Genomic DNA, 41,341 nt, shown 5'->3' with positions numbered 1-41,341 from the left:
TGTTTATCGAATGTATTGGAGCACGCGATGAGGTGACTGGGGAGTCCCTGGTCAACGCTTGCGAATCGGGCAATACCGCCGCGGTTAAATCGCTAAGATAGAAAGCGCCCGTCGGCCCGTCCGCGTGGTTCGTTGGAGCCGATTGGTGGCTATCAACCTTGGAGCTGCATGATTTCGATGCCTGAATATCAACTTGGAATTTCCATATTTAGGAATTCAAAACGGCGAGGAAATTATGAATCACGAAACATTACTCGTGGCATATGAGAATGCGCTGGCAAGTCACCGGTGGGAGACTGTCGCACCGTTGATCCATGATGAGGCATGCTTCGTTTTCAGCGATGGGACGTACTTTGGAAAGGCTGCAATCGCATCTGCCTTCAAAGCGAATTTCAATCAGATAGTGAATGAGCGGTACGCCATCAAGAACATTTCCTGGACATATGTCGACGACCGCAGCGCTACCTGCACGTATGATTTCGAGTGGACAGGTTTGATCGCAGGGAAGCCAGCTTCAGGAGGAGGGCGAGGCACGACAGTCGTTGTTCGTGATGAAGATAGGTGGCTTATTATCCATGAACATCTCGGCCCTCCTCCAGCTTGAGCCCGATCGATCCCAGTACCGCAGTAATCGCGGGGTGATGTCCGCATCAGGGAATAGTGAACGTCCCTCACGCGTCGCGTGTTGCCCGATCAGCGTGGAAACGGAAAGCCCAGGTGGTGTGAGTTCTGGCCCAGAGCGCGTGAATGTCCGCTCTGGAGAAATGTGGAGGACTGCTTCGGGTCGCCCTGAGACGGTCGTCATCTACCTCAGTACGGCCAGGCGAATTGTCGACAATCAAGGTGTTGGGTGGGCAGAGTGCAATTGCCGGTGAGCGGATACTGTTCGAAAGCGGGACATTCTTGTTGGTCGACTCTCAAGAAACTTGATCTGCGGTCGCAGCATCAATGGACGCCGTGTAGGCTATCCTCTACTAACTTATGTAGGACACAGGCATGGATGAACGCCCACGGATTTCAATGGCTCGCATCGAAAGGGCATCTGCTTCAATAGATCGAGTATTTCTCAATTCGCCCCAATTCGAGTGTGAGTCACTCTCGAATGTGCTTGGCGTTCGGGCCGTATTGAAGGTGGAAACGGTAAATCCGATTCGTTCGTTCAAGGGTCGAGGTGCTTGTCTCTATATGGCCAACGTTCCGCGCGACTGCGAAGTTGTCTGCGCAAGCGCAGGAAATTTCGGTCAGGCAATGGCTTATGCTGCAAGAGACCGCGGGGTACACGTAACTGTGTACGCGGCCGCGAACGCAAGCCCGATCAAGATCGACCGCATGAGATCGCTCGGTGCAAACGTAGTTCTATTTGGCGAAGATTTTGATGCGGCCCGGGCTGAGGCACGAAGGGTGGCAACTGAACGCGAGGTAAGGCTGGTCGTCGACAGTAAGGACATAGAGACTGTTGAAGGTGCCGGCACCATTGGGTTGGAGCTCCTCGACCTTCCTTCGCCACTGGATGTCTTACTGGTGCCGCTTGGAAACGGTGCAGTGTTTAACGGAATAGCTACGGTTATGAAGAATCGCTGTCCAGCCACTCGCGTCGTTGCTGTTTCCGCGGCAGGCGCAAGTGCCATGGTCGACTCCTGGCGGGCAGGACGGGTAATTGAGCATGAAAATGTCGAAACCATCGCCGACGGGATCGCAACGAGGTCACCCATTCCAGAGGCACTTCAAGACATGCACGGGTTGGTTGACGATGCATTGCTCGTTAGTGACGCCGCAATGATTCGAGGTATGAAAATGCTTCACGTACATGCGGGTGTGGTTGCTGAGCCGTCTGCAGCAGTTGGCGTTGCCGCCATTCTGGAGAATCCAGAATCCTTTGCCGGGCTGAGAGCAGGTCTGGTTGTCTGCGGTGGTAACTTGACCGAAGAGCAGGTTAGGAAGTGGCTTTGACTTGATGCGAGAGTATTGATTGAAGGTGGTCGGAAACCGTAGACGCCAACGGCGTCGGATGTTTTTACGTGGCCGTGGGCCCCGTTCGCCGCAGCGCAGTTGGGGCGATACAGGGCCGATGCGCCGGGCACCGGTCGGCCAACTTCTGCCGATCGACGCCGGCGCGGACGTTGTCGGCAAGTGCTGCCGGAACGAATTATTCGAAGGATATGACACATGTCGAAGGTTGCGTTGCGTCCGGCCACCGAGCTGGACCGGGAGTTCGTTGCTCTCGTCACTGAAGCCTGCATGCGTGAATATGTCGAACTAACTTGGGGCCACTGGCAGTCGAGTCCACCAGAAGAGTTCCAGCCTGCCATCCATCAGATAATCCAGTGTGATGGCGATGAGATCGGCTGTGTTGCTCTACTCGAAGAGGCTGAGGCGTTGATGCTAAAGGCGTTCTACATTTTGCCCAGTCATCAAAATCGAGGCATCGGTGCGTTCTTGATGCGCGAGATTACCGAGCACGCACGTGCTTCCGGAAAACCAATCCAATTGCGCGTTCTCCGCGTAAACCCCGCACGTCATTTCTATGAACGACATGGGTTCGTAGTGACCCACTCGACCAACGAGCGACATTTCATGTCTTGCACGGCGTCTTCTTAGTAAGGCGGCGGAGCATTTTCCTCCGAGTAGGATAAATCCAATGGATCTCGATCTTCGAGCCGACATCGTCCTCAGAAGGAATGCGTGCGACGCTTGCCGTTGGCGATGACTTCGGGACCGTTCAGAAATTCAGCATTCGTCTGACCGACCGCTGAAGGTCCGCTTTCGAGAGACCTGATTGTCGCCGCTCTCGTACAAAATACGTTCCTGAGAGGCGCATAATCTTCGTTGAATTACGCTCCCTTCGGTCGCCAGAAGGGGCCGCAAGCAGCGCACCCTGCTTGCTACGTTGGCGGAACGACGAGAATCCCCAATCTGAAGGAGTTTGAGAATGACTATCAGTGGCGTGGCGCCAGGCGAGCCAATCAATGTTGGTCAATTGAGCATTCAGTACCTGATAGATGGAACTGCCACAGGCGGGATGGGCGTTTTTGAGTTGACTGTGCCCCCCAGCTCGCAAGTTCCGCCGCCACACAGTCACACACATAACGAAGAGTGCGTCTATGTGCTGGAGGGCATGCTTCGGTATTCGGTCGACGGGGTCGTCCGAGACCTAACGTCGGGAGAATGGATGTTTAGCCCACGCGGATCGGTCCATCACTTTAGCAACCCACACAATGGCACGGCCCGCGCGCTGATCGTCATGACGCCCGACATTGGTGCCCAATATTTTCGCGATGTCGGAACAATCGTAAATGCCGGCGGGCCGCCCGACCGCGAGAAGCTTATCGGTGTCATGTCCAGGTACGGACTCGCGCCGGCCCCGCCACAATAAACAGCGGTCACCCAACGATTGCCTGCAGGGGATTGCGGCTGCGCGGAGCCTCTGAACCCAGGCGTTGAACGTCGGCTTTCGGAAAGCTCATCTGACCGCTCTGGGTCGAACTGAACCGATCGCATCGGGTAGGTCTCGGCCACTTCCGGCCGTTCGACATCGGCATGGAAATCGTCGAGAATCTGTGAATCCAAGGCGGCAGAGAAATAGTTGCGACGGGTTACGGGGCGAATATGGGCTTACGGAGGTGGTTGCTGACGGGCGTACTCGCCGGTGTTGTCGGCGTAATTGGAGTCCTTTTCGTTCTGCATGAAGATAGTAGCGTGCATGCTGACGTTCTTATCAATCGTCCGCCTTCCGATGTTTGGAAAGTTGTATCGGATAGCGCCGCATATCCTGATTGGAACCCCTTCATTACTCGGGTCGACGGCGACTTCAGAGAAGGCGCGACAATCCGCATCGTGCTAGGCAGCGGATCGGATTCGATGGTGTTCAAGCCGACTGTCCTGCTAGTTCGCCCAAACCGAGATCTTTGCTGGCGTGGCAGTGTCTGGATCCGCGGCATCTTCGACGGCAAACATTGCATTCACCTGACGATGGTAACGGGCGGCACCCATCTTGAGCAAACGGAGCATTTCTCTGGATTGCTTGCCGGTCGGCTGACGCAAGACGTAATCGAGGATACTCGGCGAAACTTCCTGGCGATGAATGCCGCGATCAAACAGCGCGCTGAGTCAAAAGCACGCTGAGCGCACACGCCTGCTTCTTGTGCGATCCAAACGGAATCGACGACCGTGAAGTGCAGTCGAAGTGGATAATTGAGCCGCGCAATTGAAAAGCAGCAGGGGTAAAGGCAAGAGATGAATAGAAGAAAGAGATTGACATTTTGGGCTGCTGACGAAAACGATGACAGCCTTCCGCGCGCTGTCATGGATGGTCGAAAGACTGTCACCGCCAGCCCTGTCGAAGATTATTACAGGCCATATTGCGAGTACGGTGACGGCGGTTATGAGCCAGGCGACATCATTGAAGTCTACGATTGGAAGAAGCGCCTTCGCTGCATCATCAAGGCAACGAAGGTATACACAATCAGCTTTGGGAACATCCCGGAAGAAGTCTGGCGTGGTGAAACATTCTCCAGTGCTGAGGAGTTCCGGCAGGTTCATATTCGATGCATGCCGGACGTGGACCTGCATGACCATTTCGAACTGGTGACTTTGCATTTTGAATTGGTCGAGATCATCGCGCGCGACGTCACCTGCTAACGCTATAGGTGCATAGCGATGAAGTCATTTGGCCGGCCCGCAGCAAGGCCGTGCGCCTGCCCAATGTCCGTTTTTTGCGCGGAACTGAGGGGCCGTAGTGGGGCGCGTGCAGCCGGATCGCTGTCCGGCAACGGCTAGGCTGAATATGCTCATTGCGTGAGGCAGCGCTCTGCCGATATTGTTGAAAAATCGTTGACCGTCGTTCTCGCGAGGTGTTCAGCAATCTTCTTATCCTTAAGCCACTCCCGCGAGCTGTTCGTAGACCGCTCCAGAACAGATGCCCCGGATACCGATGTTGCTGCAGCGCAGTATGCTGTACCGTAAGCGGGCGCATATGGCAGCTCCCGATTCCGACATGCTGAAACTCTTTAAAAATCAGCGAGTTGAGATGGCAGCCGCCATGCGAGGCAACTCAAACCGCCTCAAATCACCCACAAGCCTCCATCAAGGTAGCCCAAAGAGTGATGCACATTCAGCGCAATTTCCCTGCACCTGCCCCTCCCAATGCGTCGACCATATAAGGGCCAGCCCGGGGTAGAAAAGTGTTGTAAAGCGGGATAGATTGACCACCAGAATAGGCGTGTTCCAAAAAAATCGACAGGAGACGCGCGGGACGTGGCAGTCGAGGCACGCGCGGGATTGAATGGAGCCTGACATGGTGCGCATCGATCTGGCGGTACTCGCGGGCGTTGGGATTCTCGCCTTGGCCTGTCTCGTGGCGTGTGGCATTTACGTCTACTGGTGCAGTGACGGCTACCGCGCCCGCAAGCGCCGAGCCAAGGTGAAAATGAGCAGAAGGCGAGCGATCGCCCGCATTGAAGCCCAGTTCTCGCAACCTGAACCCACGATTGCCACGCAACTCAGCGATCGCTGTAGAACCTCGCTGTATCGGGTCATGTTCGGCCGCGCGCATGACGAAAGTATTGTGTTCCTGATGGCCGCTAGCCGCGACGCCGCACAAAAGGAAGCGACCGAAGCGCTGGCCGCGATCCATTGCATCACCCCCGATGAAGTGCGCCTTCACCACCTCGCCTCATTCCGCGAGCTGATTGCCAGCGGCGTCAGCGAGGACGAGGATTTGCGCTTATTCGAGGTTGCGAGGCATGGCTCAGACGTCAGTCTATGGGCCGAACATCCGCTTTTCCTGACCGATGACCCTACCTTGCTTGGCAAGTGGGCCGAGTTATACGCGGACCTTGCACGGGAGTTGGCCACCCGCGCAATCAGCCGGGCGCGCGCCTGACGATCCGGTACGGCGTTGAAATCCCACGCAATTGCCGGGTGGGGCGCTGCTAGGCGCTCGCCATACTTGCCACGGCGGCGCCACTACACGCGCCGCGAGCCGCGCCGGTCTGGCGCGGGGCAGGGCGCATGGTCGCAGTCAATGCGTGATGGTTATGGTGACGGCGGATTCGTAGGTGATCTGAACATGTTCGTGACGCACCAATGAATTCATCACGGTGACCAGTTCAGGCTGACTGACCTTGATCGAGCGAGCCGCACCGGTGGCGTCGACAATCGTCAGGAGACCAAGCTTCTTGTTGATCCCGGTGACTTCCACCACCCCGCCATACGTTCGCACGGCATGGAAACCGTCTACGCCTGCCTCCGCCGTGGACTGAGTCACCTTCACGGTGTGGCTCACGCGCGTGAGCCGGGCGCCCTTCATGCGGGTCAGGCCGGTTACGTACGGCTCGAGATAGCTGATTGCGATCTTGTCGCCGACGTGGACCCGATCCAGAACGTCACGATGGTCCTTTGCATTGAGGCTCAACTCCTGGCCGCCGTTGACCGTCACGACAATGATCGAATTCTTCGTGTCGATGAAGCTGACGGTGCCGTTTTCGTTATCAATCGACGTGCCGCTTTGAGAAGCGGCTGCCGGCTTCGAAGCCATATTGTCTGCCGCGGCGCAAAGCGAAACCCATGACGACAGGCCCAATACGATAGCGAGTGCTGCGCATCGCTTTGCAACGGACAAACGACCATTGGACTGGTAAAACATTAGTGCCCCCCTGTATAGATGCGCTTCGTGCCGACGAAAGACGCGGCAATGAAACACAAGTTCGAGATGGTAAGCACATCCTGGCGGTGCCGGCGAGGTTTCATGCCGGTGCCTACCATGCAAGATGCGGTGTTACGGTACCACATTCGTTCCCGCGCCACGTAATGCGTCAGTAGGCAAGATTGCAGCGGTCTTCGTTCAGCTTCGATCGCGATACCCGGATCGCGAGACAGCGAAGCCGCAGCAAACTCAAACCACAGTGAAGCGGTTGTACCTATCGATTGAAACGATGCAGCGTCTATTCAGGAAAGTGCTGGTCAATAATTAATACGCATACCGAAATGGATACGAGTTTTACACGAAGGCGTCCGGGTACGTGATCATATTGCATCGCAGCAGGTGCGTAGGATCAACCCATATCCCAGCATGAAAAAACCTTCACGGATTCGAAGCCGGAACGACAAGCGGCCCTGCCTATTCTGAAAGCGCAACTTCGACACCGGCCTGGTTGCAGGAGCAAGACGGGCCGTCTAGCCGAAGCGCGCTATGAGAAACTGGAGGAAGACGCTCATGAAGACCCCCTTGAAATATGCACTGCCCCTCGGGCTGATGATGGCCAGCGCTTGCGCGATGGCTTCCGGCCCGCTCACCCCGCACCAATGCAACGCCTATCCGTTCAAACCCACCCACGGTGAGATCACGCACCGCGACCTGATGCGCGAACTGAACGAACTGGAGTCCGTCGGCTACCGGCCGGCGCTCGACAACTATTCGCTCGATATCACCGACGCACGGGCGCGGCTGATGGCGAAGTATGCGACGGACTGCAAGCCGGACCAGCATGCGGCGGACGTTCCGCCGTCCGATAGCTGAGCTTTTCGCGGTGTGGGTAAGGCACGCACTGGAGGGTGAGGGGCGTGCCTTACCGATTGCATCACGCGGTCACGTGCGCCATCCACCCGGCGATAGCGTCGACGACCTTGTCCTCGATACCATAGTATCCATGCGGCGACAGCGACGCGCATTGATTGGACGAACGCACGATGCCGCCTTGCACGAACAGCACCGTCGCATGGGCGTTGCGCATCGACTGCGCGATTGCGTTCGCCATCGAAGGCGGCGCGACCTTGCATTGATCGTCCTTGTTCGCGACCACCAGCGCGGGAATGCGAACCTCCTGCGGATGCGCATCGAAAACCGTTTCATGCGAGCCACCGAGAATGGACACCGATTCGGTCAGGATCACGCCCGCGAGTTGCGAGCCTCCGGCATGCGCGGCTGCATTCATTGCCGCAATCGATCCTTGACTCGTGCCCAGCACCCAGACGGGCGCGTTGGCCTGCTCATGCGCGAACCCGACAATCTCGCGCGTCACTTCGGCGTAGGCAGAGGTGCTGCGCTTGCCGCGCATCGATTGATGATCGATCGCATCGACGAGCACGACGCCATAGCCCTTGGCGATCCAGAGATCACGTGAGCGGACGACGAAATTGTCGCCGTGTTCGATCCGACCGTCCTTCTCGATGCCGATGTCGTCGGCGCCGCCCGGAAACATCACGATTACACCGCGCACCGCCGCCGGCGGCGCGTCGTAGCGCACGCGTTGGAACGAGCCGTCCGGCAGAGGCAAGTCGCGCACCAGCACACCAGCTTGGGACGCTGCGTTGACCGTTTCCGCGGCCTTGAGTTTCTGGTGATGCGGTTCGAACGCAGAAGCAGGCGCCGACGCGCAAACGGCGACCGAACTCGCACACAAAGCGAAAGCAAGCAGGCAGGAGCGAAGGCAACCGGTTTGATTTAACGACACGCAAAGCCCCCAGGTGAGTATCTTGAGATCGTCCGTTTCATCCGGATGAACGAGTAGGGGCAGGATAAGAGACCGCGTGCCAAATTGAAAATACATATGAGCGACGGTTGCCATATCCGATGCATATGACAACCTGACCCGGGCTCACCCACTGCAGGCAAAAATATGACCCGCTAGAATAGCCACAAACCAAACCGCCTGCCTGCCTGCCATGCACTCACACGAATCCCTTCAGAAACTCGACATCATCTCTTCCGACCAGCTCGCGGAGCATCTCCCGGCGCACGTCATCGCCCACTTGCCGCCGAACGAAGCGGTCGTATTCGCCGTCAGCGACGATGCGTCGGATACCGCGGCGTTCAGTGCGCGTTACGGTTTCGGTCTGGAAGACTGTGCAAATACCATTGTGATCCGCTACAAGAAAGAGGGCGCCGAGCAGTATGCCGCGATCGTGACGCTCGGCTCGCGGCGCCTCGATATCAACGGAGCCGTCAAGACGCACCTCGGCGCACAACGGCTTTCGTTCGCCAAGCGGGAGGTCGCGGTCGAGCATAGCGGCATGGAGTTCGGCGGTATCACCGCTTTCGGCGTGCCGGACGACTGGCGCATTCTGGTCGACGCAGCGGTGATGGAGCGCGTGCAAGTCGTGATGGGTGCCGGCGTGCGCACCGCGAAGCTGTTGCTGCCGCCGGTGGTATTGCGCAGTTTGCCGAACTGCGAGGTCGCGCCGTTGACCTTGCCCGAAGAGCCTGCGCAAGCTGAGCGCGCCTCCTGAATTCGCCGTCGCATCAACCACTTGCCTCGTTTGCCCGCGAGTTATCCACATCCTTGTAAACAGAATGTGTGGACAACTTGCGGGATCGCGCTCGCCGGTCCGCTGCCGGCAAAAATTCCGGTATGTCATTTAAACCGTATATACTGTTTATATTGTTTATGACCCGGAGATCGCACAATGAACGAACCCAGCATCAAGAAGCCGACCAAGAAGGCCTTTCATTTCCCGAAGGGCGCGACGGCGCAAGACGCCGCCGGCAAGCAAACCGACACGCCGGCTGAGGCCAAGGTGAAGGCGAAGGCGGCTGCTGAACCGAAGGCATCGCGCAAGTCCGCCGGGAAGGCAGCGGCAGCACCAAAGGCAGCAGCCGCAGCAAAGGACAAGGCAGCACCAAAGGCGAAGGCCGTGCCCAAAGAAAAGGCCGCGCCGAAGCAAAAATCTGCCCCGAAGCAGAAAGCCGCTCCGAAAGAGACGGCTGTCGAAGCGACCGTAGTGGCCGCCGAGAGTCCGAAGCGCGTCAAGAAAGACGCGGCAAAGAAAGAAGCCGTGAAGAAAGAGGACGCGAAGAAGGAAGTGGCGAAGAAAGAAGTGGTGAAGAAAGAAAAAGTCGTCCGCGACAGCTTCACGATGCCCAAATCGGACTACGCAAAGATCGCGGCCTTGAAGCAGAAGTGCCTTGATGCAGGCATTTCGGTGAAGAAAAGCGAAGTGCTGCGCGCCGGTCTGCTGCTGCTCGAAGGCGCAACGCCGCAACGTCTGCTGGCAGCCATCTCGGCGGTTGAAACCGTCAAGACTGGCCGCCCGTCGAAGGAGTAACGCAGGAACATCTCAGGAAATGATGATGCGCTTGGGGCTCGTTCCGTCGACATGGCCCCGAGCGATGACGCGTTTCCTGAGACGGCATCAAGGCTTGCTTGCCGTCGAGCGCGAGTTTTCATCCGGCGATCCGCTCCCGGTTTGCGCACGGCCACGAAGGGCCTCACCGAGACAGTATTTTCCGTAGACCAGGCAGTGCGTGGCACTGTCGTTCGACTTTCCTGCGCTCGCCATTGCGTCAGGGTCAAGATGCGCCTTGCCGGTGGCGGGCCCTTGGCAGGGCTCGTACGAGAGAGCGGATATTGGCGGCGCCATCGTTGCGACAGAAAGAAGAACGAATGCCAACGCGCCATTGATGTGCAAGCGGTTCATGGCAGTACCTCCTACCAGCTTCGCCCAGGCCCGTTCGCGTTGTCCGGGTATCTTCCCGGCCAGTGATCAGTATGAAGCGGGCAACGCACGCGGAGATCCGTCTCGTGCACTCACCTTTTCTGCGCGGTGCCCGGCTGAGAGCCAGGCACCGCGCCTGAGTGCAGGGCCGAAAGTACCGGCCGTGCTGGGGTTCGATTTACTTCAATAACGTCATCTGCACGACCTTCACGATAACCAGGGCGACGGCCAGCAGCAGGTAGCCGCGCAGCACACCCATCCAGACACGTTTGGCCAGTGTGAGATTCGGCGGCGGCAGCTCGTCCAGCGGCGGCATGCGCCACGTATCGCGTGCGCCTTTCGGATAGGCCTGTACTTCGGCATCCGCGGTTTCACGACGAAGCTTTCGAACACCGACGGTCGCAGCGTAACCGACGACGGCCAGCAGTGTCCCACCCGCGAGCGTTTCCAGAATCGTTTCACCGGTGATATCCGGGTACATCACTGAAGCGGTCAGAATGATGGACAGCATCACCAGCACCCAGATGACGGCGCCCGTGAACACGTTGAGCTTCTTCGAGTTGACCCACGGACCGAGCACAGCCTTGTCGTTGCACAGCAACAGGAGAAACACAGTCGCGCTCGGAAGCAGAATGCCAGCAAGTGTCTGCACCGCTTCGGTCAACAGACCAAGCGGGCTGCCCGGAATCAGCACCAGCGCGGCAGCAGCGGCAACGATGCCGAAGTACACCAGATAGAAGCCCTTTGCATCCGACACGCTGCGGTGCAGCGAGTGCCGGATCTTGAACACGTCGCCGATCGCATAAGCGGTCGACAGCGATACCGCAGCGGCACCGATGATGGCGGCGTCAAACAGCGCGATAGCGAAGAGAACCGCGGAGGTGCGACCTGCATACTTTTCCAGGCCGGCGATAACGCCACCCGCGTCCGTGAAATTGCCGAACTCAGGCTTCCCGGAGAAAAGCGCGGCGCAGAACGCAATCATTGCCACCGCACCAATCAGCACGAACACAATACCAATCCACAGGTCCGCCTTTTCATACTTCATGAAGCGCGGCGTGATGCGCTTGTCGACCACGTAGCTTTGCTGGAAGAACAGTTGCCACGGCGCAACGGTGGTGCCGACGATGCCGATGACGAGCAGCATCACATCGCTCAGCTTCGAGTGGGCAGGCCAGTTCGGGATGAAGAAATCGCGCGTCATCTGGGCAACCGGCGGATGAATCGATACCAGCACGGGCACCAGCAGCAGGCTCAATATGCACAGCACGACCGCGAAGCGTTCGAAGCGCCTGAAGTTGCCGGTACTGACGGCCGCCATGGTCAACGCCGCAGCGATGCAGACCCCGAGTATCTTGGAGACACCGAAGAAGTCGAGCACGAACGTAATGCCGATGAACTCGGTCACAATCGTCAGCGCATTGAGGATGAACAGGTCGATGACGCTGAATGCACCCCAGAATTTGCCGAAGCGTTCGAAGATGAGACGCGCGTGCCCGACACCGGTCACGGCGCCCAGTCGCAGCACCATTTCCTGATTGACGAACAGAACGGGTACGAGCAGCAGCATGGTCCACAGCAACGTGGTGCCATAGTTTTGCCCCGCCTGGGTGTAGGTGCCGAAGGCGCCGGCGTCATTGTCGCCCACCATCACGATGAGGCCGGGACCTAGAATGGCCAGCAGGGTTCGGAACCGTGCCCACCAGTTGGTGCGCGGTGCGGTGTCGTGATGCGCGATCGTGCCGAGCGCACCCCGGATATCGCCAATGTGAGCGTCGTCGAGGACGGCGCTGCGTGGCGGTGAGACGTTGGCTGGAGTGGACATTGGTTTTATTCCCCAAAGACAGGTGGTTGCAACGAAAAGGCGCACCTTTGTCATACGTAAGGGCGTGAGTCGCCTGGCGCTGGCGTCGCTTGCGTATGACGGAAAGGGCGCGCGAAATTACGAAAGGAGCGTCTTGAGACGCAGCCAGAACACGGCGAATTTGCGCGGTTCGGGGGCGTGCAGTGCAAGCATGGCGTCGTAGTGGACGCGTGCTTCCTGGACGTGCGGCAGTTTCGACAGAAGGAGGCCGAAGATCATGATATTGCTCCGAGCGTTTGGCTTAACGCGGTTTGCGGAAAGCCAGCCGACACGGAGGTCGAGCGCATCAGGCGCGCAGCGACGACGGTCTACTTGCTTTCCTCAGATAAAGGCAAAAGTGAGCGGCATAAGGGATAACTGTCACTGTCCGGCATGAAGGCTCCTTATTGGCGTTTGTGCGATTGCTATGCACGTGTTTATCCACGCGTCGATTCGCGCCTGCAAAGCGGACAGGCGCGAACGGACACAGCCGCGAGTTGACGCTCGCGACGCGGTGCCATATGGACGCAAGGTGGACGCACGTCGCCGTAGCGGCCATATGGCGCTTATAAAGGTGCACGGAGAGGGTTACTGCGGCGCGCACCGTCTGCCTGCTGGCAAGACGGCGGCTGAGAAAGGGAGCGCGGACGTCCTGCCGGTCAGGCAGCAAACATATTCGAAGATCGACTACTGCAGGTGTCCAAGGCATTAGCCCCGTTTGTGAAGACTCTTGAATTTTAGGTGCTACTCAAATCTGAAGTCAATTGATTCGTTAAGCAGAGCCAAGATAATTTTCGAGCGTCGTGAAATCTTTCCGGATGGCATTACAAGAGGTGAAAGGCGGGTGAAAGAAATGAGATGGCCTTGCAAATGCGAAGCAGAATCGTTGTCGCATCACTCGTGCTTCGTTGCGTGTCGCGTGCGCCCGCAACGGGGCGCGAATCTGTCGAATGGGTTCTGGCAGGTGCGGGGCAGGCGGTTCGATGAGCGACGCGACACCCTCGCATGGACTTCCGCTCGCTCGATGGGTTCACTTCACCCGCGACCGCCTCGCGAAATTTCTTCACCAGCGCGATGCGGCAAGCGCAACGTGACTGGAATCGATGCGAACGAGCAGAGTCCCACTACTAGGAACGCCGGCCAGAAATCGGTCCACGCAATATGCGTATGACCGTTCAGCACGCGCGTGATCTGCAGCATGATGCCGCCGACCGTCACCCCGAGGCCGAGTGACATCTGCTGCACGACGCTGCCGAGACTGGTGGCGCGGCCTACATCGCGGCTTGCGATCTCCGCGTAGGTCAGCGAGTTCAGACTGGTGAACTGCAGCGCGGGAAAGAATCCGCCGAGCAGCACCACGAACCAGATCAACCAGGTCGGCGTACCGGGGAAAAACGCGCCGCAGATCGCGATCGAGATGCCGGAGAGCGCGGCATTGACCACCAGCACGTTGCGAAATCCGTAGCGCCGCAATACCGTCGACGCGATGGTCCGCATGAACATGCCGCCGAACGCCGAAGCACAGGTAATCAGGCCGGATTCGAAAGCAGTCTTGCCGAGCCCCTCCTGCAACAACAGCGGCAGCAGAAACGGCAGGGCCCCAAGTCCGATGCGAAACAGCGAGCCGCCGGCCACGCTCGCCTGGAATGTGGGGATGCGCAGAAAACGAAGATCGAGCAGCGGTAATTTGATGCGCAGCGCATACGGCACGTAGGCCGCCAGCAGGAAAGCGCCGCATATGCACATGCCGACGGCGTTACCGTTGGAGATCGTCTCCCCGCCGATCAGCGACAGTCCGAGCAGCAACAAGGCCGCACCGCCCGCCGACAGAAAGAAGCCGATCCAGTCGAGCGGTCCCGGATGCGGCTCGCGCGTGTTGGCGATATGACGGTTGGTCAGATAGATGCCGAGCACCCCGACCGGCACGTTGATGAAGAAGATCAGGCGCCAATGCAGATAGGTGGTGATGAAGCCGCCGAGCAGCGGACCGGCTGCAGGGCCGAGCATGGCCGGCACGCTCAGATAGTTCATCGCGCGAATGAACTCGGATTTGGGCACCACGCGAAAGATGATGATGCGTCCGACCGGCACCATCATCGCGCCGCCCACGCCTTGCACGAAGCGCGCAAGCGTAAAGGTGGCGAGGGAACCCGAGGCCGCGCACAGCAGCGAACCGGCCACGAAGATGCCGATCGCGGTGCGAAACACGGTGCGCGCGCCGAAGCGGTCGGCGAGCCAGCCGCACACGGGAATGAACACGCCGAGCCCGAGCACATAGCTCGTTACCGCGATCTTGAGCGTGACCGGGTCGCGGCCGAAGTCGCGCGCCATCGAGGGCAGAGCAGTCACGATGACGTTCGCATCGACACTTTCCATGAACATCGCACACGCGACGATGAGCGGGGCGAGAAGCGCTTTCTGGACAAGTGTCATGGGTACGACGGTCTGAAGAAGGCCTGCGAAGTGCCGATTATGGCATTGGAAGGCGGGCAATTGCTATGAAGTGTTCCCTACATGAAACAGATTGCGCGTTGCGCAGGCGGGATCGGCGCGTGAGGTCCCGCAGTGAATGCGGGCTTTCACGCGCCAACGAGCGGGGATAGACGGGGACGCGTGGTTCAGGCGTCTCGAGCCGTAACAGGCGGGATGCTCGACTGCTTGATGAACTGCGGCTCCTGACGCCATTGGGTGGCCTGCTCGAACGCGTAGCCAAGACCCAGCAGACGCGCCTCGCTCCATGCCGGACCGACGAACGACAAACCGATCGGCAGGCCGCGCACCAGGCCGGCCGGCACCGTCAGGTGCGGATAGCCGGCCACCGCAGCCGGCGTGGAGAAACCGTCGCCGGCGCTATCGCCGTTGATGAAGTCGGTCAGCCACGTCGTGCCGCCCGTCGGCGCGACGATCGCATCGAGCTTGTGTTCGCGGATCGCCCGGTCGATGCCGTCCTCGCGCGAGCCCTTGCGGCAGGCGGCCAGAGCGTGCACGTAAGCGTCGCTGTCGAGATCGCCGAGCGCCTCGGCCTGGAGCAGCAGCTCCTGGCCGAAATACGGCATTTCGCGGTCGCGATGTGCGTTATTGAAGGCGATCAGGTCGGCGAGCGTGCGCACCGGCGCGTGCGGTGCGAACGTTGCGAGCCAGAGCGGCAGATCGTGCTTGAACTCGTACAGCAGCACGGACTGTTCTTCGCTTTCGTAGCTCACCTTCGGCAGATCGATCGGGTCGATCAGCTCGGCGCCCTGCAGCACCAGTTGGGCCAGCGCGTACTCGATGCTCTGGTCGATTTCATCATGGCCGGTGAAGAACTCGCGTGCCACGCCGATGCGCGCACCACGCAGCGCGTTCTTGTCCAGCGCGGCCAGATAGTCGTCGGGCGTGGGTGCGCCGAGGGTCGCCGGATCGCGCGGATCGGGGCCGGCCAGCGCGCCGAGCAGCAGGGCTGCGTCGCTGACGGTTCGCGTGATGGGACCGGGTGTGTCCTGAGTGTGCGAGATCGGGATGATGCCGTCGCGGCTGATGCGCCCGACCGTGGGCTTCAGACCGACTACGCCCATGATCGACGAAGGCGACACGATCGAGCCGTCTGTCTCGGTGCCGATGGCCATGCGTGTGAGGTTCGCCGCGACCGCCGCCGCCGAGCCCGAGCTGGAACCGCTGGTGGAGCGGTCCAGCGCGTAGGGGTTGCGTGACAGGCCGCCGCGTGCGCTCCAGCCGCTGGTCGAACGCGTGGAGCGCAGGTTGGCCCATTCGCTCAGATTGGTCTTGCCGAGGATCACACCGCCCGCTGCGCGCAGCCGCTCGACCAGGTGCGCGTCGCGCGTGGCGCGCACACCGTCGAGCGCGAGCGAGCCGGCGGTGGTCGCCATCCGGTCGCCGGTCGCGATGTTGTCCTTGATGACGACCGGCATGCCGTGCAGCGGACCGCGCAGCTTCCCGGCTGCGCGCTCGGCGTCGAGCGCGGCGGCCATCTGCAATGCCTCGGGATTGAGTTCGATGATGCTGCGCAACGCCGGGCCTTGGCGGTCGAGCGCGGTGATCCGTTCCAGATAGTGACGGCTCGTGCGCACGGCGCTGGCCGGGTCAGGGGCGCCGCTTGTGGCGGGCTCGTGCGCGAGGCCCGAGGGCAGGGCGGACGCGTTCCGTGTGGAAACCGCGGAGGCCAGCAAGCCGAGTGAAGCGAAGAAACTGCGTCGTCTCATGGTCAGGATCTTGTTGAAATGTGAACGTGGAGGCACCACGCCGTGCGCTTCCAGGCCGTTGCCGTCGCGCCTTCATGGCCGAGGCGAATCGCAATCGCGCGAGATTACCTTAACAAAATTAGATGGCGGCGAAAGCCCGCGCTGCGCATGAGGCGAAGCGGCCATTCGCGCGGGAGGTTCGCCGTGCGCAAAAATGGCTCCTCAACCCGGCGTTATGATGAGCGCACCCGTAACGACACCTCCTCACCATGCGCATCGCTCCGCTTCCGCCGCTCCAATGTCTGATTGCGTTCGAATCGGCCATGCGTCATGCGAGCTTTACCAAGGCCGCCGCCGAACTGCACCTGACGCAAAGTGCGATCAGCCGCCAGATCGCGCAACTCGAAGATTTCCTGGGACGCTCGCTGTTCGTTCGCGAGCATCGGGCGCTGCGCCTCACCATCGCCGGTGAACGTTACGCCAAGCACGTGCAGTGGCTGCTCAACAACTGCTCCGAAGCGACGCTCGACGTGATGAAGCGCTACGGCGACCAGGAGTTGACGATAGCGTGCTCATCCGGCGTCGCCGTGCTGTGGTTGACGCCGCGCCTTGGCGCCTTCCGCGCGGCCTATCCGAACGTGCACGTGCGCATGATCGTGCGCGACGGGCTCGCTTCGCTGTCGCCGGCTGAATTCGACGTCGGCCTGTACTACATCCGGCAACGCGCCGAGCCGCACTTCACCGCACGCCGGCTCTTCGACGAGGAGGTTTACCCGGTCTGTTCGCCGGACTATCTTGCAGGCCGCCAGCTCGATCCGGCCGATCTCGCTCAGGAAACCTTACTAATGCAGGAGGACGGCCAGCGGCAATGGATGTCGTGGCCCGAGTGGTTTCGGCTGAACGACGTGCAGATGCCCAGTGCGCCGAAGTCGGTGGTGGTGAATCACTATCCGCAACTGGTGCAAATGGCGATCCTCGGCCAGGGCGTGGTGCTCGGCTGGCGCCACATGATCGACGCGTGCCTCGTCGAAGGCCTGCTGGTGCGCGCCACGCATGCCTCGGCCAGCCATGGCGGCGGCTACTACGTGGTGGCGCCGAACGAGCGCGCGCAGAACCAGGCCGCGCGGCTGTTTACCAACTGGCTGTTCGAGCAGGCCGGCCAGCAGATACAGCAGGCGCAACGGACCCATTAAGCGGCGGCTTGCCGGGCTTCGCATGCGCTGCACGCATGCAAGCATGCGATTCTTTCGTTTCAGAAAAAAACCGGCTTTCTTCTAGGATCGGCAGTGTGCATGCGGGGGCGCCGCTCAATCCTGAACCGGCGTGCTGCTGATAGCCGATTCAGATGAGGAAAGACATGCAAGGAACCCTTTCACCCGACCTCGCATTGCCGCTCGATTCGCTCGCCCGGCAACGGCGCCGCGCGATTCTCGCGACCGTCCTCGGCAATGGCCTCGAGTGGTTCGACTTCACCGTCTACAGCTTCTTTGCGGTGATCATCGCCAAGCTGTTTTTCCCTACCGGCAATGAGCTGACTTCGCTGCTGCTGGCGGTGGCGACCTTCGGCGTCGGCTTCTTCATGCGGCCGGTGGGCGGGATCGTGCTGGGCGTCTATGCGGACAAGGCAGGGCGCAAGGCTGCCTTGTCGCTGACCATTCTGCTGATGGCGGCGGGCACCGCGTTGATCGGCCTTGCGCCCACCTATGGCCAGATCGGCGTGGGCGCGCCGCTGCTGATCGTCGTCGCGCGGCTGCTGCAAGGCTTCTCGGCGGGCGGCGAGATGGGCAGCGCCACCGCGTTTCTGACCGAATATGCGCCGCCGGAAAAGCGCGCCTATTACTCGAGCTGGATCCAGTCGAGCATCGGTTTCTCCGTGCTGCTCGGCGCGGGCGTCGGCACGTTCGTGAGCGCCAGCCTCAGTGCCGATGCGCTGCATTCGTGGGGCTGGAGGATGCCGTTCCTGATCGGCATCCTGATCGGACCGGTCGGTTATTTCATCCGCAGCCGGATGGATGAAACGCCGGCCTTTAGCGCGCTGGCCGAGGAAGCGAAGGACGATTCGCCGCTCGTCGAGGTGCTGCAACGCTTCCCGCGCGAAACCTTCGCCAGTTTCTCCATGGTGATCCTCTGGACCGCGTGCACCTACGTGCTGCTGTTCTACATGCCGACTTACTCGGTGCGCACGCTTCATTTACCGCAAGCGCAGGGCTTTCTGGCCGGCATGCTGGGCGGGCTGATGATCATGTGTTTCTCGCCGGTGGTCGGCAAGCTTGCCGACCGCTTCGGCCGCCGCGTATTCCTGTCGGGCGCCGCCGCCTCGATCCTGCTGCTCGCATGGCCGATGTTCGTGTACATCAACCATGTGCCGGCGCTGGCCTCGCTGCTCGTGTTTCAAGGTGTGTTCGGTCTCCTGATTGCTACGTACACCGGACCGATTCTGGCCGCGTTTGCCGAGCTGTTTCCGACCAAAGTGCTGTCGACGGGCCTGTCGGTCGCCTATAACTTCGCGGTGACGATCTTCGGCGGTTTCGCACCGTTCTTCATCACGTGGCTGATTGCCACCACCGGCAGCAATATGGCGCCGGCCATCTACGTGATGATCGCAGCGGTCATCAGCCTCATCGGAACCTTCCACGTGCGCGACCCTCGCCGTTTGCGCGGCTGAGCGCCGCCACGACCGGTTCCTTCAACAAGCAAGGAAGCTTTTCATGACCATCACGGTAATCAGCGGCGGCAACGTACTGGACCTGTCGCAGGGTAGGTTGCTTGAACATCATCATGTCGTGATCGAAGACGGCCACATCGTCGAAGTCACCGACCGGCCCGTCGATCTGCCGGGCGCGCGCATCGTCGAGGCGCGCGACAAGACGGTGATGCCGGGCCTGATCGATTGTCACGTGCATGTGCTCGCCGCGAGCGCGAACCTCGGCGCCAATGCGACGCAACCGAACATCCTTGCCGCCATTCGCGCGCTGCCGATTCTCGCTGCTATGCTCGGGCGCGGCTTCACCAGCGTGCGCGACGCAGGCGGCGCCGACTGGGGGCTGACCCAGGCGCTCGAAGGCGGACTGATTCCGGGGCCGCGTATTTTTCCCTCGGGCAAGGCGCTTTCGCAAACCGGCGGGCACGGCGATTTCCGTGCGCGCGGCGACTTGCTCGAACCCTGTTCGTGCTGCTTCAGGGCCGGGGCGATCGCGCGGGTGGTAGACGGCGTGGACGCTGTGCGGCTGGCCGTGCGCGAGGAGATTCAGAAGGGCGCCACGCAGATCAAGATCATGGCCTCGGGCGGGGTCGCCTCGCCGACCGATCCGATCGGCAACACCCAATACTCCGAGGACGAGATCCGCGCGATCGTCGCCGAGGCGCAGGCGGCCAATACCTACGTGATGGCGCATGCGTACACGGGCCGCGCGATCTCACGCGCGGTGCGCTGCGGCGTGCGCACGATCGAGCACGGCAATCTGGTGGATGAGGCGGCGGCGCGTCTGATGCATGAGCATGGCGCTTTCGTCGTCCCCACGCTCGTGACCTACGACGCGCTGGCGCAGCACGGCGCCGGCTACGGCATGCCCGCCGATTCGATCGCCAAGGTCGAGACCGTGCGGCAAGCGGGTCGCGATTCGCTGCAGATCTATGCGCGCGCGGGTGTGCCGATGGGTTTCGGCTCGGACCTGCTTGGCGAGATGCACACGTTCCAGAGCGATGAACTGCGGATTCGTGCCGAGGTGCTCGGCAATCTGGAGACGTTGCGTTCGGCTACCACGATCGCGGCGCAGATCGTCGAGCGGCCGGGCAAGCTGGGCGTGATCGCGGCCGGGGCGATTGCGGATGTGCTGGTGGTGGACGGCGATCCGCTGCGCGATATCGGTGTGCTGACCGGACAGGGCGAGCGCATCGAGTATGTGTTCCAGCGTGGTGAAGTGGTGAGTCGGCGCGGGCGCGTGGTGTCGAAGTAAGGGCGACACGTCTGCGGCGCGCAGGGCGGTCTGCGGCTTCGAATTGCACCCGCAGTCCGCAGTCCGCAAGCCGCAGCCCACAACACCAGCCCACAACACCAGCCCACAACACCAGCCCACAACACCAGCCCACAACACCAGCCCACGTTCCGCGCACTGTCTTGCCGCCCCTACGCCTGCTGCGACGCCCCCGGCACCTCGACGGGCGCAGCCTTGGTCCACCGCACGGTTGCCAGCAGCGATGCCGCTACGATCAACCCGCCGCCCACCCACGCCGTCGCCGAGATCCTTTCCCCTAGCCACACGCACGCGAACAACGCCCCGAACGCCGGCTCGCTGCCCATCAGCAGCGCGACGCGGGTCGGGCTGCTGCGTTTGATCGCATAGTTCTGTGCGAAGAACGCGAACAGCGTACAGGCGAGCACCAGATAGAAAACGCAGCCCCAGAAGTCAGGATGTCCGGCAAACGACGGCACGTGCTGCCATTGCCCGCGTGCAAACAGCAGCGTCACCGCCGCGCTGCCGAACGCCACCACGCCGGACTGCACTGCCGTGACCGTCAACGGCGGCAGCGCCGCGTTGCGGATCACCCGCTTGGTGACGCAGACGGTCACTGCGCGCAGGGCCGCAGCCCCGAGGATCAGGGCATCGCCGGGATTGAACTCGAACGCGCCGTCACCGGCGAGCAGCCAGGCCCCCAGCAGCGACAACGCGACCGCGCACCATTCGATGCGGCTCGGCCTGCGCTTGAGCAGCGACCACTCGACAAGCGGCGTCAACACCACGCACAGACTGATCAGGAACGCCGCGTTCGCCGCGTGCGTGAGCAGCAACCCGAAGGTTTCGCAGAGATAGATGCTGAACAGCAGCACCCCGGCGCCGAGCACGCCGCGCAGGGCGCGGGCATCGGCATGCCGCAGGTTGCGCAGCGCCGGCAACAGCACCACGAAGGTGATGCCGAAGCGCACCGCGAGCAGCCCGAGCACCGGGTAATAAGCCAGCGCGCTCTTGGCGACGCCGTAGCTGGTGCCCCACACCACGGCGACGGCCAGCAGCATCAGGTCGGAGAGTAATTGCAGGCGTTCTTGTCTGGACATGGCGAACCTCTGAAAACGAGTTCGTATTGTCGAGTTTTGCGTGAAGATTGATAATCGGGTCGATGTGCACAGCTTTTATGTTGCAAACGCACTAATCCGTGGTAAAAGCCGTGCCGCACCCACTGGCTATTTCTTCGCACGCACAATGAACTCCAACGAACTTTTCGCGTTGCTACCCGACATGGCGGTGTTCGCGCGGGTCGTCGAGGCGGGCAATTTCTCGGTGGCGGCGCGCCAGCTCGGCAGCACGCCGTCGACCGTGAGCCGGCAGATCAAGCGCCTCGAGGAAGCGCTGGCGACGCGCCTCTTGGAGCGCTCGACGCGCAAGGTGCGCGTCACGGAATCGGGCGCCCAGGTGGCGCGTTACTGCCGGGAGATGGTGAGCGCTGCCGCCGGCGCGGTGGATGCCGCAGGGCAACTGGCTGGCCGGCCGCAGGGCAGGGTGAGCGTGAGTGCGCCGACGCAGTTTGCAAGAACGGTGATCCACCCGCTCGTGCCCGGCTTTTTGCGTGCCTACCCGGAGGTCGACCTGCAGTTGCTCTATTCGGACCACGATGTCGATCCGCTGGAGGCCGGTCTCGACCTGGTGATCCGCTTGACCGACCGGCCGCCGCCGGGTCTCGCCGGGCGCAGGCTCGGCGCGGTGCGTTGGCTGCTATGCGCCTCGCGGGCCTATCTGGAGGCACGCGGCACGCCGCAGCAGCCGCGCGATCTGGCCCAGCACGACTGCATCTATCTTGGCGAAACGGCGGACGATCATCGCTGGCGCTTGCGTCGCGGCAACCAGACGCAAAGCGTCGAAGTGCGCGGGCGTTATATCGCCAATCATGCCGGCGCGAGGCTCGAAGCGGCCCAGCAGGACTTCGGCATTGCAAACCTGCCGGAATTTGCCGCCGCCGGCGCGCTCGAGCGAGGCGAACTGGTGCAGGTGCTGGCCGACTGGCAACTGGAGACGCAGGCGTACGTCGGCGCGGTGTGGCTGCTGTATCCGCCGAACCGGTTCTTGCCGTTGAAGGTGCGGGCGCTGATCGACTATCTGGTCGAGCATCTGGATATCGGCGGCTGACCGGCGCGCCTGCGCCCTGGCCGATGATCGGGGAGCGGATGGCACAATAGCCGGAGCTGCGCGACGCGGCCTGCCTGCGCGCACCACCTGTGCGCCACCCATCTGGAGCCGAGCGATGCAAACCCATCCCGTACGCCTCACCCCCGGCGACGACCTGCGCGGCGCGCTTGAAAATACGCTGCGCGCGCTCGGCCTCGAAGCGGCGTTCGTCTTGCAGGGCATCGGCAGCCTGAGCGTCGCACAACTGCGCTTTGCCGGCGCCGCGCAAGCCACCGGGTTACACGGCGATCTGGAAATCCTCACGCTCGCCGGCTCGATCTCGCCGGATGGCGCGCATCTGCACATGTCGGTCTCCGACGCACACGGCCACGTGTACGGCGGACATGTGACGCCAGGCTGCATCGTTCGCACAACTGTCGAGATCCTGCTGGCGCTGCTGCCCGGACATCGCTTCGCACGCGAGCACGATGCGGCCACGGGTTACGCGGAGCTGGTCGTTTCAAGCCGATAGATCGCCAGTTTCAGCGACGGATCGTCGTTCGCCTGAAACGTTGCATATTCGGCCCACACCGTCCCCCAGGCCGCATGATGAAGGCGCTTGCGTCCCGCGATCGTGGCCACCACATCGTGCGTTTTCCACCAGCCGGCGAATTCCGCACAGCCCTCGCAGAGCCGTTCCTGCAGTTCGATAAAGGCCGCATCGCCGGCCCACAGATCGTGAGTCGCGCGGAACTGCGCGACCATCCGCTTCGCTTCGCGCGCCCAGCCTGAGCCGAACAGGGCTCGCGCATGCGGGTCCGTCAGCATGTAGAGGAGGATGTTGCGCTCGGCCGGCGGGATCGCGCCGAAGTCCTTGAACAGGTCCACCGCCGCCTGATTCCACGCGAGGATGTCCCAGCGGCGCCCGGTGATATAGGCTGGCTCGGCCAGCTTCTCGACTACCCGGCGCACCGCAGCCGGTACGCTTTCGAGCACGAACGGTTGCCGTTGCGCGACGCGCGCGAGCGCTCGCAAATGCGCATGCTCGGCGGCTCCGAGGCGCAGTGCGCGGGCCAGTGCGTCGACGGTGGTGGAAGACGGGCTGACGTCGCGCCCCTGCTCGAGGCGGATGTACCAGTCCACGCCGATACCGGCGAGCTCAGCCACTTCTTCGCGCCGCAGTCCCGGCGTGCGCCGGCGCCGGCCTCCGGCAATGCCGAGCGCGTGCGGATCCAGTCGCTCGCGGCGCGCCCGCAGGAAGTTGCCGAGCTCGCTGCGGCTCGTGTCGCTCAAGTTGTTCATCTCGCTCATAAAACACTCTGGGAGGGACTCGCCAATCCTGGGATAATACTGGTCCTGCATACGCTCCGAACGCCTACCTATCATGACACTTTCCATGAAGGAGAGACATCATGAAAGCCGCAATCCTGAAGGCGTTCGGAACGCCGATGATGGTTGAAGACCTGCCGGAGCCGCAAGCCGATGCGGGTGAAGTGGTGGTGGAGGTCGTTGCTGCACCGGTTCTGTCTTATACCAATGAGGTATTCAGTGGTGCCAGGCAGTATCCGTTGCTGCTGCCGCTCGCGCCCGGTGTCGGCGCGATCGGCCGGGTGCATGCAGCCGGGCCGGATGCGACGCGGCTGAAGGCCGGAGACTGGGTGTTTTGCGACCCGACGGTGCGTTCGCGCGACGACGCGATCTCCCCCGACGTCATGCTGCAAGGCTGGATCGCGCCGAGCGCAGGGGCGCAGCGCATGCAGGGGCATTTCCGCCACGGACCGTTCGCCGAGCGCATGCTCGTGCCGATGGAGAACGCGTTCCCGCTCGGCGAGCTGGAGCGTGCGGATGCCGGGAGCTGGTGCGGCTTGATGTCGATGCTGGTGCCCTACGGCGGTCTGCTCGCTTCAGGCTTGCAGGCCGGGAACACGGTGCTGGTCGGTGGCGCGACGGGCCATTTCGGCAGTGCGGGCGTGGCGGTTGCGCTGGCGATGGGGGCGGGGCGTGTGGTTGCCCCCGGCCGCAACGAGGCGATGCTTGCGGAACTCGCACGCCGCTTCGGCCCGCGTGTGACGACCGTCGTGCTGAGTGGCGACGAGGCCGAGGATACGGCACGCATGCGCGAGGCCGCGCGGGGGCCGGTCGACGTCGTGCTCGATCTCCTGCCGCCGCTGCGCGACGCGGCGCCGGTACGCGCTGCCGCGATGACGGTGCGGCCGCACGGCACGGTGGTTCTGATGGGTGGCCTGCGGATCGGTGTGGAGTTTCCATATGCGCACCTGATGCGTAACTGCATTACCGTGCGCGGCCAGTACATGTATCCACGGGAGGCGCCGGCGCGGCTCGCCGCGTTGATTCGCAGCGGGCTTCTGTCGCTGGACGGCTTCGAAGCGACGCGCTTTCCGCTCGATCAGGTCAACGAAGCGGTGGTGTACGCGGCGGAGAATGGCGGGCCATTCCGGATCACGTTTATCGAGCCGTGAGTGCGGCATCCCGTTCGGCGTGCTGCGATGGCTGAGCTGCGCTAGCCGCGTTTGCCGCCATGCACGGCGTCGCCGACCAGCAACGCATGCTGTGCTTCGGTCGCTTCGTCGGCCGGGAACATGCACTCGATGCGCAGTTCCTGCGCGGCGATGGTCTGCGGTGTGCCGACCGTCGTAACCATCGAGAAGTAGTTCAGCCGCTTGCCGTCTTTCTCGAAGCTGAGCGGGATCATGGGTAGCGCCGGGCTGACCGGCACCGCCCCAAGCGTCTTGGGGCTCTTCCATTCGGCTTGCACGCCGGGATAGGCGAGCAGGTCGGCGAGCAGTTCGCGGGTCTGCTCGTCGATCACGCGCCCGACCGATTCGCGATGCACGCGCTGAATCAGGCTTTGCGCCACCTCTGTCCAATTGGCGACGAACGGGCGCATGCCGTGCGGATCGAACATCAGGTGCAGCATGTTGCGCGGCTCGGTGCGCGCCGCCAGGTCGATGAAGCAGTTGAACAGGCGCGGCGCCGCGTCATTGGTCATCAGTACGTTCCAGTAACGGTCCATCACGAGCGCCGGATACGGTTCGTGCTGGCGCAGGATGCGGCCCAATGCGCTGGTCACGCTCTGCATCTCCTGCGCGTTCCAGGCGCCCTCCGGATAGAGCGGCGCATAGCCCGCCGCGAGCAGCAAACTGTTGCGTTCGCGCAGCGGCACGTCGAGCGCCTGGGCCAGATCCATCAGGGTCTGGCGGCTCGGCACGCTGCGTCCGCTTTCGATGAAGCTGATATGCCGTTGCGACACGCCGGTGTCGAGCGAGAGCTCGATCTGGCTCTTGCCGCGCGTGTCGCGCCATTGGCGCAGCAGTACGCCCAGCTCGGCCGCGGGCAGCTTCGAATGGAGGTCCGGTGAATTCATCGCATGCTATTTTCGCAAGAGGGGGCATCCAGCAGTTTGCTACGGATCTTCATGGTTTGCCGCGGTGCGGCGCGCAGGGCCGCGCGTGAAGCGAACCCTGCGCGCACGTTCCGCTTAGGCCGGGGTCCAGGCTTGCGCCTGGAAGCGCTCCTCGACCGGCGTACCCGCCATGTTAGTCGTCGTGGCGGCCATCGTGGAAATGCCGATGCTCGTGATCACCTCGAAGATCTGGCTCTGCGAATAGCCCGCGGAAGTAAAGCGTTCGATCTCCGCGTCGCTCACATTGCCGCGCTTTTCGATCAGCGCCCGGGTGAGCGCCGACAGTGCCGCGTACTTCGGGTGCGCGGGCAATCTTCCCTCGCGCATGGCCTTGACGTCGCCTTCCGCCATGCCGTCTTCGAGCGCGAAAGTCGAGTGTGCCGCAACGGTCCACGGGCACTTGATGGTGACCGCGTTGGTGAGCAGCAGCGCCTGCTTCTCGCACTCGTCCAGACTGCCGCCATGGAAACTGCCGAAGCTGCCGGCGAACCCGTTCAGCAGAACGGGGTTGCCGGCCATGGTGGCCATCACGTTGGGCAAGAACCCGAACTTCTGCGCGAGCGCCTGCAGAGTGGGCTTCGACTGCTCGGGCGCCGATTCGATCGTGTGTACGGTAAAACTACGCATTCCTAACTCCTTGCTGCATTGATTGAACATGACTGCATCCGTATCTCCATGGCGGCGCGGTTTGTTTTGCGTCGCCGTCGAGAGGAGATGACTGCCATGGTAAAGATCGTGCGCAGGAGTTCAATTACGTCGCAGGTAATAACGAAATGATCCCGGTTTGCTCACGCAAACACGCTCGTAACCACTTTTACGACGGCATCGCGTCGGGCGGCACCGGACGAAAGCGCTCTTGCACCGCGACGAGCTGGTCATCCGACGTGGCCACCAGCCACAGGCGTGCGCTTTCCACCATCAGGCGGTTATGGTCTTTCAGCACGCTCATCGAGACAGCCGTCTTCCATGTCACCGGCGCCACCTTGCTGGTTCTGCCCGACGGTGTGCCCACCAGCAGGCAGTAAGGTCCAAGCGGCAGGGACACGAGCGGCAGCGCAGGTTTGACGCGAACCCGCCAGTCGATAAACGGCGTATCGCTAAAGAGCAAGGGCGTGGGCAGGCCGTGCAGCACCGTGAAGTCATACAGCGCGAGGTGTTCCCGCATGGCCGCATAGAGCCGGCGGATATCGCTGACGACCGCCGCACGGATCTCATGGTCGAACAGCGCTTCTTCGGCATAGCGGGCCTGGGCTTCGTGAGCCTCGCGCTGATAAGCGCTGAAAACGGCCAGTTCCATGCAGTCTTGCGCCGCACGCTGCACATCGGCAGGCGTTCCGGCTTCGTCCGGCTTGCCCAACTGCGCGGCGCGCAGGAAGCGGGCCAGCGCGGCTTCCTGAATCGCGGGGCCGTCGATCTGCGGATCGTCGACGGCGTCCTTGCCGAGCGGCACGTAAAGGTATTTTTCAGCCGCAAAGCGTGACTTCTTGCCATCGTCGAACTTGATCTCGCCGTCGCTGCAGTCGAGATAGCGCGTGCCGATTCGGCCATGTTCCCAGATGTAGTTCTTCAGCAGGGGGCGCAGCGGATGCAGCGTCTCGCGGTCGGTCATGGACAACTCCAGTGCCTCGAATGGGGGCCGGCAGTCGGCCGGCGCCGCTGCGGGTTGATGTCCCATCATGGCACGGGAGCCGGTGGTTCGCGAGCGGTTTAGCGCGCGACCTTCGCTTCGAGCAGATCGCCCATGCCGATCCGCCTGGCAAATGCGATCCGCACTCGCTCAGAGACCTCGAGCACTTCACGCGCGCCGTCGCCGACAAAGTCGATCACCGAACGCATCGGCCGCGTGCCGTCCGGCAAGCCGACGATCCGCACGATCTCATCGGCAACGGCTTGCGGATCGGCGTCCGCGGGCGTGAGCGACGACAGACGCGCGCCGATCTGGTCCATCACGCCATCGTAGCGGCTATACGCTGCCGCGGTGGCGGCATCGGCGGGTTTGCCGGCGCTCGGAAAGTGCGCGGTGCCTTGCGTGAAAGCGCCCGGCACGACGATAGACGTCTCGATGCCAAAGCGGGCGATCTCATAGGCGAGCGTCACCGCGAGCGAATCCATCGCGGCCTTCGCGGCGCCGTACGGACCCATGAACGGCGGAAAGCCGCCCTTGGTCGTGGTGCTGCTGATCCACAGCATCAAGCCCGCTTCCTGCCGGCGCAGATAGGGCAGTACGGCGCGGTTCACGCGTTGCGCACCGAACAGGTTGGTGTCGAACACCTTGGCCATCTCTTCGGGCGTAAAGGCTTCGGTCGGACCCATTACCAGATGCCCGGCGTTCTGCATCACCACGTCGATGCGTCCCTGTTCGCGCATGATCGTGGCGGCGGCCGCATCGGCTGAGGCCTGCGACAGCACGTCGAGTTCGAGTGGATGCAAGGCGATGCCGCGCGCCTTGGCGAGTGCGCGCAGTTCGTCGGCGTGCGGCTTGTTACGGCCCGCCACCTCGCGCATGGTCGCGTAGACGATGTGGCCGGCTTCGGCGAGTGCCCGGGCCGTGAGTTTGCCGATGCCGGTGCCGGCACCCGTGACCAGAATGACCTTTTGCATGATTGTTCTCCCGATGGTTTTCGATGAGCGGTAAGCCGGGCCGGCTTCAGGCGATGCCGCCGTTGGCGCGCAGGATCTGACCGTTGACCCAGTCCGCGTCGGGACCGGCGAGGAACGACACGACCGAGGCGATGTCGTCCGGCTGGCCGAGGCGTTGCAGCGGCGGCATCTTCGCGAAGGTCTGGATCTGCTCTTCGGTTTTGCCGTCGAGGAACAGCGCGGTGGCGATGGGCCCCGGCGCCACCGCGTTCACCGTGATGTTGCGCCCGCGCAGTTCCTTGGCGAACACGTGCGTGAACGCTTCGACGGCGGCCTTGGTCGCGTTGTAGACCGCATAGCCGGGCATGTTGAGCGCGAGCGTCGTGCTGGAGAAATTGACGATGCGGCCACCGTCGTTCAGGCGTGCGGCCGCTTCGCGCAGCGTGTTGAAGGTGCCGCGCAGGTTGATGTTCATCGTCTGGTCGAACAGGGCGTCCGAGGTATCCGCCAGCGGCATAGTCTTCAGCACGCCCGCGTTGTTGACGAGCACGTCTACCTTGCCGAGCTGCTGCTCGACGGTTTCGAACATCCGGCGCACCTCGCCGGCCTTGGCGACGTCGGCTTGCACCGCGATCGCCCGTGCGCCGAACGCCTGCAGTTCGGCGACCAGCGTGTCGGCTTCGCGTGAGCTCGCCGCATAGTTGACGACCACGGCGAAACCGTCGCGGGCCAAACGCCGGGCGACCTCCGCGCCGATGCCGCGCGAGGCGCCGGTGACGAGTGCGATCTGCTGCTGATGGTTGATGTTATTCATGATTCGTGTCCTCAGGTGGGTGGTTCAGGGATGACCCGCCAGGCAGGTCCGTGAGGTGAATCATGGATCATTCCGTTTAGAAGATAATTGCCTGAAAATTGGTATCATCATTCCATTGTCGTTAACAAAATCCGGGAGCGCCGCTAATGGATCGTTTCGAGGAAATGCGGGTGTTTGTGCGCATCGCCGAGCGCCAGAGCTTTACCCAGGCGTCGGACGATCTGCAGATTCCGCGCGCCACCGTCACCAACCTGCTCAAGCGCATGGAGCAACGGCTCGGTACGCGGCTGGTCGAACGCACCACGCGCACGGTGCGGCTGACGCACGACGGCGAAGCCTTTTACCGTCGCTGCGTGCGGCTGATCGCGGATCTGGAGGAGGCGGAAGAGTCGTTTCGCAACACCGCGCCGAAGGGCTTGCTGCGCGTGAACCTGCAGGGCACGCTGGCACGCCATTTCGTCGTGCCGGCGCTGCCGGCGTTTCTGGCGCAGTTTCCGCAGATCGAACTGCATCTGGGCGAGGATGACCGGCTGGTCGACCTGGTGCGCGAAGGCGTCGATTGCGTGTTGCGGGCGGGGAGCTTGCAGGATTCGTCGATGGTGGGACGGCGGGTCGCACAACTCGAACAGGTGACGGTGGCGAGCCCCGAATACCTCGCGGCTTATGGTGAGCCGGCCGATCCGGCGGCCTTGTCAGCGCATCGTGCCGTCAACTACATTTCGAGCGCGACGGGCAAGGCGGTGCCGCTCGAATTCACGAGCGAGGGGCGCGTGAGCGCGGTGCAGCTCGCCTCGGCGGTGTCGGTCGCGGGCGCGGATCTTTATACGGGCGCGGCGGTAGCCGGTCTCGGCATCGTGCAGGTGCCGCGTTACCGCGTCGCCGGGGAACTGAAGGCGAGGCGTCTGAAGATCATTCTGCGGGACTACCCACCGCCGCCGATGCCGGTATCGGTGCTGTATCCACAGAGTCGCCAATTGTCGTCGCGGGTGCGGGTGTTCGCGCAGTGGCTGCGGGATATCTTCGAGGCGGCTTCGAGCGCAGGCGCCGCTGCAAGCGTGGGGCGGCGCCCCTAACGCAGCCGCGTCAGGGGCCGCTCGTGGGATCATACGGCTCGCGAGGCGCTCACGCCGCGCGAGCCACAGGAAACGGGAGCGGATGAGATGATCGATGGACTGGTAGGCGGGCGCCTCTACGGGGAAGCCCAGATCCGCACTGGACAGAACGGCAAGCGTTTTGTGACGTGCAAGGTGCGTGCGACCACCGGCGACGGCGACACGCTGTTCGTCAACGTGATCGCCTTCGACGATGAAGTGCAAACCGGCTTGCTGGCGCTAAGCGATGCGGACAGCGTGGCCTTGAGCGGCGCGCTCACGCCGAAAGTGTGGACCGACAAGAATGGTCTCGTGAAACCGGCGCTCGATATGGTGGCACACGGCCTGCTGAGCGCGTACGACGTGCGGCGCAAGCGGGCGGCGGTGGGTGGGCAGTCGGCGCAAGACGACGGCGCTCATCCCGACGATCCGCTGTGAGTCCGGCTGGCGGCCCGACGCCGTTGATCGGCGCGCTTCTCGCGCATCGCTATCCGGGGCAGTGGTGGCCGCTGGCCGTCTTTTATAGTGCGCTCGCCGCCATCTCGCTGGTTTGTATTACGACGCTGGAACGGAATAAGCTCGCCGCGGCGCAGGCGCGGATCGAGGCGTTCTAGCCGTCTTGCCGATGTTCGGTGGCGCCGCCTAGTGACACAGGACCGAGCAGGTCAGCGCGGTGACGCCGGCCACCGCGCCGACCACGGCGCCGGTCGCAAACGTCTCGAGCGACGTCGCACAGCCCTGCAGATTGAGCATCCCCGCCAGCACCAGTATTTTGATAACGCGACTCATTGTTTGTATCCCCCGTGAGTACGCGCGAATCGTAGCAACTCCTTGTCTTGATGGGGCTTTCTGAAAATATCGGCGCCTTACGTTGTATTTTTTTCGGCCCCGAAAGTCCCCCGGGGGCCGCTGGACGCGGCAGAGCTGCCGCTTGCATCAGGCCATCTGGCCAGCACTCGCACAGTCGATGGAAAACTGTATAAATATACAGTATAGTGTCTCCTTCAAATCCGCCCTGCGGCGATTGATCCGTATGGTCGGGTGCGGTGAATCTGTACGGCGCGCAAAGCCGCCGTAAGATGTGGCCAACTCATTCAGACGGTCGGGCAAATTGTCATCTACAGGAAAAATCCGCATTCGCGGAGCGCGTCAGCACAACCTCAAAAACCTCGATCTCGACCTCCATACCGGCGAGATGACGGTCGTCACCGGTCCGTCGGGCTCCGGCAAGTCCAGCCTGGTGTTCGACACGCTTTACGCGGAAGGGCAGCGGCGCTACGTCGAAACCTTCAGCGCGTACGCGCGGCAGTTTCTCGACCGGATGGACCGGCCGCAGGTGGACCGCGTCGACGGTGTGCCGCCGGCCATCGCGATCGACCAGACCAATCCGGTGCGCAGCTCGCGCTCCACGGTCGGCACGATGACCGAACTCAACGACCATCTGAAGCTGCTGTATGCGCGCGCGGCCGAGCTGTTCGACCGCAAGACGGCGCAGGCGGTGCGGCACGACTCGCCGGAGACGATCTACCTCGAACTCGCTGCGCGCACGGCACAGAGCGATCCGCGCCTCGTCGTTACGTTCCCGGTGGAGTTGCCCGAGTCGGCGACCGAGGAAGAGGTCGAGCAGTGGCTGTCCGCGAGCGGCTACACGCGCGTGCAGGCGCAGCGCGAAGTGCAGTCGCCCACCGGGCCGCGCAAGCTGCTCGACGTGGTGGCCGACCGCTTCCGCCTGAGCGCGGTGGAGAAAGGGCGCGTCGTCGAAGCCATTGAGGCGTCCCTGAAGCGCGGCGGCGGCCGCGTGAACGTCTACGTGCTGCCGCAAGCGCCGGAGGAGCCCGAAGCGCCGGCCGAGCCGCAGATCTGGCGTTTCTCCACGGGCTTGCACAACCCGGACAGCGACCTGCGCTATGCCGATCCGCAGCCGGCGCTGTTCTCGTTCAACTCGGCGTACGGCGCGTGCGAAACCTGCCGCGGCTTTGGCCGCGTCATCGGCGTCGATCTGGGCCTCGTGATTCCCGACGAGCGCAAGACTCTGCGCGGCGGCGCGATCAAGCCCATGCAGACGCCCGCGTGGAAGGAGTGCCAGGACGACCTGATGCGCTACGCGGCGAAGGCCGGCATCCCGCGCGATACCGCCTGGTTGGCGTTGACGAAAGAGCAGCGCGACTGGGTCATCAACGGCTCGCCCGACTGGAACGGCAAGTGGCAGAGCCACTGGTACGGCGTGAAGCGCTTCTTCGACTACCTCGAATCGAAGGCGTACAAGATGCACATCCGCGTGCTGCTGTCGAAGTACCGCAGCTACACGCCGTGCGAGGTCTGCGGCGGCGCGCGTCTGAAGACCGAATCGCTGCTGTGGCGTCTTGGCACCCGCGCCAATGCGGACGCGGTGCTGAACCCGGCGCAGCGTTTCCTGCCGCGCGGGGTGGACTGGCACCGTGCGCAGCTCGAAGCGCTGCCGGGCCTGACCGTGCACGACCTGATGCTGCTGCCGATCGAGCGCATCCGGCGCTTCTTCGACAACCTGAGCCTGCCGAGCGCGCTGCTCGACGACGCCCTGAAGCTGCTGCTCGCAGAAGTGCGCACGCGCCTCAAATATCTGTGCGACGTGGGCCTCGGCTATCTGACGCTGGATCGCCAAAGCCGCACGCTGTCGGGCGGCGAGGTGCAGCGGATCAACCTGACTACGGCGCTCGGCACCTCGCTCACCAAGACCCTGTTCGTGCTCGACGAACCCAGCATCGGGCTGCATCCGCGCGACCTGAACCGCATCGTCGAAGCCATGCACCGCTTGCGCGACGCGGGCAATACGCTGGTGGTGGTGGAGCACGATCCCTCGGTCATGCTCGCGGCGGACCGCTTGATCGATATGGGTCCCGGTCCCGGCGAACGCGGCGGCACGATCATTTTCGACGGCGCGCCGGACGAGATCCGCTCGGCGGGCACGCTGACCGGCGAATATCTCGGCGGCCATCGTCATGTGGCCGACGTGTCGCACTGGTCGAACCGCCCGGTGACGAGCGACACGCCTCGCATCGTGCTGGAAGGCGCGAGCGAACACAACCTGCAGGACGTCACCGTCGAGATTCCTTTGCAGCGCCTCGTGTGCATCACGGGTGTCTCGGGCTCCGGCAAATCCACCCTGGTGCAGGACGTGCTGTACCCGGCGCTGGCGCGGCACCTCGGCGTCGCTACCGAGTCGCCGGGCGCGTTCCGGCGTCTGCTGGGCGTCGAACAGGTGAACGAGGTGGTGTTCGTCGACCAGTCGCCGATCGGCAAGACGGCGCGCTCGAATCCGGCCAGTTACGTTGGCGCGTTCGACGAAATCCGCAAGCTGTTCGCCAAGGTGCCGCTCGCGCAGCAGCGCGGCTATAGCCCGGGCATGTTCAGTTTCAACTCCGGCGACGGCCGTTGTCCGACCTGTGGCGGCTCGGGCTTCGAGCACATCGAGATGCAGTTCCTGAGCGACGTGTACCTGCGCTGCCCGGATTGCGATGGCCGCCGTTACCGCGCCGAGCTGCTCGAAGTGAAGATCGAACGCGGCACGCCGGCGCGGGCGTTGAGTATTGCCGACGTGCTGGAACTGACCGTGAGCGAAGCCACGGCGTATTTCGCGGCGGACGCGGAAGTGCTGCGCGTGCTCAAGCCGATTGTCGACGTGGGCCTCGAATACGTGAAACTCGGCCAGCCGGTGCCCACCTTGTCCGGCGGCGAAGCGCAGCGGCTCAAGCTGGCGGGTTTCCTCGCCGAAACGGCGCAGGCCGGTACGGCCCGGGCCAGGGCGGCCCGCGAAGCGAAGCAGGCGCCTGCCGCGCGGCTCTTCATGTTCGACGAGCCGACCACGGGCCTGCATTTCGACGACATCGCGAAACTGATGCAGGCGTTCGGCAAGCTGCTGGCGGGCGGTCATTCGCTGATCGTGATCGAGCACAACCTCGACGTGATCCGCGCGGCAGACTGGCTGATCGACCTCGGACCCGAAGGCGGCGATGGCGGCGGCCAGGTGCTGTGCTCGGGCACGCCGGAAACGGTCAAGGCGTGCGCGCAGTCGTACACGGGCCAGGCCTTGCTGCAGTACGACGATGCGCTGGGCGCCGCCGCGGAACCCGCTGCACAGGGTGTGCCGCTGCAAAAAGCGCTGACGGCGGCGCGTGCGCGCCGTGCCGTGGAAGGCGAGGACGTGGTGCGCATCGTCAATGCGCGCGAGCACAACCTGCAAGCGCTCGACGTCGATATTCCGCACGGCAAGTTCAACGTCATTACGGGCGTGTCCGGGTCAGGCAAATCGACGCTTGCGTTCGACATCCTGTTCCATGAAGGCCAGCGCCGTTACCTCGAATCGCTCAATGCCTACGCGCGCTCAATCGTGCAGCCGGCCGGGCGCCCGGAGGTCGACGCGGTGTACGGCATTCCGCCGACCGTGGCGATCGAGCAGCGCCTCTCGCGCGGCGGCCGCAAGAGTACCGTGGCCACCACTTCGGAAGTCTGGCACTTCCTGCGCCTGCTGTATGTCAAGCTCGGCTTGCAGCATTGCATCCACGACGGCACGCCGGTGACCTCGCAAAGCGTCGAGTCGATCGCGGCGCAATTGCTGCGCGATCACAAGGGCGAACACGTGGGCTTTCTGGCGCCGCTGGTGGTCAACCGCAAGGGCGTCTACACGGACCTCGCCAAGTGGGCGAAGGCGCGCGGCAATAGTCATCTGCGGGTGGACGGCGAATTCGTGCCGGTCGACCCGTGGCCCAAGCTCGACCGCTTCCGCGAGCACACCATCGAACTGCCGGTGGCGGATCTCGTGGTCTCGGCCAGCAATGAAGCCGAGTTGCGCCGTCTGCTCGACGAAACGCTCGAAGTGGGCAAGGGCGTGATGCATCTGCTCGCGCCGCTCGACGGCTTGCAGGACGCGTTGACGAGCGGCCGCGCCACCGCGAAGTTCGGCACGCTCAAGGTGCTGTCCACCAAGCGTGCCTGTCCAGTGTGCAGCACGAGCTATCCGGAACTGGATCCGCGCATGTTTTCGTACAACAGCAAGCATGGCTGGTGTACCACCTGCGTCGGCACGGGTCTCGCGCTCACCCGTGAGCAGCGCGCTGCCTACGACGACACCGTGATCGCCGAAGACGGGCGCGGCCGCGAGCAGAGCTTGCCGTCCGAGGAGCAGGAGCCGGAGGGCGTGGTCGACGAGCCGTGTCCGGATTGCCACGGCACGCGCCTGAATCCGGCTGCCCGCGCGGTGACGTTCGACGCGCAGTCGATCGTCGATGTCGCGCAATGGACGGTGAGCGACACGCGGCGCTGGATCGACGCGCTGGAACTTTCGGGCCGCGACGCCGAGATCGCCCGCGACGTGGTGAGCGAGATCGGCAGCCGCCTGCAATTCCTCGAAGAAGTCGGGCTTGGCTATCTGAGCCTCGACCGCGCGGCGCCGAGTCTGTCGGGCGGCGAGGCGCAACGCATCCGCCTCGCGGCGCAACTGGGCAGCAACCTGCAAGGGGTTTGCTACGTGCTCGACGAGCCGACCATCGGCCTGCATCCGCGCGACAACCAGATTCTGCTGAACGCGCTGCGCAAGCTCGGCGAGAAGGGCAACACGCTGGTGGTCGTCGAGCATGACGAGGACACCATCCGGCGTGCCGACCACATCATCGATATCGGCCCGGGCGCAGGCAAACGCGGCGGCACGCTGGTCGCACAGGGCAGCGTGGCCGAGCTCTCGGCGCAAGCCGATTCGCTGACTGGGCAGTTCCTCGCCAACCCGATCGTGCATCCGTTGCAGCCGCGCCGCACAGTCAAGCCGAAGACCAGGAGCGCTGCAGCCGTGCCGGAACAATGGCTGACCGTGCATGGCGGCAAGCTGCACAACCTGCGTGACGTCACCGTGGCGCTGCCGCTGTCGCGCCTCGTCGCGGTGACGGGCGTGAGCGGCTCGGGTAAGTCGACGCTCGCACGCGACGTGCTGATGACGAACCTGCTCGATGCGGTGGGGCGCTCGGTGCTGTCGTCGCCCGCCACCCGCCGTGCCCGCAAGGCCGCGCAAGACGAACCGGCGGCCAACCGCCGCTCGAGCGTGCTGGCCCGCAGCGCGCCGCGCGCGCAACTGAACGTCACGCACGACTGGCAAGGGTGCGACGCGATCAGCGGGTGGGAAAACATCGACCGCGTGCTCGAAGTCGACCAGACGCCGATCGGCAAGACGCCCCGTTCGTGCCCGGCGACCTATATCGGCGTGTGGGACGCCATCCGCAAACTGTTCGCCGGCACGCTCGAAGCCCGCGCGCGCGGTTATACGGCCTCGCGCTTCTCGTTCAACACGGGGGAGGGGCGCTGCCCGGCTTGCGAAGGCCAGGGCGTGCGCACCATCGGCATGAGCTTCCTGCCCGATGTCAAGGTGCCGTGCGACGTCTGTCACGGCCAGCGCTTCAACCCGGAGACGCTGGCGGTCACGTGGCGCGGCAAGAACATCGGCGACGTGCTGACCATGGAGATCGACGAAGCCGTCGAGTTCTTTGCGCCCATCACCAACATCGCGCATCCGTTGCAACTGATGAAGGACGTGGGTCTCGGCTACCTGACGCTCGGCCAGCCGTCGCCGACGCTCTCGGGCGGCGAGGCGCAGCGCATCAAACTCGTCACCGAACTGAGCAAGGTGCGCGACGACGTCACGCGGCGCGGCCAGAAGCCGCCACACACGCTGTATGTGCTCGACGAGCCGACTGTGGGGCTGCACATGGCGGACGTCGCCAGGCTGATTCGCGTGCTGCACCGTCTGGCGGACGGTGGCCACAGCGTGGTGGTCATCGAGCACGACCTCGACGTGATCGCCGAAGCGGACTGGATTATCGACCTCGGTCCCGAAGGGGGCGTGGGCGGCGGTTCGATTGTCGCGGCGACGGATCCGGAAGGGTTGGTGCGGGTCCGTGAAAGTCACACTGGGGCCGCACTTCGTTCCGTACTGGCGCGTGGCGAAAGCATGCCGGCTGCATCGGTTCGGGCCGGCGAAGGCACCCACGGATGAGGTCTACCGAAGACCCTTGTCGCGAATTTGCGACGAGGGTTTTCCCCGCTTGCGGCTAACGGGTCGCCTGGCATCGAAATTCGACTTACACTGCGCTTTGTGTCCGGAGTTCACCTCCAAATTGGAGGAAACGCTCTAAACACTGTCTGTTCTCATCAAAAAAAGTTTGACGGACGATTTTGTCTTGATATCGTCCTCTTCAGCAGGCGCGACAATGCGCTCGCGCCGGCCGGCGCAAACATCGCTGGCTACGCGCATGCCGTTTTCTATTTTTCAATTCAACGATTCCAGGCTGGAAGGGAATGCGCTCGCACTTTAGTTGTGCATTCAACTTTCCGGGAGTCTGGATGAATTCGCCCGTCGCCCAGGTAACCGGCCTCATCCGGTTTTCACCAAGGGCGAACGCCTACCCGATTTTTCATCCGACTTAGCGCCTGACGTCGCGCTTTCAACAAAACTTAATTTGCTTAGATCAAACAAATTTTGACTACTGGATTCTGTCTTGCTATGGTTCCGCCACTTGATAAGAAGGCATCAGCCGCACTCGCGATAGGCAGCAAGATTCGCGCGTTGAGACAGCGGCTCCAACGCACGCTCGATGAGACGGCGAAGGCGGCAGGCATCTCGAAACCGTTCCTGTCGCAAGTGGAACGCGGGCAGGCAACGCCGTCGATCACGTCGCTAGTCGGCATTGCTCAAGCGCTAGGTGTGACGGTGCAGTACTTCGTCGATACGCCGACTGAAGCCAAGTCAGTGTGCCGCGGCGATGAGCTGAAGTTTTTTGGGTTTGCCGACTCGGCCAACCTGTTCGGCAGGCTGACGAACCTGTCGGTGGACCGCAAGCTGGAAGCGATTCTGGTGAGGATGCCAGCGGGCCAGCAACCGTCGGAAGTGACGACGCACGCGGGGGAAGAGTTTTTGTACGTGATGAGCGGCCAGATTGCTCTCACACTGGAAGGTACGACGTTCGTGTTGCAGGCCGGTGACACCGCGCATTACGAGTCAACGGTCCCGCATGCATGGGCCAACACAGCGGGCGAAGAAACTGTGCTCGTCTGGGTAGGGACACCAAGGCTGTTCTAGTCGAGAGACATCGTGTTTGAGATGGCGCAGTCTGAGCACATCTATAAGTAGTCCTGCAGGTTGACCCGTAGTTTTGAACAGGCAGTACCAATCGGCTAGTGAACGGTTCGGTCAAACCAGTTTTATTGGCGGATTGAAATGTTTTTGAAAGTTAAGTGAATTAATTCGTAATGTGTTAGCAGTGCGAAATCAAATAAGTTGGAGTGCCCCGTCTATCTCGCTGCAATGGTTTGGACGTTGGTCGGTTTGTGAAGTTGTACGACTGCGGGGCAACTTTGGCGGAACGCGGCGAAAGTCGTCGCAAATCGAGAAGAGAGGCTGCTGAGGCCTCTCTTCGCACAACAAGTGTGGCCTTACTGACGAGTGAGAAGGGGAAAAATGAAACAACGGGCATTGGCGCTGGCCATCAGAAGAATAATCTGGGCCGAACTGGCACTAACAACCGCATTCGCGATTCCGGCGTTTGCACAAAGCCAGCCGGCTACCACGGGGACGCCTGCTGCAGCGGCAGCGGCTTCGGGTACTGCAGCGGCGGCCGCTCCGGCGGCAGCTTCGGGCACGGCGGCATCGACAAGCGACAAGAACGTCAAGCAACTGAAGACGTTCCAGGTGACTGGCTCGCTGATTCGCCAGGCGGACAAGACCGGCTTTCAGCAGGTTCAGGTGATCACCTCGAAGGACATTCAGGCGTCCGGTGAGAAGAGCGTCTCCGATTACGTGCGTTCTATCTCCGCCAACTCGGCCAATAGCTGGGGTGAGTCGACCTCCGACAGCTTTGCCGCCGGCGGCGCAGGCATCGCCTTGCGTGGCCTGAGTGAAAAGTACACGCTGGTACTGGTTGACGGACAACGTGTTGCCCCGTTCGCATTCGCCGTCAACGGCTCGGACCAGTTCTTCGATCTGAATACGCTTCCGCTGAACGTGGTCGACCGCATCGAAGTCGTCAAGACCGGTGCCGTGTCGCAATACGGTTCCGATGCTATTGGTGGTGTGGTCAACATCATCACGAAGCATGACTTCCAGGGCCTGCAGCTCGACGGCAGCTATGGCGGCGCGACGCAAGGCGGCGCCGGTACGACCAAGTTCGGCGTCCTCGGCGGCTTCGGCAACCTGGCATCCGATGGATTCAACGTTACCGCGGCGGCCAGCTACTACAAGTCGAACGGCTATACGCTCGCCGATCGCGATACGACCGAGAACCAGGACTTTACCGGCCGCGCGTTCGGCGGCAGTATCCAGCAGCCTTCGTATCTGCTGAACCCCAGCACGGGTGTCGCAACGCCTTATGGCTGTACGACGTCTGTGCCGTACGGCAACAGCATCATTGCGTCGCAAACCGGCGCGATCAGTAGCGGCAACGTGTGCCTGAAGAATACGGCTGAAGATGTTTCGATCGAGCCGATGACCGAGCGTTTTAACGCCAAGGTTCACGCCGACTTCAAGATCAACGATACGACGACCGCATACGCCGACCTGTGGGAAAGCAACAACACGACGACTACGAACGATGGTGCAGTCGTCGTCGCCAACGGCCTCCAGTACAACCCGTCCACGAAGAGCGTTAGTCCGGTTTCCTTTACCGTTCCGGCCAACAATCCATACAACACGACCGGCGTGTCGCAGGAACTGTTCGGCTACCTGCCGACTACGTACAGTTCGACCACGGATGCGAACTACTGGCGTGCGGCGATGGGCGTGAAGGGTAGCTTCTCGACGGCCAAGGAAGACTGGGACTGGAATGTCGGTTACACCCATTCCATGAGCACGGTGAGCAACTCGCTCGGCAGTGTCATCAACCCGACCGCGCTGCAGACTGCGCTCAACAACGGCACGCTCAACTACGTCAATCCGTCGTCTACGCAGGCTGCACTGAACAGTGTCCTGACGACGGCGAACAACCTCGGCATTTCCAAGCTTGACGCCGTCGACGGCACCCTGTCGACGCCAAACCTGTTCCATCTCCCGACCGGCGATGTCGGCCTGGGTCTCGGTACGCAGTTCCTGCACGAAAGCGAACTGATCGAAGAGGGCGGTAACTACCTGAATGGTACGGTGCTCAACCCGAACCTCCAGGAAGTGGCGGGTGAGCGCAACGTTGCGGCTGTGTACTACCAGGTCGACATTCCGCTGATCAACAAGATGCTGACGTTCAGCCAGTCGGGCCGCTACGACCACTATAGCGACTTCGGCGGCGCGTTCTCGCCGCGTTTCGCTCTGCGTTTCCAGCCGATCCAGCAGTTCACGACGTACGCTTCGTATAACCGCGGCTTCCGTGCGCCGGAGTTCCTCGAGAATACGAATTCGTCGAACATCGGCATCATGCCGATTGGTCCGAACGGCCAGAACGAGAATGTCATCACCAAGGGCAACCCGAATCTGCAACCGGAGAGGACCAAGAACTACAACATCGGCTTCGAACTGTCGCCGACGCGTACGACCGATGTGGGCTTCGACTGGTACAAGATTCACGTCGACAAGGCGATCGGCACGCAGATCAATCCGTCGGGCACGGTCTACAACGCGGATGGGTCGATCGCGTACATGGTCAACACGTACGAGAACCTGGGCTCGTTCGATACCGACGGCTTCGAAACGACGTTCTCGCAGTCGTTGCCGACCAAGATCGGTACGTTCCGGTTCTCGGCTGACTGGACGTATGTGTGGCACTTCAAGATGAACGGCATTGGCGGCCTGTCCTCGACGGTTGACGGCGCAGGTAACGACCTGACGCTCGCCCAGCCGTTCGGCGGTTCGTTCCCGCGCTGGAAGGGCAATACGGATCTG

Annotated in this window: 36 protein-coding genes and 1 pseudogene (1 of these 37 cut by a window edge); 22 read left to right on the top strand and 15 right to left on the bottom strand. The window is 62.5% G+C overall.

Annotated features, from left to right (window positions below):
• Positions 1-193 precede the first annotated feature (193 nt).
• The 7 genes from AC1ECK_RS22965 to AC1ECK_RS22935 all read left to right on the top strand — a co-directional run bounded on the left by AC1ECK_RS22965 (position 194) and on the right by AC1ECK_RS22935 (position 5,881).
• Positions 194-604: a YybH family protein gene (locus AC1ECK_RS22965; protein WP_480323042.1), complete on the top strand. Its 411-nt coding sequence runs from the start codon at positions 194-196 to the stop codon at positions 602-604.
• 392 nt (positions 605-996) lie between these two features.
• Positions 997-1,950 carry a threonine ammonia-lyase gene (locus AC1ECK_RS22960; RefSeq protein ID WP_480323040.1) on the top strand — a complete coding sequence of 318 codons (954 nt, stop codon included), beginning with the start codon at positions 997-999 and terminating at the stop codon, positions 1,948-1,950.
• A gap of 216 nt (positions 1,951-2,166) precedes the next feature.
• Positions 2,167-2,598 carry a GNAT family N-acetyltransferase gene (locus AC1ECK_RS22955; RefSeq protein WP_480323038.1) on the top strand — a complete coding sequence of 144 codons (432 nt, stop codon included), beginning with the start codon at positions 2,167-2,169 and terminating at the stop codon, positions 2,596-2,598.
• A gap of 331 nt (positions 2,599-2,929) precedes the next feature.
• A complete protein-coding gene (locus tag AC1ECK_RS22950) occupies positions 2,930-3,373 on the top strand; it encodes a cupin domain-containing protein (RefSeq protein WP_480323036.1) in 444 nt (147 codons plus the stop codon).
• Positions 3,374-3,624: 251 nt separating this feature from the next.
• Positions 3,625-4,122, top strand: coding sequence for an SRPBCC family protein (locus AC1ECK_RS22945; protein ID WP_480323034.1), 498 nt, complete (start codon positions 3,625-3,627; stop codon positions 4,120-4,122).
• Between the two features lie 111 nt (positions 4,123-4,233).
• Positions 4,234-4,638 (top strand): ASCH domain-containing protein, encoded by a 405-nt coding sequence (locus AC1ECK_RS22940; RefSeq protein WP_480323032.1) that lies wholly within the window; start codon positions 4,234-4,236, stop codon positions 4,636-4,638.
• Between the two features lie 655 nt (positions 4,639-5,293).
• Positions 5,294-5,881: a hypothetical protein gene (locus AC1ECK_RS22935; RefSeq protein ID WP_480323030.1), complete on the top strand. Its 588-nt coding sequence runs from the start codon at positions 5,294-5,296 to the stop codon at positions 5,879-5,881.
• Between the two features lie 138 nt (positions 5,882-6,019).
• Here AC1ECK_RS22935 and AC1ECK_RS22930 read toward each other — a convergent pair whose 3' ends face one another.
• The gene (locus AC1ECK_RS22930) at positions 6,020-6,535 is read right to left on the bottom strand and encodes a hypothetical protein (RefSeq protein WP_480323028.1); all 516 of its coding nucleotides are present in this window, start codon (positions 6,533-6,535) and stop codon (positions 6,020-6,022) included.
• A gap of 678 nt (positions 6,536-7,213) precedes the next feature.
• Here AC1ECK_RS22930 and AC1ECK_RS22925 point away from each other — a divergent pair.
• Positions 7,214-7,516, top strand: coding sequence for a DUF4148 domain-containing protein (locus AC1ECK_RS22925; RefSeq protein ID WP_480323026.1), 303 nt, complete (start codon positions 7,214-7,216; stop codon positions 7,514-7,516).
• Between the two features lie 61 nt (positions 7,517-7,577).
• On the opposite strand, the gene AC1ECK_RS22920 is transcribed toward AC1ECK_RS22925, so the two are convergent.
• Positions 7,578-8,282 (bottom strand): alpha/beta fold hydrolase, encoded by a 705-nt coding sequence (locus tag AC1ECK_RS22920; RefSeq protein WP_480323024.1) that lies wholly within the window; start codon positions 8,280-8,282, stop codon positions 7,578-7,580.
• Positions 8,283-8,661: 379 nt separating this feature from the next.
• Here AC1ECK_RS22920 and AC1ECK_RS22915 point away from each other — a divergent pair, with 379 nt between their 5' ends.
• Both AC1ECK_RS22915 and AC1ECK_RS22910 read left to right on the top strand, forming a co-directional pair.
• Positions 8,662-9,225, top strand: coding sequence for a YbaK/EbsC family protein (locus AC1ECK_RS22915; protein WP_480323022.1), 564 nt, complete (start codon positions 8,662-8,664; stop codon positions 9,223-9,225).
• A gap of 288 nt (positions 9,226-9,513) precedes the next feature.
• On the top strand, positions 9,514-10,041 hold the full coding sequence (locus AC1ECK_RS22910) for a hypothetical protein (RefSeq protein WP_480323020.1): 528 nt from the start codon (positions 9,514-9,516) through the stop codon (positions 10,039-10,041).
• Between the two features lie 87 nt (positions 10,042-10,128).
• Here the strand turns inward: AC1ECK_RS22910 and AC1ECK_RS22905 are convergent, their stop codons facing one another.
• The 5 genes from AC1ECK_RS22905 to AC1ECK_RS22885 all read right to left on the bottom strand — a co-directional run bounded on the left by AC1ECK_RS22905 (position 10,129) and on the right by AC1ECK_RS22885 (position 16,473).
• A complete protein-coding gene (locus tag AC1ECK_RS22905) occupies positions 10,129-10,413 on the bottom strand; it encodes a hypothetical protein (RefSeq protein ID WP_480323018.1) in 285 nt (94 codons plus the stop codon).
• A gap of 196 nt (positions 10,414-10,609) precedes the next feature.
• Positions 10,610-12,256: an NRAMP family divalent metal transporter gene (locus AC1ECK_RS22900; protein ID WP_480323016.1), complete on the bottom strand. Its 1,647-nt coding sequence runs from the start codon at positions 12,254-12,256 to the stop codon at positions 10,610-10,612.
• A 117-nt stretch (positions 12,257-12,373) separates the two neighbouring features.
• Positions 12,374-12,514: a hypothetical protein gene (locus AC1ECK_RS22895; RefSeq protein ID WP_480323014.1), complete on the bottom strand. Its 141-nt coding sequence runs from the start codon at positions 12,512-12,514 to the stop codon at positions 12,374-12,376.
• Positions 12,515-13,309: 795 nt separating this feature from the next.
• The gene (locus AC1ECK_RS22890) at positions 13,310-14,707 is read right to left on the bottom strand and encodes an MFS transporter (RefSeq protein ID WP_480323012.1); all 1,398 of its coding nucleotides are present in this window, start codon (positions 14,705-14,707) and stop codon (positions 13,310-13,312) included.
• A 185-nt stretch (positions 14,708-14,892) separates the two neighbouring features.
• Positions 14,893-16,473 (bottom strand): amidase, encoded by a 1,581-nt coding sequence (locus tag AC1ECK_RS22885; RefSeq protein WP_480323010.1) that lies wholly within the window; start codon positions 16,471-16,473, stop codon positions 14,893-14,895.
• 248 nt (positions 16,474-16,721) lie between these two features.
• Between AC1ECK_RS22885 and AC1ECK_RS22880 the strand changes: the two genes are divergently transcribed.
• From AC1ECK_RS22880 to AC1ECK_RS22870, 3 genes are all read left to right on the top strand, one after another.
• A complete protein-coding gene (locus tag AC1ECK_RS22880; protein WP_480323008.1) occupies positions 16,722-17,645 on the top strand; it encodes a LysR substrate-binding domain-containing protein in 924 nt (307 codons plus the stop codon).
• A gap of 164 nt (positions 17,646-17,809) precedes the next feature.
• Entirely contained in the window at positions 17,810-19,117 is a 1,308-nt protein-coding gene (locus AC1ECK_RS22875) for an MFS transporter (protein WP_480323006.1), read from the top strand.
• A 43-nt stretch (positions 19,118-19,160) separates the two neighbouring features.
• Positions 19,161-20,408: a metal-dependent hydrolase family protein gene (locus AC1ECK_RS22870; protein WP_480323004.1), complete on the top strand. Its 1,248-nt coding sequence runs from the start codon at positions 19,161-19,163 to the stop codon at positions 20,406-20,408.
• A 170-nt stretch (positions 20,409-20,578) separates the two neighbouring features.
• On the opposite strand, the gene AC1ECK_RS22865 is transcribed toward AC1ECK_RS22870, so the two are convergent.
• Entirely contained in the window at positions 20,579-21,505 is a 927-nt protein-coding gene (locus AC1ECK_RS22865; RefSeq protein WP_480323002.1) for a DMT family transporter, read from the bottom strand.
• A gap of 145 nt (positions 21,506-21,650) precedes the next feature.
• Here AC1ECK_RS22865 and AC1ECK_RS22860 point away from each other — a divergent pair, with 145 nt between their 5' ends.
• Positions 21,651-22,571, top strand: a complete 921-nt coding sequence (locus AC1ECK_RS22860) for a LysR family transcriptional regulator (protein ID WP_480323000.1) — start codon at positions 21,651-21,653, stop codon at positions 22,569-22,571.
• Between the two features lie 115 nt (positions 22,572-22,686).
• Positions 22,687-23,082, top strand: a complete 396-nt coding sequence (locus tag AC1ECK_RS22855) for a PPC domain-containing DNA-binding protein (protein ID WP_480322998.1) — start codon at positions 22,687-22,689, stop codon at positions 23,080-23,082.
• On the opposite strand, the gene AC1ECK_RS22850 is transcribed toward AC1ECK_RS22855, so the two are convergent.
• The gene (locus AC1ECK_RS22850; RefSeq protein ID WP_480322996.1) at positions 23,052-23,861 is read right to left on the bottom strand and encodes a helix-turn-helix transcriptional regulator; all 810 of its coding nucleotides are present in this window, start codon (positions 23,859-23,861) and stop codon (positions 23,052-23,054) included. The genes AC1ECK_RS22855 and AC1ECK_RS22850 overlap by 31 nt on opposite strands.
• Before the next feature lie 101 nt (positions 23,862-23,962).
• Here AC1ECK_RS22850 and AC1ECK_RS22845 point away from each other — a divergent pair, with 101 nt between their 5' ends.
• On the top strand, positions 23,963-25,030 hold the full coding sequence (locus AC1ECK_RS22845; protein ID WP_480322994.1) for a zinc-binding dehydrogenase: 1,068 nt from the start codon (positions 23,963-23,965) through the stop codon (positions 25,028-25,030).
• A 41-nt stretch (positions 25,031-25,071) separates the two neighbouring features.
• Here AC1ECK_RS22845 and AC1ECK_RS22840 read toward each other — a convergent pair whose 3' ends face one another.
• The 5 genes from AC1ECK_RS22840 to AC1ECK_RS22820 form a co-directional block, all read right to left on the bottom strand.
• Entirely contained in the window at positions 25,072-25,935 is an 864-nt protein-coding gene (locus AC1ECK_RS22840) for a helix-turn-helix domain-containing protein (RefSeq protein ID WP_480322990.1), read from the bottom strand.
• Positions 25,936-26,049: 114 nt separating this feature from the next.
• Positions 26,050-26,601 (bottom strand): carboxymuconolactone decarboxylase family protein, encoded by a 552-nt coding sequence (locus AC1ECK_RS22835; protein ID WP_480322988.1) that lies wholly within the window; start codon positions 26,599-26,601, stop codon positions 26,050-26,052.
• A gap of 187 nt (positions 26,602-26,788) precedes the next feature.
• On the bottom strand, positions 26,789-27,583 hold the full coding sequence (locus tag AC1ECK_RS22830) for a hypothetical protein (RefSeq protein ID WP_480322986.1): 795 nt from the start codon (positions 27,581-27,583) through the stop codon (positions 26,789-26,791).
• Positions 27,584-27,681: 98 nt separating this feature from the next.
• The gene (locus AC1ECK_RS22825) at positions 27,682-28,575 is read right to left on the bottom strand and encodes an SDR family oxidoreductase (RefSeq protein ID WP_480322984.1); all 894 of its coding nucleotides are present in this window, start codon (positions 28,573-28,575) and stop codon (positions 27,682-27,684) included.
• Positions 28,576-28,621: 46 nt separating this feature from the next.
• On the bottom strand, positions 28,622-29,368 hold the full coding sequence (locus AC1ECK_RS22820; RefSeq protein WP_480322982.1) for an SDR family oxidoreductase: 747 nt from the start codon (positions 29,366-29,368) through the stop codon (positions 28,622-28,624).
• Between the two features lie 146 nt (positions 29,369-29,514).
• On the opposite strand from AC1ECK_RS22820, the gene AC1ECK_RS22815 reads away from it, so the two are divergent.
• From AC1ECK_RS22815 to AC1ECK_RS22805, 3 genes and pseudogenes are all read left to right on the top strand, one after another.
• Positions 29,515-30,441 (top strand): LysR family transcriptional regulator, encoded by a 927-nt coding sequence (locus AC1ECK_RS22815; protein ID WP_480322980.1) that lies wholly within the window; start codon positions 29,515-29,517, stop codon positions 30,439-30,441.
• Positions 30,442-30,528: 87 nt separating this feature from the next.
• On the top strand, positions 30,529-30,897 hold the full coding sequence (locus tag AC1ECK_RS22810) for a single-stranded DNA-binding protein (RefSeq protein ID WP_480322978.1): 369 nt from the start codon (positions 30,529-30,531) through the stop codon (positions 30,895-30,897).
• Between the two features lie 5 nt (positions 30,898-30,902).
• Positions 30,903-31,073 (top strand): annotated as a pseudogene (locus tag AC1ECK_RS22805) (MFS transporter); the annotation flags it as partial.
• 28 nt (positions 31,074-31,101) lie between these two features.
• Here the strand turns inward: AC1ECK_RS22805 and AC1ECK_RS22800 are convergent.
• Positions 31,102-31,248: a hypothetical protein gene (locus tag AC1ECK_RS22800; protein WP_480322976.1), complete on the bottom strand. Its 147-nt coding sequence runs from the start codon at positions 31,246-31,248 to the stop codon at positions 31,102-31,104.
• Between the two features lie 322 nt (positions 31,249-31,570).
• Between AC1ECK_RS22800 and uvrA the strand changes: the two genes are divergently transcribed.
• The 3 genes from uvrA to AC1ECK_RS22785 all read left to right on the top strand — a co-directional run.
• The gene (gene uvrA, locus AC1ECK_RS22795; RefSeq protein WP_480322974.1) at positions 31,571-37,474 is read left to right on the top strand and encodes an excinuclease ABC subunit UvrA; all 5,904 of its coding nucleotides are present in this window, start codon (positions 31,571-31,573) and stop codon (positions 37,472-37,474) included.
• A gap of 507 nt (positions 37,475-37,981) precedes the next feature.
• Positions 37,982-38,557, top strand: a complete 576-nt coding sequence (locus AC1ECK_RS22790; RefSeq protein WP_090685837.1) for a helix-turn-helix domain-containing protein — start codon at positions 37,982-37,984, stop codon at positions 38,555-38,557.
• Positions 38,558-38,935: 378 nt separating this feature from the next.
• On the top strand, positions 38,936-41,341 hold the 5' portion of the coding sequence (locus AC1ECK_RS22785) for a TonB-dependent receptor (RefSeq protein ID WP_480322972.1). 291 nt of this gene lie beyond the right edge of the window; 2,406 of the gene's 2,697 nt are visible here — the first part of the coding sequence; it begins with the start codon at positions 38,936-38,938; the stop codon falls past the right edge of the window.

This window comes from Paraburkholderia sp. SSBN10T, assembly GCF_056619545.1.
Note: the sequence above shows the minus strand (reverse complement) of the source record. Positions and strands in the feature narration are given on the sequence as shown.

Coding starts and splice junctions, on each gene's coding strand:
- AC1ECK_RS22960 (WP_480323040.1), top strand. CDS start 997: ATGGATGAACGCCCACGGATTTCAATGGCTCGCATCGAAAGGGCATCT.
- AC1ECK_RS22955 (WP_480323038.1), top strand. CDS start 2,167: ATGTCGAAGGTTGCGTTGCGTCCGGCCACCGAGCTGGACCGGGAGTTC.
- AC1ECK_RS22950 (WP_480323036.1), top strand. CDS start 2,930: ATGACTATCAGTGGCGTGGCGCCAGGCGAGCCAATCAATGTTGGTCAA.
- AC1ECK_RS22940 (WP_480323032.1), top strand. CDS start 4,234: ATGAATAGAAGAAAGAGATTGACATTTTGGGCTGCTGACGAAAACGAT.
- AC1ECK_RS22935 (WP_480323030.1), top strand. CDS start 5,294: ATGGTGCGCATCGATCTGGCGGTACTCGCGGGCGTTGGGATTCTCGCC.
- AC1ECK_RS22930 (WP_480323028.1), bottom strand. CDS start 6,535: ATGGCTTCGAAGCCGGCAGCCGCTTCTCAAAGCGGCACGTCGATTGAT.
- AC1ECK_RS22925 (WP_480323026.1), top strand. CDS start 7,214: ATGAAGACCCCCTTGAAATATGCACTGCCCCTCGGGCTGATGATGGCC.
- AC1ECK_RS22915 (WP_480323022.1), top strand. CDS start 8,662: ATGCACTCACACGAATCCCTTCAGAAACTCGACATCATCTCTTCCGAC.
- AC1ECK_RS22905 (WP_480323018.1), bottom strand. CDS start 10,413: ATGAACCGCTTGCACATCAATGGCGCGTTGGCATTCGTTCTTCTTTCT.
- AC1ECK_RS22900 (WP_480323016.1), bottom strand. CDS start 12,256: ATGTCCACTCCAGCCAACGTCTCACCGCCACGCAGCGCCGTCCTCGAC.
- AC1ECK_RS22895 (WP_480323014.1), bottom strand. CDS start 12,514: ATGATCTTCGGCCTCCTTCTGTCGAAACTGCCGCACGTCCAGGAAGCA.
- AC1ECK_RS22890 (WP_480323012.1), bottom strand. CDS start 14,707: ATGACACTTGTCCAGAAAGCGCTTCTCGCCCCGCTCATCGTCGCGTGT.
- AC1ECK_RS22885 (WP_480323010.1), bottom strand. CDS start 16,473: ATGAGACGACGCAGTTTCTTCGCTTCACTCGGCTTGCTGGCCTCCGCG.
- AC1ECK_RS22880 (WP_480323008.1), top strand. CDS start 16,722: ATGCGCATCGCTCCGCTTCCGCCGCTCCAATGTCTGATTGCGTTCGAA.
- AC1ECK_RS22875 (WP_480323006.1), top strand. CDS start 17,810: ATGCAAGGAACCCTTTCACCCGACCTCGCATTGCCGCTCGATTCGCTC.
- AC1ECK_RS22870 (WP_480323004.1), top strand. CDS start 19,161: ATGACCATCACGGTAATCAGCGGCGGCAACGTACTGGACCTGTCGCAG.
- AC1ECK_RS22865 (WP_480323002.1), bottom strand. CDS start 21,505: ATGTCCAGACAAGAACGCCTGCAATTACTCTCCGACCTGATGCTGCTG.
- AC1ECK_RS22860 (WP_480323000.1), top strand. CDS start 21,651: ATGAACTCCAACGAACTTTTCGCGTTGCTACCCGACATGGCGGTGTTC.
- AC1ECK_RS22855 (WP_480322998.1), top strand. CDS start 22,687: ATGCAAACCCATCCCGTACGCCTCACCCCCGGCGACGACCTGCGCGGC.
- AC1ECK_RS22850 (WP_480322996.1), bottom strand. CDS start 23,861: ATGAGCGAGATGAACAACTTGAGCGACACGAGCCGCAGCGAGCTCGGC.
- AC1ECK_RS22845 (WP_480322994.1), top strand. CDS start 23,963: ATGAAAGCCGCAATCCTGAAGGCGTTCGGAACGCCGATGATGGTTGAA.
- AC1ECK_RS22840 (WP_480322990.1), bottom strand. CDS start 25,935: ATGAATTCACCGGACCTCCATTCGAAGCTGCCCGCGGCCGAGCTGGGC.
- AC1ECK_RS22835 (WP_480322988.1), bottom strand. CDS start 26,601: ATGCGTAGTTTTACCGTACACACGATCGAATCGGCGCCCGAGCAGTCG.
- AC1ECK_RS22830 (WP_480322986.1), bottom strand. CDS start 27,583: ATGACCGACCGCGAGACGCTGCATCCGCTGCGCCCCCTGCTGAAGAAC.
- AC1ECK_RS22825 (WP_480322984.1), bottom strand. CDS start 28,575: ATGCAAAAGGTCATTCTGGTCACGGGTGCCGGCACCGGCATCGGCAAA.
- AC1ECK_RS22820 (WP_480322982.1), bottom strand. CDS start 29,368: ATGAATAACATCAACCATCAGCAGCAGATCGCACTCGTCACCGGCGCC.
- AC1ECK_RS22815 (WP_480322980.1), top strand. CDS start 29,515: ATGGATCGTTTCGAGGAAATGCGGGTGTTTGTGCGCATCGCCGAGCGC.
- AC1ECK_RS22810 (WP_480322978.1), top strand. CDS start 30,529: ATGATCGATGGACTGGTAGGCGGGCGCCTCTACGGGGAAGCCCAGATC.
- AC1ECK_RS22800 (WP_480322976.1), bottom strand. CDS start 31,248: ATGAGTCGCGTTATCAAAATACTGGTGCTGGCGGGGATGCTCAATCTG.
- AC1ECK_RS22790 (WP_090685837.1), top strand. CDS start 37,982: ATGGTTCCGCCACTTGATAAGAAGGCATCAGCCGCACTCGCGATAGGC.